Source organism: Streptomyces sp. NPDC059994 (assembly GCF_042737755.1).
GTDB lineage: Bacteria > Actinomycetota > Actinomycetes > Streptomycetales > Streptomycetaceae > Streptomyces.
The window spans coordinates 1-57671 of sequence record NZ_JBHWUR010000010.1 but is presented as its reverse complement, the minus strand read 5'-3'; the positions used below and the strand labels follow the sequence as shown (position 1 = coordinate 57671).

Below are 57671 nucleotides of genomic sequence, written 5' to 3'. Positions count from 1 at the left end.
CGCGACGTGAGGCGCGGCATCGGCTGGCTGTCCGCTCTGCTCGGAAACCTGGCCCACCACCTCGGCGATCACACCGGCGCCCGCGCCCACCTGGCCACCGCGGCCACCTACGGCGAGGCCAGTGGTGATGCCCGCCTGGCGAGCTGGGCGCACGGAGCCCAGGCGATGGTGGCCCGCGCCACCGGCCAGCACCTCCAGGCTCTGGCCCACGCCGAACGCGGCCTGGCCCACGTGCCGTCCGGCCTGCCGCGCGCTCAGCTGCATGCCTGGGCCCAGCTGCCCGCCCTGGCCGCGCTCGGACGGGCTCAGGACGCGGACCGGGCCTTCGCCGAGGCGACCCGTGCCCTGGACGCCGACCCGGACGGCTTCGCCCCCGGCCGGTTCGGCTACGACGAAGGCGAGCACCGCCTTCATGAGGCCGAGGCTCATCGGGCTCTGAAGCGGTGGGACCAGGCGATGGCCGCCGCCGAGACCTCCCTGAGCGCATGCACGTACGCCACCCCGGGGTGGGCGGCCGCCTCGCTGGCCCTCGCCCAGGCCGAAGCCCCCGCACATCCCGATGACGCGGCCCAGCGGGCCCTCGACGTCCTGGAGCGGATCCCGGCCGCACGCCTGCGCTCCACCTCCCGGGAGCGCCTGTCCCAGCTGGACACGGCACTCACCGCCGACACCACACCCGTGCGCGACTTGCGCGAGCGCGTACGGGGCCTGGCACCCCCCATCGACGCGCACGGCACGGCGGCAACGGCCTGATCGGCACTCTGTCACCGCGCAGCGCCCGCGCGGTGAGTGGCGGAGCGCGGCGTTCCCCACCCTGCTCACGAGGTGGACCCTTGGCCGGACCCGGTCGGGGTTGTGAGGTTGAGGCCGTGGGCACTTTCCGTTTCCACGGGGCGCCGAGGGGTGGCCGCGGGTGGGCGCACCGGTGTTTGGCTCGCGGGTTGCCCCGCAGGCCCGGTACGGGCGAGCTGCGACACGCGGGTTCTCTGCGCCCGGCCCTCGATGACGTGCATCTCGCGCAGCCGCCGAAGCGCTGTTCCGACGGTGGCTCGCGAAACGCCGAATTCCGCGGCGATCGCGGTGCTTCGAAGGGAGGTTCCGGGTGGGTACGTGCGGTCGTCGATGCGGGCTCTGATGGCTGCTTCCACGCCGCCGGCGAGCGTCAACTCTTTGCCCAGCCAGGCTTCCGGCCTCTGTGGGGCCGCGGGCAGTGGCCGCGCGCCGACCCGCCGACGGGTTTCCAGGATCTGTTCCTCTTTGAGGAGCTCTACCGCGCCCGCCGCGACGTGGTCCGGCACTTGGTAGCGGACGTGCAGGTCACGACGGGTGCGGAATTGCCCCTCGGGCCAGGCGTATTCGCTGATGTCGTGGCGCATACGCGCGGCCAACTCGGGGATGCCTTGCCTCACTTGGGACGCCGTCGCCCCTGCGGGGCGGGGGGCGGCGGCACGCTGGGTGAGCTGGGCGGCCGCGTCGGCGGCAATCGTGGCCTGCCCTCCGCGGTATGAGGTGAGGACTCCCTTCTTCCTCAGACGGCGCACGGCCTGGGAGAGGGCCACCGTGGGCACGCCGAATTCCCCAGCGAGCTCCACGAGCGGGGGAGTGACGGTGAGTGGCGGGTAGGTGCCGTCCGTTATGCGTGTGCTCAGCAGCTGCACGGCCCGATCCACCGCTGCCAGATGCTCCGGCACCGGGAGCGAGGCCAGCGCACCGTCGCTCCTGCGCGGCGGGTGGGTTTGGGTGACATGCGCGGCGCCCTGGTGCCGGGTCACCAGAGCCTCCTCGCGCAGCAGGCGCAGAGCCGCTGCGACGGTGGTGGCGGACACCCCGAACTCGGTGGCGAGCATCAGGTGGGAGGGCAGCCGACTGCCGGCTGGATAGGTCCCCTGTTCGATGCGCTCCTTGATCAGGGTGTAGCAACTGTGCGTCAGGGTTGTGCCCGTGCGGCGCTGGGCGAGCCCGGGGCGGGTGCTGCCTATGCGCACCCCCACCCAGGGGCGGACGTCGAGGACTCCCTTTTCGCGCAGTGTTCTGACCGCCACGATCAGGACATCTCGCGGCACTTGGTAGTGGCCGGCCAGGGAGCGCAGGGTGTGGGCTGGCTCGTGTGGCCACCTGCCGGCCGCGATGTCCGCTTGGATGCGGTCGGCAAGCCGGACGCTGCGGCAGCGCCGATCCTGCGGGTGCGCTCTCTCATGCGGGGACAGGGTGCTTCCCGCAGCCAGCGCGGCAATGCGTGCAGGGGCGTCGTCACAGACCATGCCGCTGGGGCTGCAGAGTATGCCCGCGGCCTTGAGATACAGCACGGCGTGGTGCAGTGCCCCCAGGGGAACCTCCAGGGAGGCGGCGAGGACGTGCATGGCCGGGTCCGCGGTGAGCGGCTCATCAGTGCCGTGAGTGATCCGGTCGCACAACAGCCGTACGGCACGGTGGATGGCCGGTACCAGATCCTGGTGACGGTGCCTGTGGTTACCAGTCAGGGGCGGGTCGGACGTCTCCACCGTTTGCCCCAGCGGGACGTGATCCTGGCCCGTGGTGGTGTGAAAGGAGCCGGCCGTGCTGGCCACGGCAGACTGCGAGCCCTGGCTGCCCGTACTTCCGCACGGGATGGGTGTGGGGCGCATGTTGCGCTGCTTGATCATTGCTTCCCCACCAGCCGGGCCGTGCGGGTAGCGGCCTGGTGGAGCAGGACCGCGCTGAGGGGCCGGGCGTGTGCTTGTGCGCTCAGTTCGTCGAACGCGCGCTGGCGCTCGCGGCCGCGGGGCCCGTTGATGTAGGTGGCGGAGCCGCCAGTCGTCTGGACCCACAGCGTGGAGCTCTGGGGAGCGGGCAGGGTCAGTCCGAGCAGGTCACTGTCCTCGCCGTCCACTGCGCAGGTGGTGCCCGTGGGAAGGATGCGAATATCCGCGAACTTGCTGTGGGCCACCTTGAGCAGGTGTTTGAGCTGGTCGGCCAAGGGCGCGTAGTTGCCGGGCTCGAAGTCGAGCGCGCGCGTGAGCACGGAGGCGTCCAGGACGATGTCGACGTGCTCCCAGGCGTGGGGGGCGGTGACGACGGGCCAGTGCCAGCGCTGCTCGTTCCTCGGCCTCACGGGAACGCCGGAGCGCATCGCTTCCAGATGGTCCGCGTAGGCGCTGCTGCGCACGAGCGTGGGCACGGTGTAATCGCTGAATGCCTGGACGCGCACGGCGTGGAGTTCGGTGGCCGTGAGCCGGGCCTCCCATCTGTCGGCGACATCGAGGAGCTCGTGGGGCGTGGTGTCCGTTGCGGAGGCCGTGGCCCAGCGGGCCAGGACGTCGTGGACTGCCGGGGGCTGGCCGTACAGGCGCATCAGGCGCTGCAGGCCCATTCCCGGCGGCGGGGCCTGGCCGGTCTCCCAGCGGGTGAGCTCGGCGGTGCCCACGCGGGCGGCGGCCGCGGCGTGGACCTGGCTGACCTTGCAGCGGTCGCGCAGGTGCGCCAGGTTGGCGCCGAGGACAAGTTGGCGTACGGGCGGGTCGTCTGGAGTCGAGGTCATCGTGTCTCTCACCGGGGCAGGATTCGAAGGGAGGAGTGGGGGGTGGTGGCGAGGAGGGCGCAGGCGCCGGCGTGCCAGGGCGGCATGATCCGCAGAGGATGGGCCGGGTGCCACTGAGTGGTGGGCACCGGGCGGTGGTGGCCGAGGAGCGGCCAGTCCCCCAGGAGCGCGGCGATGGCATCGCCGGTGCGGGGCCGCCACGGCAGCTGTGCAGCCTGGTAGGTGGCCGCGAGTGCATGGGTGGTCAGGCCGTGCAGATCTGGGGTGGCATGGGTGAGGGAGATGGCACTGCCCGGTGGCAGCCAGCGGCGCAACGCTTCCAGCAGGTTGTGTACGGCTTGGTCGTCGGGGATCCAGGCCAGGACGTCGTGGAGCAGGACCGCGATTGGCCCGGACAGATCGAGGAGCCTCAGGGCGGGCTCGAGCGAGCCGACCTCGCGCAGGTCGGCCGCCACGAACACCGGTGAGCCAGGTCCCCCGAAGGGCGCGGCGCGCATATGGGCGCCGACGATGGGATCACAGTCGACGGCCACGACGGTTGCCTCCGGCTGCAGACGCCGCACCACGGTGTGCAGCGGTTGCGCCGACCGGGATCGCGGCCGTCGTGTCGGGGGATAGCCACAGCCTAGGTCGAGGAACTGCCGGATGCCGTGGCGGGCCAGCAACTCGCAGGTCATGAGGGTGTGGAGGCGGTTGGCGAGGACGGACAGGCGCCAGGATGGTGCCGTATTGGAGAGCTCGGCGGCGAGTGCCCGGTCGATGCTGTAGTGCTCGCCCCCGCCCAGGCAGTAGTCGGTCAAGCGGGCGGAGGACGGGGTGGTGAAGAGCGACTCCGGCACGGCCGGGGCGGCGCAGGGAAGGCGGTGGACCGTCATCGTGCTTCTCCCGCTGTGGTCGGTGCCGCAGCCGCCCTCGGGGACAGCAGCGCCGATCCGGGTGGTGGGGGCGCGATGTCGTTGAGCGCGGTGGCGAGGGTGCGCGGCCCCACCCAGTGCGTGCGCGGAACTCTGACCCAGTACGCCCCTGGGGGCTCGGTCCGGTCGAGTGGCGGCAGTTCGATGCCGCCCTTGGAGTAGTGGAAGGCATGGCGGTGTGCCCATGGGATGCCGGATGGGATGAGCCAGAACCAGAAGGCGTGCTGAGGGTCGGCAAACACCGGCCCTGCACCCGCGGGCTGTAACTCTTCGACGCGTTCCAGGATGGCGTGGGAGAACGGGCCTGCCTGGGTGAGGACCACTTGGAACGTCTCACCGATGACCATCTCGCCCCCATCAGGCGGGAGCAACCCGGACAGCGGCGGCTCGGCCCGCCTTCGTTCGGACATGGCCACGGCGCTTGCTGCGGATTCGGGGGGCGTGGGGAGGAGTGTCATGGCCTGCTCCGAAACGGGGCGGGCGCCGGGACCGCAGGGAGGGGGCCGGATTTCACGGCACACGGCCCGGGAAGAGCGGGATCGTCGCCAGGAGCAGCAGACACAGCAGCGGGAACGTGGCACACCCGGTGAAGTAGCGGCGCCAGAACGAGGGCGCCTCCCCGCCCTCCGGCTCCGCCTGTGCGGCTGGTGATTGGCGTACGGACCAGGCCAGCACGAGGGCGTACGCGGGGATAACGCCGTACAGGAACGCGTTGCGCAGGATCATGGCTGGGGTTCTGGTCGGGGGACGGCCGTGGTGGGGGAGCGGTCAGTGGGTGCTCAGGGGCGTGCCTGTCCCACCCCGGGTCGAGGCCCGGTGTGAGCGTGCGGTGGTCGCGGGTCCCGTCATCTGCTGGTTTCATGGTCGTTTCGGTGAGAGACGTGGGTGTGGTCATGCGCGGGTGAGCCACCGTTCGCGCTCGGTATCGGGAACCTGGGGCCGGGCCCAGGCGGCTTCCTGCCGGGCGAGGGCCGCGTACTGCTGTACGGCCTCGGGGGGCAGCAGCTTCGCGAGGGCCGTACTGGACTGGAAGGCGGTCGCGGCTTGGTCCAGGTCGGCGGGGACGGGCGGGGCCTGGGCGATGCTCAAGGTGGCGGCGTCCGTCCGGCACGGCGGGGGCGGCTCCAGCTGGTGATCCAGGCCGTGGCGGATGGCGGCGACCGCGGCTGCCGTCGCACAGTACGGATTGGCATCAGCGCCAGCGAGGCGTACTTCGAGGCGGAGACTGGCGCCGGACCCGGTGACCCGTACCGCGCAGGTGCGGTTGTCGTGTCCCCAGGTGTAGGTGGAGGGGGCGAAGGCGCTGCTGTAGCGGCGGTAGCTGTTGGTGTTCGGCGCGTACAGCGGTGCGAGGTGCGGCATCAGCTCCAGCAGTCCGGCCACGGCGTGGCGGAGGATGGCGGAGGGGCTGCCGTCCGGGTTGGTCATGCGGGAGCCGGTGTCGTCGGTGAGGGAGAGGTGCAGGTGCAGCCCGCTGCCCACCCCGGTCTGCGGCGCTGCCATCCAGGAGGGCACCAGCTGGAAGGGGGCGGCCACCTCGCGGGCTGCGACTTTCAAGATGGTGTGGCCGTCACACGCCCGCAGCGCCGTGTCGTGGGGGAAGGTCACCTCCACTTGACCGGGTGCACTTTCCAGCTTGACGGCCTGGGTGGGCAGGCCCGCTTGCTTAAGCCGGTGCTGCAGGGACTGGATGTAGTAGAGATCTGTGTGGGGGCTGGCGAGTCCGTAGTCGCGGTCACCGTCCCAGGCCGGGGCCATGGGGTTGCCGTCTTCACTGGCCTGGTAGAGGACGAACTCGGCTTCCAGGCCTACAGCCACCTGCAGGTGGTGCGTGCTTTCCAGACCGTCGAGTTGGTCCCGCAGGAGCTGGCGGGGCGCGAAGGCGATGGCCTGGCCGTCCGGGGTGAGCGCGTCGGCGAGGACGAGCGCGGTGCGTGGCCGCCAGGGCAACAGGCGGATGGTGTCGGTGTCGGGCTGGAGGAGCAGGTCGGGGTAGGTCTCGTCGAAGACGCCGGTCCTGAGCGGTTGCATGTCGACGTCGCATGCCAGCGAGTAGGAGCACATCCGCCACTCGCCGTCGAACGCACCGAGGAACTGGACGGCGTCGTGGGTCTTGCCCTGGAGGCGGCCCTGCAGGTCGGGCGTGAGCAGCAGCACCCACTCCACGTCGCCCGCCTCGACGCGGCGGGCCAGGTCGCTGGACGTCAAGCGGGCCCCCTGGGCCGGGACGTGACCGCGTTCGCGGTTGACGGCTTGGGGCTGGTCGGTGGTGGTCATACGACGTCCTCGCTCAGGCCGGCCATCGGGGAGGTGGCACCGTAGGTGGGGCCGGTGTAGGTGGGGACTTCGTAGTGTTCGCGGCCTTTGAACCGCCACCACACGGCGGCCAGCGTCAGGGCCACGGCCAGTGCGGCCGGTGCGTAGTTGAAGGTGTCCACTGACACCAGTGCGGATTCGGGCTTGGTCAGGGGCAGGCAGAACAGCACGGTGACGCACGCGACCCACCCGACCGCGACGACGCCCACGGGGATGCCCCACCGGCCCAGGTTCCACGGCCCGGGAGTGAACTTCTTCCGGTAGCGGATGCGCAGGTAGATGGGGATGGCGTAGGCGGGGGTGATCCCGATGACGTTGATCGCGGTGACCGCGCCGTAGGCGGTCGGGCTGTAGAGCGAGGGCAGCGCGAGGACCGCAGCGACGCCCACGGCCAGGCCGACCGCCGCGCCGGGCACCTTGGTGCGGCGGGTCAGCCGCTGCCACAGCCGTGGGCCCGGCAGAGCACCGTCGCGGGAGAACGCGAAGATCATGCGGGAGGCGGCGGCGGTCTCCGCGGCGCCGCAGAACAGTTGCGCGCCGATGACCACCAGCAGCAGCGCCTTGGCCCCGAAGGTGCCCAGGGCGTCGAGGAAGATCTGTGCCGGCGGGACTCCGGTCGCGGAGTTGACGGTGCCTTCGTAGTCCTGGATCGCGTAGGACAGGCCCACCAGGAGGACGAACCCGGCGCCCCACGACCAGATGATGGCGCGCATGATGCCGCGCGGCGCTGCCGTGGAGGCATTCTTGGTTTCCTCCGACAGGTGCGCGGAGGCGTCGTAGCCGGAGAAGGTGTACTGGGCGAGCAGCAGACCGATCGCCGCCACATACAGGTTGCTGCTCCAGCCCGTTCCGTTGTGGAAGCTGGTGAACACGGCGTGGGTGGACTGGTGGTGGGTGGGAACCGCGGCCAGGGCGAACACGATGAGCGCGACCCCGGCCAGGTGCCACCACACGCTGATCGTGTTGAGGAGGCTGATCAGACCGACGCCCAGCAGGTTCACCAGGGCATGCAGGGTCAGGATCGCCAGAAAGATCAGGATGAGCTTTCCCGGGGTGGGCTCGAACCCGAACTGGAGGTTGAGGAAGGCGCCGGTGAACTGGGCGGCCCCGTAGTCGATTCCGGCGATCGCGCCCACCAGGCCGAGAAGGTTCAGCCAGCCGGTGTACCAGCCCCAGCGGGGCCCGCCGAGCTGCTGCGCCATGTAGTAGAGGGCGCCGGTGGTGGGGTAGGCGGAGGTCATCTCGGCCAGGCCGGCGCCGACGAACATCACCATCGCGCCCACACCGAGCCAGCCCCACAGCATGACGGACGGGCCGCCGGTGATCAGGCCGAAACCGTACAGGGTCATGCAGCCGGACAGCACCGAGATCACGTTGAAGCTGATCCCGGCGTTGCCGAAGCTCCCCATCCGCCGTGCCAGGACCGGCTTGTAGCCCATCCGCTGCAGGTGTTCGCTGTCGGACAGCGGTGGGTGGGCGTCTCTGGTCGGGTGTAACTGGTGGGACACAGGGCCTCCAGGAAGGGAAGAAGCGGCGATAGGGAGCGGGGCGAACAGGTGCGGGGTCGGTTTATGGGCCGTCTCGGGGACCGACGTCGGCCCCGGTTGGTGCCGGCGGCGCGGGCGCGGGCAGCCCGGGACCGGTGCCGCGTCCGGGTTCGGATGGGTGGCGGTCCGCGTAGGCGAGGCTTTTTGCGCGGGCCTGGCAGAACAGGGTTTCTCCGGTTTGTCCGCGGCCGTCGGCCTGGGCAAGGGCCGTCCATGGCTGCCGTGCGGCGAATTCCTCCATCGCGATGAAGACTTGCGCGGCTCGGACGTGCTGATTTCCGGCCCAGAGCCCCCAGGCGAGGTAGCTCAGATCGGACACGCTCCGCTCCTCGGCGGGCGCCACCGCAAACCAGCTCTCGTACGCCGTGGCCGTGTCATCTTTCAGCGGCTCCTTCGTCCAGGCCCCGCGGTTGAGGGGGTCCGAGGGAATCGGGGAGGGCTGGCGGCGCAGCCGTTCGATCTCCGCATACAGCGGCAGTAACAGCAGCGGAGAGCCGTACGGAGCCAATGACACAGCCGAGCGGGCGAAGTCCACGCCGTAGGCCGGGCTCCTCAGACGCTTCGAGCGCTGGATGAATGCGAGCACGCTGTGAAACGCCTCGCGATTGACGTCGTCCCTGTCCCGCACCGCTTTCAGCAGGCCCCACGGCCCCTCGGGCAGCATGTCCCCCTTCACACCGATACGGTGTTCGGGACGTTGCTGGAAGGGATCAGCCAGCGCGAGGCGCAGCAGGCACAGCCACGGAACCGGGTCCATCGGTTTCCGCACAGCCGCCCACCCCGCCAGAGTCCGCACCTCCGCCTCCATGGCCGTGTGAACCCTGTCGGCTGGCGTGTTCGCCTGGCGGGTGTCAGGAACGGAGCGGGAGCGGTGCGAGTGCACCACCCGTTCGGCCAGCACCCGGGCCCGCATGACATGCGCGTCGTAGCAAGGCGCATCCTGCAGCCACGCCTCCACCGCCCCCGACTCGCGTGCCGCCACCGCCAGCACCTGTGTGCGCGTCGTCCGCAACGCCCACTTGCCCCCGGTCGCGGCCAGAAGTGCGCGCATGTCCCGCCAGCGGCCGAGCTGCACCTCCGGCACCACGCGCCGCAACTCCCCGTCCAGGCCCGCGAGGTGGTAGTTGAGGCGGAACTCCCGAGAGGCAGCGGCCATCACCAGCCCCCCTCCTTGGCCACCGGCCGCGACGGTGACGTCGAGTGACTATGGCACTCGTGCGTGACCACCAGACGCTGAACGTTGCGGAGGCGGTGCCAGACATCGAGGGGAGAGCATCCCTGCGGGATGAACCAACGCGAGCCCGGAGCCCTACGGATCGACAAGACGGCGCACGGCCGGTTGATAGCGCCGAGGCCCTTCCCACGCGCGAAATCGCCTCTGGCGGTCGGTAGTCGGGAAGACCAGGGCTTCAGCCAGGCCCCGCGAGATCTCCGAGACGTCATCGGCCCTCCCCGGCGGGCAGGGCGAGCTCGCACCACACCCTGGTACGCCCGCCGCTGGCGCCGATGCCGAAGGCGTCGCTCGCCGACTCCACCATCAGCAGCCCGCGACCGCTCTCCCCGTCGAGCCCAGCCAAATCATGGCGCAGTTCCCACGGCGGTGCGCAGTTGATCACTTCAATCCGGACCACCTCGGCGCAACGGGTAAGCGCCATGGAGATGGGTGATCCGGCACAGCCGTGCTGAAGCGCGTTGGTGACCAGCTCACTGACCACGAGGGCGCCAGTGTCGGACAGGGCGTCCAGGCCCCATCCCGACAGCAGCTCCCGACAGATTCCCCGGCAGCATCTGGGCCACTTGCGGTCTTGCGGAGTCAAGGCATCCTCGCCCTGACGCGTGAAGCAGACCTCGGCGCCCGGCAGCGGCCTTGCCCATACATCCGCTATCGACGGCTCGCGCGGCAGGGACGCGGTGGGGGAGCGGTCGGTAGCGGCGGCGGTCACAGTCACGAGCCGTACCTTTCGTGGATTCCGGGACACAACGGCGCCGACCTTCCAGCAAAGGAAGGAAGGCTTGAGCAGGTCATCTCATGGGGGAGCGCAGAATGAGGCAGGTCAAGAGGCCGAGGTCTCGGCGGGCGCGGAACTCCCATCCCGCACACAGGCGTGCGATGGCCTCCCGGGGTAGCTGGCCCCGCACCAGGGCTCCGGCATCACCAAATGCGACACCCAGGTACAGGCAGCCCCCAGGGCGCAGCCAGCGGCCGCGCACCTCATGAAGCCACGCCTCGGGGTCGGTGAGGAACGGCAGGAGGAGACGGGCCGCCACCAGGTCACATCCCCCGGCAGGCATCCCGGGCGGCGGCCCGGCCTCCAAATCGTGCTGCTGGTAGGTGAGTCCGAGACCATGTCCGTGAGCTCTGGCCAGATCCAGGGAGACGACGGAGGTGTCCAGGCCCGTGACGCGGTAGCCGAAGTCGCGAAGCCGACGGCTCAAGCCGCCCGTCCCACAGCCCGCATCCACCGCAGTCCCCGCCCGGTGATACGCCGCATGGGAGGCGAAGAACGCGAGCTCGCGCTCACTGACCGGAACTGACCGGAGCCCCTCGGCTGCCCAGGCGTCCCAGACCAGCGGCGAAGTTCGCCGGCCCACCAGACGATGACCAAGGTGCTGGTACTGCTCTGGCAGGCGAGCAAGGCGACCCTGCCCGGCCTCCGCCAGAGTGGACACGGCAGAAAGTGAGGGCAGGCTCATGACAGCGCCGCCTTCCCGAAGGTCACCGGCAACGGATCCTCGGAGCTCAGCATGCCTGCCTGATGGCCGCGCAACACGGCGTGCTCCGCGTTCCCCGCGTCGAGGCTGGCGCACAACAGCATCAGCAGTTCGCGCACCTCGGTCCGGGTCACCGCGCCGCAGCTCTTGTCGGCGTACTCCACCAGTCCCAATCCAGCGGCGAGGGCCCGGAGCAGGTCGAGCTGGAAGACCGGCAGTATGGGCGTCATGCTCTGCCGGACGGGCACCACCCGCAGGCTTACGGCCAGGTGCACGATGCGGGTCCACCGGATTCTCTCCCCGCCACTCAACGAGCAACCCAGCTCCGCCACACACCGCCAGGCAGCCGGTTCGCTCCGACACAACCCTGTGTCCGCCAAGGCACGGGCGTCACGGCCCTGCGCCACCAGCGTCAGGACACGCCGCTCGTGGGAGGCGAAGAGGGGGGCTGTGCCGGCCGTCCCACCCTCCTGGGAGTGCGTGCTGTCCTTCGCGTCAGAGGCGCCGGGTGCGCGCGGCATCACCTTCACCGCTCTGCGCTCCCCACAACTTCGTGGGCAGCGAGGGTGTTGATGAGAGCGTGCCGCCGGGCTTGCCCCCAAGCAGCCTCACCACGGAGAAGCGGCGTGGCCGTCGCAGCCGGCGCGGGCGCGGCAGCAGCGTCGGCCAGCGCCAAGCGGCGCAACCGGTCGGCTGCGGTGTGGCGCGGCGTGCTCACGACGCCGCGCCCTGCTGCGGGTACAGCACGCGCCCGAGCTCGGCGTGGAGCACGGCAGCCTCGTCGGCCGACAGGATGAGCGGGAGCTCTTCGGCGTCCCGGGCATCGTGCAGGATCTCCAGCGGTACCGCGATCCGCCCGGCGTGAGTGTGATGTACCGATCGACTACCGATACGCCGGAGGCGTAAGCCAGGGAGGGTCTTGGCGAGGGTAAGGTTGTGACGTGTCGTCATGACACGTCAACGTAGGGGCACTTGCCGGGATCAGCCTTGAAAAAATTTCAAGGCTGATCCCAGTTCAGGGTAGCGATCCGGTCAGGCCGCGATACCGATGTGCGCGGCAATGACCCGCAGGTCCTCCCGGAAGATGGGCCGCTCCCGCTTGAGGAGATCTGTGACTGCCTCCCTGACCAGGGGGGAGAACATGATCTCCTCGGGTGACTGCTTGCAGAGCTTTCCCAGGACGTGCACGGTGGCGTAGTCGTCGCGCGTGATCCTTGTGCAGTTCACGACCTCGATCAGATACCGAGTCCGCCGTTCAAGGGGCAGCGCCGGGTTGACATCAACATTGTCTGCGAGACGCAGTGCCTCGCTGGCGTTGCCTTCCTCAGCCATCAGATGCACTTCGTGCATCGCCACGTTGGTCACGCCGAATGACGTGTGCCAGTCGTTGCGGTCCGAGGCGATCCGCTGCGCTGCCCTTTGAGCCCCTCGGTAGAGGTCCCACGCCACAGGTCCTTTGGTCGCCCGGACGGCGGCCACTGCAGCCTGCAAGTGCAGCGCGCCGTAGGCAGACCAGTGCTCCACAGGGGCGTCTTCGCCGGGGGCGCAGCTGGCGATCGTCTGCCGCGTCAGCTCCAGACTGTCGTGCACCTCTCCCGTCGAAGTGAGCACGCAGGCGAGGTTCCAGGCCGCAGCCGCCATCAACGCAGGATCTGCGGCCTGGTCTGCGAGCGCCAGGCCGCGGTCGGCAGCGATGCGGGCGAGGGTCGGCTCGCCGACCCGGCGCAGCCAGACCTGGTGGAGGCTGTAGAGGCTGATGAGCTGGCGGAGCGCAACCCGCTCCTCCTCGCCGCTGGCGTCGCGAAGGGCAGCATGCCCGAGGCGCAACAGCCGGGGAAGCCTCTCGCCGACATCGCGGTACCGGTCCCTGGCCTGCGTCTCGTAGACGGTCCAGGCGTCAGCGACGGACTCCTGGAGGGCGGCGACGCTCACCGCGCCGATGGTGCTGGGCAGCAGGGAGGACGGCAGTGCCAGCGCGCTTCGGATGGCTGGTACGTGACTGTGCTCGTTGTTCAACCCGTTGCTGGCACCGGACAGAAACCCGCCCGTGAGGTCTTCGATGGCGCACCGCAGGACGCGGGTAAGCGCGATGAGAACGGAGAGGCGATCGATGGGGATCTGGTCGTGTTCGACCTTGAAGACCCAGTTCTCTGTCCGTCCGATGAGCTCACCGAGCTGCTTCTGCGACTTCCCTTGTCGTTCCCGGTAATACTTGACCCGCTGGCCGATTGTGAACAACTCGCTTGGATTCAGCATGAATTGACCGATCTCCGCGTGGCTAGGCACTCACAAGGAGCGTATGCCCTTCCTCGGCTACGAGGGCAATACTGGAAGCCTCTCCGTTTGGGGAGGGCACTCCACGGTCCCCTGCCACATGCGGCAGGGGCCCCGCTGTCCTCGCCTCGCCACCACTCTTTTGAGGAGCCTCCTTGTCCACCCTCCGCGGATTGATCCTCGACTTCGGCGGCGTCCTCACCACACGCATGAGGCTCAACGGACAGGCATTCGAGCGCTCCGAAGGTCTCACTCCTGGTGCGTACTTTCATGCGCTCGACGAGCATCCCGACGGTGTCCGCGTCTACACCGAGCTCGAAGTCGGCCAAGCCACTCAGGAGGACTGGAACCAGGTCATCGGCGGGATCCTCGAAATCGATCCGACGGACCTGATGCGGCGCGCGCTGGCGAACCTGCGGCCGGAGCCGGCCATTGTGGCGGCGGCCAGGCGAGCCAAGGACTCGGGGGTGAAGATTGCGATGCTTTCGAACAGCTTCGGCTTGGTCCCCTTCAACCCCTACAAGGAGCTGGGGATGTGGGACGGGCCCGATGGCCTCTTCGACGCCGTGATCCTCTCCGAGCACGTGGGGGTCAGGAAGCCCGCACCAGCCATCTACCAGCGAGCGCTTGACGCCCTGGAGCTGACCGGTCCGGAGTGTGTCTTCGTCGACGATCACGCTGAGAATCTCCCGCCCGCCCAAGCCCTCGGCATCCACACCATCCACCACACGACCGAACCCGAGGCCACAGCAGCCAAGCTCGACATCCTCCTGGCTGAGGGGGCGGTGTGGCCATCCTGCGAAAGGAACTGATCGGCGGTCGGGCCGGGGCGGGGACGGTCAAGCGGCGAAGGCGACATAGGTTGCGGTGGTGAGGCCGGAGAAGGTGATGAGCTGGCGGGGCTTGAGACAGGTGAAGGCCGCGTGCATTCCGATGCCGACGAGGACGGCGTACGGCATCGTCTGCTCGATGAGCAGCGCGGGCGGCAGCGCGATCTCCGTTGCGATGGCGACGACAGCGACCGCGCGCAGCGGCGGATGTCCTGCGCGGTGAGCTGGCCCGCGTGGCGGCGGACGAGGCCGGGAATCGCGTGCTGCCGTCGGTAGGGAAGCTGGTCCCTGACCTGGGTGTAGGTGTGGATCCACTGGGCGAGGTAGAGGCCGGTGCGGAACTGGGGGGGAGCGGAGCTTGTGCCAGGCGCTGTTCCAGTAAATGTCGATAGTGATCAGCACGAGGAGGCATTGCGCCCAGGTGTTCGCCGTGCTCAGGCCGTGATGGATGTGCAGGCCGTGGCCGATGTCACCGGCGAGCAGGAGGCAGCATCCGGTCAGCAGGGTGTAGCGGACGGCGTTGGGGCTCTTGAGGTAGAGCAGTTCCATGGCGGCGCCGGCCAGGACCAGCAGCAGTGACAGCCGGGGGGCGAGTCCGGCGGCCAGGGCCACGGCGGCGGTGGTGCGGATGAGCAGGGCAGGCCTGTACCCGGTCGCGAGGAGTCGGGCACGTGCGGGGCCGAAGCGTTGTTCGGCGAGGTGGAGGCTGAGCGAGCCGGGGGAGAAGCGGTGCCATCCGCCCTGGCCGAGAGAGAGGGCGAAGCGGGCGGTGAGGACGGCGCCGAAGAGGATGCGGAACCACTGGAGCCGGCCGGGGTCGGTGGGGTGCTGGAAACCGGTAGCGACCGCGTCATAGAACCACACGGCCCTCTCTCACCTCCACGGGCTGCTCGCCGCGGGCGGACAGGACGTGGCCGTGTCCGTCGATCTGGTCGTACCGGCCGCTGTGGGTGAGGTGGTCGAGGATCGTCTGGAGCTGGGGCGGTCCGAGGATGAAGCTGCCTGGGGAGAGGTAGTCGTAGACGTTCACGGGCTCGGTGCGGCCGTCCTTGGTGGTGCCGGTGAGCGTGATGATCGTGAAAGTGGCCCGGCAGAACATCTTCCAGCGCAGCCAGCGGCCGGGCAGGGGGGTGAAGCCGGTGATCATCCACGCCACCAGGCCGAGGGTGACGGCGATCTGGACAGCGGACAGCACGGATGTGGGCATGGGCAGGAACCTCCGAGTGGGGAGGGTGAAGGTGGGGAGGGGGCGGCCCGCGAAGGTGGGGCGCCGGGGAGTCAGCGCTCGGGTTTGGGGGGCCTCTGCATCAGCGCGGCCGCAGCCTGGCCGAGAGTGACCTTCTCATGCAGCAGGGCGGAGATGACGTCCGTGATCGGCATCTCGACATCGTGGGCGTGGGCCAGGGCGAGGATCGCCTCCGCGCTCTTGACGCCCTCGGTGGTCTGGCGGGTGGCGGCGGTGGCCTCGGCCATGGTCAGGCCGTGGCCGAGGTGGGTGCCGAAAGTGCGATTTCGCGACAGGGGGGAGGAGCATGTGGCCACGAGGTCGCCCAGGCCGGCGAGCCCGGCGAGGGTGGCCGGGTGGGCGCCCATGGCCACGGCGAGCCGGGTGGTCTCCGCGAGTCCCCGGGTGATGAGCATGGCCTGCGCGTTGTGGCCCATGCCCATGCCCGACGCGATGCCGACCGCGAGGGCGATGACGTTTTTCACGGCGCCGCCCAGCTCGCAACCGGTCACGTCGGTGCTGGTGTAGGGGCGGAAGTAGGTGGTGTGGCACGCGTGCTGGACGCGGTGAGCGGCGGCCTCGTCGGGGCAGGCGACGGTGGCGGCGGCGGGCTGGCCCTCCATGATCTCGCGGGCCAGGTTCGGGCCGGAGAGCACGGCGACGCGGTCGGCGGGGATACCGGTCACCTCGGTGATGACCTGGCTCGCCCGCAGGCCGGAGCCGATCTCGATGCCCTTCATCAGCGACACGATCACGGTGTCCGGGCCGATGTGCGGGGCCCAGGCGGCGAGGCTCTCCCGCAGGGACTGCGCGGGAATGGACAGCACGAGGAAGTCCGCGCCGTCCAGCGCGGCAGCCGGATCGGTGGTGGCCGTCAGGTTGTGGGGCAGCTCGACGTCGGAGAAGTATCCGGGGTTGCGGTGCGAGGTGTTGATCGCGTCGGCGATCTCGCTGCGCCGGGCGTGCATGATCACGCTGCTGCCGGCGTCCGCCATGATCTTGCCCATGGCGGTGCCCCAGGACCCGGCCGAGAACACCGCCGCACGGACGTGGTGCTGGCTCACTGCTGCGGGGTCCTCTCGCTGGACGCGGGCCTGTCGCTGGGCTGGGCCATCCTAGCGGCCGCCCCCGCTCCTGCCGGGGCGGCTGGGATGCGCCGCAGCGTCAGCAGGACGGCCCGCCGGCCGCGCAGGGTGGGACGCACCTGCCGCGCCTCGCCGAGCATGAGCTCGGCCGGGCCCTCGCCCAGCTCACGCCGCAGCTGATCGGCGTGGGCGATCCACAGCCGGTAGAGCCGCTCCCACATCGCGGGCTCGCCGGGCCGCTCATCCACGTGCTCCTGCGTCAGACCGGCGGCATCGACCTGCTCGTGCCACGCCGGTTCCGCGCCGCGCCTGAGCGCGCGGGTCACGACCAGACGGCCCCCCGGGGCCAGGACGCGGCCGAGCTCGCGCAGCGCCGCCCCGCGGTCGGCGGCGCGGCCCAGAACGTCCACGCACACGATGGCGTGGGCGCAGCCGTCGGGCAGGCCGGTGTTCTCCAGCTCGGCGACGCGGAAGACGGCACGGTCGGCTGTGTCACCGAGGAAGTGGGCGCGGCGGGCGGCGGCTTGGGCGACGGCGACCGGGGAGAGGTCGAAGCCGTCCAGGCGCACGTCGAGGGCGCGGGCCAGCCACAGGCCGATGCCGCCGGCGCCGCATCCGGCGTCCACGAGGAGCTGGCCGGGAACCATTCGCAGACGCGAGGTCAGCAGCCCCAGCAAAGGCCAGTCGCAGGAACTGGAGGCGGCGACCTCCACCGGATAGTCCTCACCCATCGCCTCGGCGTACAGGCGGGCGACCAGAGCGGTGCGGGCGCGAGCACAGTGGAAGGCGTCGTACTGGGCCGAGCGCCCAGGGGACGTCGCGGGTGCGGTGGTGGTGTTCATCGGGGCATTGCCCTCCTGATCCGGGAGCGGGTGCCGGGGCAGATGACCTGCACGGCGTGGACGGGGCTGTCCGGGGCGGACAGGTCCAGGGCCACCGGCTCGTACCCGGTGACGTGCGCAATCTGCTCGGCCACGGCCCTGGCCTGGGCGGCGAAGCCTCCGCCGGCCGCAGCGAAGCGGGCTGTCGCCTGCGGCCATGACGCGTGCCCGACGGTCTGCGGCGGGCGCCGGGGTGAGCTGTTGAAGCTCCCCGGGTTGCTGGGGAGGTCGTCCCGGGTCCCGGCGATGGCGGTGAGCCGGGACTGCGCGGCTTCGGTCAGCGCCCGGGTCAGCGCGATCCCCGGGAGGCTGTGGCAGCCGCCCCCGGCGAACGTGACCGGGTAATCCTCCGACCACAGGTGGGCCACGCACACCGGCAGCCCGTACGGGCCGTCCACCAGCGCGATCTCCAGGCCCATGCCCGCGGCCGCCAGCCGGGCGATCACCTCCCGGCCGTGCGGGTCATCGACCGTGCAGGGGTCGATCAGCGTGCGCCGCCCGCCCGCCTGCCCGTCCCGGAACAGCACGTCGCGCTCCACCACCTCGAACAGACCGTGCAGCAGCGCCTCGTCCCGGCTGTTGCCGCACGCCAGGCCGGTGCTCGTCGCGCGCAGCAGATCCGGGCTCCACTGGGGCCGCTGCACCCGGCGGCGAACCAGATCGCACGGCAGCAGCGCCCTCTCCCCGCCCAGCAGGCCGGTCCCGGGCGTCCACTCCCACACCATGCGGGACAAGGTGCGCTCCGGGTAGGGGACGGTCATCGCCAGCGCCGCCACGGGGCAGTTGGGGGCGACCTCGGCAGCCGGGCCGTACGCGGCGACGGGCAGCGGCTGCTCGACGTGCCACAGCTCGATCGCCTCCATCACCGCCGACAGCCTGGCCAGCAGGGGTGTAGCGCCCTTGCCCTGCGATGTGCTCAGGGTCAGCGAAGCGGGCCGGATCGCCGTGAAGACCGGAAGCCCGATGCAGTCCAGGCCGGTCAGGTCCGCGACCCGCGTGATCCCGAAGTGCGCCAGCCGCCCGGCCAGCGCCTGCCACGTCTGCTGCGGCGTCCGGGCGCGCACCGTCCCCGGCAGCGCCACCAGCTCCTCAACACCCACCATGAGCCGCCTTCGCATTCGTCCTCTCGGTCTCTTCCAGGAACCCGGGCACGAGCGGCTTGGCCGCCTCGACCGCACGCGCCCCGCAGACCAGACCGCGCGCGGACGCCTCCGCGTCCAACTCCCGCTCAGTACACCGCCACACCCGCAGCAGGAGACCGCGGGTCACCTCGCTGCGTACCGCCGCCGTGGAGAAGCCGGGCCTGCTGCGGCAGGCCCACGCGAGAGCATCTGCATACCGGGCGACCGCCTGCCGGTCCTGCGCGCTCTCGCCTGCCAGCAGCAGCGCTACGGTCGGCTCGTCTCTCAGGTCGACCGGCGGGTGGAACACGCGATGGGCGGGCAGTTCCCCGCCGCTCACCCGAGCCAGCCGCTCCGCCAGCGCCATCCCCGGCCCGCCGTCGGCGGGATGCCACGAGAGGTGGTCGAGGTAGGCCGCCCACCTCTCACCGAACGCCGGGTCGAACACCTGCTGGTAGACTAGACGGTCCTCGGTGGACAGCACCAAACCGTCCACCCGCTCGCGCGCAAAGGCGTTGGACCAGCGGCGGAAATAGGCCGTCTCCCACATGGGCGGCTCGACAACAACCCCGTCCCTCCTCGCGGCGCCACCGAGCGCGGCACGTACAGCGGCGAGCGCGTCGACGCGCTTGAGGTCGCCGAAGTGCCCGTCCTGCCGGCGCTGCTCGGCCAGCCACCCGGCGAACGCCGGCTCGCCCTGGCGGCGGCAGACCTCCCGCACTGCAGCCCACGTGCGCTGCGGGTAGAAGACCGCGCGCAGTGCCGCCAGGAGCTCGGCAGCCCGCTCAACGTCGAGGATCCCCGCCGACTGGGCGAGTTCCAGGACGTGCCGGAGGTTGACCACCGGCCAGGTCAGCGCATCCCACGCACCGTCCGGGGCCTGCCCGACCGCCACCTCGTCGTCGCCGTCGATGTACCCGCGCAGGTACGCGGTGTAGATGCTGCCGACGCCGAGCATCCCATACGGCGCCAGTTCGGCAGCCCGCAGAGCGCCGATACTCGCCGCCCCGACCACCCCCACACCCCGGCCCATCACGGCGAGGATCTCTTTGTGCCGCAGCGCAGGCGCCTGGTGATACACCCCGTCGATGAGCACCACCGTGTCACCGCCGCCGATCGCGGGGTCGAACAGGTCACCGTGCTGTGCTGGCGGCCGCAGCCGCAGGCCCGGCGCGGCGAGCTGCGGCTCGGACCTCGCCAGCGTCGGCCCGACGAACACGTGAATCACTGCACCCTCCAGACAGGGCAAGCGGGGAGGAGCGCCCCTCCCCCCGGACCCCGACGGGACCGACGAGAGGGACGCCACGGTCAGAACGCTGACGCGAGAGGCAACTACTCCTCGTCCTCCACGTCGACGGCGACCACCACGGCCCCGGTGATCTCCTCGACCCCCTCCAACGACGCCGAGGCGCTGGCGGCGATACCGGACTTGGACTGCTCCATGGGTCTACTCCTCTTGCCGATTCCGACAGTGCGGGCCAGCTGCCCGCACCGGTGGTGCCGCGGGCCAGGAGCCCGCCTGCCCGACCCCGGCCGGGGCGGGAAGTCTCGGTGTTCAGCCCTGGGCGAGAGTGCGGTGGTCGGCGACGATCCACTCCGTGCCACCTCCCTCTGGGCGCAGGAAGACTGCGCCGGGAGTGACGCTCCCGGTGGCGTCTTCCCCCGCGCCGATGAACTGCACGGTGCCCCGGCGGCGGTGACCACCGGCGTTGACGACCACCGCGCCCTCACCCAGCCAGTCAGGCAGGACCTGGGGAGAGACGACTCGGTGTGCGCTGCTCATGACGCAACCTCCGTGTTCGGGCTCCCGCAAGGGTGAACCTGCCAAGACCGCCACGGAGGGGCATCCTGGGGGGCATCATGTGGCCATGCCGATCGGACAGTTGATCCGTGATCTGCGCATCCTCAAGCAATGGACACAGACCCAGCTCGCCGAGCAGTTAGCCGTGTGCGCAGGTGACCCCACCGGAGCGCCAGGCCGGGACGCGGTCAAGCGGTGGGAGACGGGCAAGGTCATCCCCGGCAAGCACTGGATCGCGCACTTGTCCCACGTAGTGGGCGTCCCTGTCGCACAGTTGGAGGCGGAGGCTACCCTCGACCGCGTGAACCGACGAGCCTTCCTCGGGCTGTCCACCCTGGCCGTCACGCACGGCGCCATGGCCTCGGAGATGGCCGCCAGCATCGCTGGCCGCGACCCGGGCCCCCTGGCCCGCGTCCAGACCACACACGGCGCGGACATCGTCACCGCGTCGCTGCTGACGGACAAGGCATCCACCGCGACCCTGCGCCGGTGGATGCTCGACGGCGACGCACCGATCCTGCGCGTCAACGCCGCGGGCATCCTCGCCAAACTGCCAGGCCAGGGACAGGCCGACCATGTCGCCCGCGTCCTGGCCCACGACGACGAGGTCTGCCACCTCTACCTGACGGCCGTGGCCTCCCGCGTCTGCGCCGTGGACTGGACGACAGCCGGTCGCATCGCCTCCCAGCCCGCCTCGTACGCCCACCGCGCGGACTTCCTCGCCACCCGCTTCGCCAGGGAGGCCCTCAACCCCCGCGACTCTGGCGCCCGCTGGTGCTCTTCAGTCATGCTGCGGGAACTGAGCCCCATGATCGGACGGAGTCCCGCGTGATCGTCTTTGAAGTCCCCCAGGGCGAGCTCGTCAACGAGCTGAACCGCCAGGCCGCCGAGGCCGGCATCACCGAGGCGGCGATCGTCTCCCTGATCGGGGCCGCCGACTCCTTCACCGTCTCGACCATGCCCGAAGGCGACCCACTCAAGGACACCATCACCAAGTACGACCTGCCCGGCGAGATGACCGGCACCGGCGAGATCCGCAACGGCTTCGTCCACCTCCACGTCGTCATGGGTGTCGAAGGCGACCGCGCCATCGCCGGACACCTCCACGAGGCGGTCATCGGCACCCACTTCGCCCGCGCGTACGTCATCCCCACCACCTGACCGGCCCACCGGGCGAATGCGCCACAGTCGGCCACCGGCGTGCCGTCACAAGATGTCGGCCCGCCGTCTACTGGGAGTAGTAGGCCTTGATGCTGACCGCCGGTCCCCGGGAGTTGTCTGCCACGGCGGTGGCCGCTGCTCCCGTCACTTCGATGGTGGTGGTGCTGTGGGAGGGGATGCGGGTGAGGCTCCCGATGGGGGTGACGGAGACGGCTTGCTGGCTCTGGCCCTCGGGCGGCTGGTCGTAGACTATGTAGGAGACCCGGACATAGACCGGCCACGCGTTGGGGTTGGTCAGGCGGACCTTGGAGAACCGTTCGAACCGGGATATCTCACGGCCCGCGTCGTCCAGCGCCTGCGTGGTGACCGGCTCACGGCCCGCTACCACCCGGCGATCCGCCGCCACGACCTTGTCCACCCTCACCCGGACGTCGGCCACCTCGTGCTCCCCGGGCCCGGAGAACCGCAGAATGTCCAGGCCGTAGCCGTAGGGGGACACCAGCGCTCCGCGGTCACTGCCATAGACAGTGGTGACCTTGACCTTCGGCATCGGCTGGTGTGCCCGGTCCAGCGCGGTGAACGACAGGAGCGTGACGACGGACTGGCGATAGGTGTTGTGGATCGCCAGGGTCTGGTTGATCGTTTCGTCCCCGCTGGAGATCCCGGTGTAGGAGAACGACAGATCGCTCGACGTCGGCCCGTACTCCCGGCCGACCTCAGCCTGCAGCCCGCACCCCGCGGTCAGCACGCTCATGACAGCCACCGCCCCAGCGGCAACTGCCGTTCTGTGTCTGAATTCCGATATTCCATGCATGTTCCGCCCCCTGGTGATGACTTGCTGGGTGCAACCTGAGCACAGTTCCCCCGCGGCTGGCAAAGGCCTTGGGTGCGGATCCGTACCCATCGCAAATGACGGCACCGGTGCAGATGAGCCGCCCAGGCCGACGCCGGCCGAGGAACCGCGGACTCTCGGCAGCGAAAGAAGGTGGTCCCTGCCGACGGCTACCGAGTGTCGGCAAAGGGGCGGCAGCTACCTACCGGGCACGAACGGGCCGTACACGAGATGGCCACCGGCGCCCGCGAGGGGGCCCTGTTCACCGACGACGTTCGCTGCCCGGTCTTCGTCGAGGACCTCGCCGCCGCCCTGCTGGAACTCGCCGCGGGCGAGGCGGCCGGCATCCGGCACCTGGCCGGGGCCGACGCGGTCAGCCGCCACGTTCCCTGTCAAGTTCATCTGTTCGCATTCTGTGGAGTGCTCTGAGGATCCGAGACGCTGTGACTGATTCCCAATCGTCGTTGTCAAGCAGTCGTAGGGTTGTGCGGGAGAGCGAACTCGCGGTCAGGGACGTGCGTCTTGGTGGTCCTCAGTGCTGACGCCGAGGGCGGCTCGGGCCACCGCCAGGCGCTCCCTGGACTCGGATATCCACCCTTCACCTGGTGTTCGACTGCCTTCAGTGGCACGACATCGACGTGGAGGACCCGGACGGGACGGTGCGCCGCCGGCCCGATGTAAAAGGTCCGCCGGCGGCACAAACTCCCGCTCCATCCCAGCGACGCCCAGGTCATCACCTGCCAGCAGGACCACCTGCGGCGCCATTCCCCGCACCTGTTCCATGAAGACGGACGGCCCCGCTCGACCTGCATGGTGCTGTTTCCCACCCCGCGCCGCTCCCGCGCCAACGCGCTCGGCGAGCGGCCCTACGACAGCAGCACGATCGGTTACTGGCTTCAGACCTGGCTCGACCAGTTCGCAGTGACCGACGAACAAGGCAAGCCCTTCGACCCGGCACGGGTGCTCCCCTACGCCTTCCGGCACACCTATGCCCAGCTCCGCGCCGACGCCGGCGTCCCGCTCGACATCCTGCAAGTCCTCATGGCCCACCAGGACCCCTCCACCACCCAGGTCTACTACCGGCCCTCGCACCCCCGGCGGGTGGAAGCGGTGCGCGCCATCGCCGCCAAGTACCAGTTCGACCTCACCGGCGGCCGGATCCGCGCCCGCATCCCCGACGACGACATGGCCGACCGGATCCGCGCGGGCGTAGGCTCGGTGCCCGTCCCCGCGGGGCGCTGCCACGAGATGAACAACGTCCGCGCCGACGGGCACGGCTGCCCGGTGTACAACCGCTGCTTCTCCTGCACCTTCTACACCACCGACTTCACCCACCTGCCCGAGCTGCGCCAATTGCGCGCCGGGAAGGCGGAGCAGCTCGCTGCGCTGGAGAGCGCCTACGGCGGCGTGCTTACCGCGGGACCGTTGAGCGCGGCGAGCCTGGAGCTGCTGCGCCAGGAGGTTCAGCAGATCGACGAACGCGTCGGCAAATGCGAAGCCGACATCAGCTCATGCTGTTGGAACAGAACGCCGCCCTGCAACGGACCCTTCACGAGATCCAGAACGAGCTACGCACGCTACGCGCCAACGACCTGGGTGCCCGCCTCCGCGACGGCATGAACGCCCCCTCGCCGCGGGACTCGGAGATGGAGGAACTGCGCGCGCAACGAGACGCAGCACTCGCAACCGGCCGTCAAGCAGAGACTGCCATGCAGGCACTCCGTAACGTCAACCAGCGGCTGATGGTCGAGAACGGCCGGTTGATCGCCGCGGATACTGCAGAGCCCCTGATCAATCAGTAGATGCCTGTCAGGCACGGTTCGCTGCGGGCTACTTACCTCCCACGCGCCTGTCGCATCTCTCGCACCCAAGGTAGTGCTGACAGCGTGGACGAGGTTCCGGTTCACGGGCATCGAGCACCTGGAGTTTGACCTGTAGCAGCACCCCGACGGAGGTTCCAGAACGTCGCCCCCGCCCACCACCTGCGCGGCACCGTCGTCTACCTGCTGGAACAGCGTCACGCCGACTGCGCCCTGTCGGCCAAGGGCAACCAGGCGGCCCCGCTCGCCTGGGTCCACGCAGCTCTGCCACCCGCGGTCCCCGAAGCGGAGGAGCACGTCCAAACCGAGCGTTCCCGGTCGGATCATCCGCTCGTCGGTCTGGACCGCCCCGCTACCTGATCAACTGACTTTGACGCTGCGCTGGGGGCACATGGCCGAATTCCGCGATTCGGCTATTCATTCGAGACGGCGGATGGCGAAGTGGAGCGGGCTGCGGGCAGCGGGCAGCGGGCTCGGTCGTCTACAAATGCGCATACCGAATCGGTTCTCCGAACGGCCCTTCGATCAGGTGTCCGCTTTCGGCGGCCCGTAAAATACCTGAATCCCCGCACATAAAAGTGCGTTTGACGGGCGAGAGGTGACCATTTCCAGGGTCCTGGTCGGTATTTTCCAGACGTTAAGGCCGGATGACTGTGCCACACGCACGTTCCGTATTGATGTTTCCGTGCCCCACGCCTACTTTATTTTCCGTAACGGCACAGGGGCCCCGTATTTCCGCGGGCGCCTCAACTAACCGTGTCCACAGGCGGGGGTCACCCATGGCGCTGACGGTCGACGAACTGGTTGCACTGTTCCCGGCGGGGGGTGCGGGGACGTTCGAGTTCGATACCGGGCGGCTCGGGCTGAGCGGCGAGGCCGAGTCCCTGGAGCACCTGCCGAGCGGCGTTCTGACCCTCACTGAGGCGACTGCCGACAGCGCTGCTCTGACGGTGACCGGCAAAGTCACTTTGGCCGGTGAGGAGATGCCGGCCACCGCCCGGTTCTTCGCCACCGGCACGGCGGTCAACGCGCTGCTCTTCGAGGCGAGCCCGGCGACCTGGCTGCTCCAGACAGCCGTCGCCCGCGTCGACCTGTCCGGACTGTCCGGCGGCCGGTCACTGCGGGTCCTGCTGGCCGCCGGCCAGGCCGCGGCCGCGGCCGGACGGTGCCCCGGCACCGGGCCCTGGGTGGGCTTCCAGCTCGGCGGGGCGGTCGCCGACCCGCTGGAGTTCCGCGCCGAACTGCGCAAGGAGTCCATCGGCACGGCCCAGCCCCTCGACGGACCGCCGCTGCTGATCACCCCGCTGCTCGAAGCCCTCGGCGAGTACGGCGTCGAACTGCCCGGACCGCTGGTCGACTGGCTGGAGCGGGTCCAGCTGCACCAGCACCCGATGGGCAAGATGGACAACCTGATGGTCACCGCCGAAGCGCCGGTGGACCACGGCACCGGCGCGAACCCAGTGGAACTGCTGGTGCTGCGGACCACGGCGCTCGGCCGCACCGATCAGGAGGGCAAACCCAAGGCCACCACCGTCGCCATGGTCCGGGTCCGCACGGACTGGGACGGTTCCGGGCTGCCGGTGGTCGGGCCCATGATCGGCAACGGGCTGCTGTCCCTGCCCGCGCTCCAGATCATGTACGTCTCCGAGAACCTCAACGCCGAAGACGTCATCAAGATCAACCGGGTCATCACGGAGTACAACCTCGGCCCGCTCCAGCAGTTGCCGGTGGTGAACGAAGCGGCAGGAGTCCCGCTGGGCAAGAATGTGAGTGCGGCGGTCCACCTCGCGGTCATGGGCAATCCGACCCCGGCACTGGTGATCACCGTCCCGCCGAAATTCGGACCGGATCCGCAGAGCCCGGACAAGCCGGGGCTCGAATACGAGTTCGTCATCGGCAAGCAGTTCGGGCCGGTTTACCTCTCCGCGATCGTGTTCCGTTACGACCTTAAAAAAGGTTTGCTGATCGAGCTCCAGGGCCAGGTCACGGTCGGTTCTCTCACCTGGCAGGTCGCCGGGCTCGGCTTCTACGTCGGCATGAGCGGCGGCTTCCCGCTGCTGCCCTTCCTGCACGGCATGAACATCGAAGCCACCGCCGCCGACGGGCTCATCGGCCTCAAGGGCGGCCTGCTCAACAAGACACCCGACGACCCCACCCTCGACTTCGAACTCGCCGGACTGATCCTGGTCCAGGCGATGGCGGTCGAACTCGGCGCCCAGGCCGTGTGGGCGCGCAGCGTCGAAGGCTGGCACTCGGTCTTCATCTACGGCGAGGTCTCCCTCCTCGGCGGCGCCTCAGTCTTCGGCCCGCCGCCCTTCACCGTCACCGGCTTCTCCGCCGGATTCGGGATCAACAGCTCCTTCAAGAAGGTCCCCACCGGCGCCGAGCTCGCCGAATTCCCGCTGGTGGCACGGCTGGACGCGGCTCAAGCGCTGCCCGGGGACCCCGCCCCGACGCCGTACACCCCCGAGGACGCGCTCAAGGCCCTCACCGGACCCACCGGCTGGATCCGCCCCACCGAGGGCCAGTACTGGATCGCCGCCGGAGTGAAGTTCACCAGCTTCGGCTTCATCGAGACCAAAGCCCTCGCCGTCATCGAACTCGGCGACTCCGTCAAGGCCATGCTGCTCGGCCGTACCTCCGTCAGCCTGCCGCGCACCCTCAACCCGAACGCCCGGGCCATCGCCAAGGTGAACATCGGCCTGAGCCTCGGCTTCAGCTCCGCCGAGCACTGCCTGTCCATGGACGTGGCCCTGCTGCCCGGCAGCTATGTGCTCGATCCGTCGATCGAACTCACCGGTGGCATCGCCGTCTACGTCTGGACCGGCGGAGACCGCGCCGGGGACTTCGCCATCAGCCTCGGCGGCTACCACCCCGACTACAACGTCCCCACGCACTACCCCCGGCCCAAGCGACTCGGGTTCGTGTGGTCCCCGGCCAACGACATCACCGTGCGGGCCGAGGCCTACGCCGCGATCACCCCCGCCGCGTTCATGTTCGGCGGGCGCCTGGCCGCCGTCTACGACAAGGGCATCTTCTCCGCCTGGTTCACCGCACACCTCGACGTGCTGGTCCAGTGGAAACCCTTCTACCTCGATGTCCGGCTCGGCATCAGCATCGGCGTCGCGGCCACCATCAAGGTCTGGTTCGTCCGGGTCCGCATCTCCGTCGAGGTCGGCATCGACCTCCACCTGTGGCTGCCGCCCTTCGGGGGCCGGGCCACCGTCAAACTCTGGTTCATCTCCTTCAGCTTCGGCTTCGGCTCCTCCCGCGACAACACCCCCACCGTGGAATGGCCCGAGTTCCGCACCCAGATCCCCGCACCCGTCAGGGTCATCCCCAACGAGGGCCTGCTCGCCGACGCCGATCAGGGCGAGATCGCCCGGCGTGCGGCCGCCAAGGAACCGACCCTCGTCTCCTCGGCCGGATTCACCTTCACCACCGAAGCCGGCATCCCCGCCTCGCACCTCTACATCAACGAACGACTGATCGAGCAGTCCGACGAGGGGACCATCGACATCCGCCCCATGCGGAGGACCGGTGTCACCTCCGCCCACCGGGTCACCATCACCAAGGACGGCACGGCCTTCCACCCCACCGACCATCACTGGGTGGTCAAGCCGGTCACCGGCACGGTCGCCCCCGGCCTGTGGGGCAAGCCCCTGGCCAAACCCGGAGACGCGCTCGACGGCGACCAACTGCTCGAAAACCGCCTCACCGGACTGAGGATCACCCTCCCCGAGCCGGACTACGGCACCGACACCGGGCCCGTCACCTCAAAGGCGCTCTCGTACGAAGGACTCCCGTGCGGTCGCATGCCCCTGCGCGTGTCCGACCCCGCCGGGCCCGAGCCGCGGGCCGACGACCAGAGCGTGCGGACCATCGTCTGCACCGTCGCCGCCCCCACCGTCAAGGTCCGCCGCACCGCCGTGCTCAGCACCCTCGCCCGGCTCGGCGCGGGACCCGGCACCGGCACCGACAGTCCGCTCACCGGCTATGCCGCACTCGCCGGCCGCAGCCTGACCACCCCGCCCCTGACCACCACCGCGACGAGGTGACCGGCCGTGACCGCTGAACCGGATCTGCGCATCCACTTCCTCGACCACCTGATCCCGCGTGCCACCCCCGGCGACTACCGGGTCGTGGTCAAGAACACCCTCAGCGACGCCGGCGGCGAACTGGACGCCCAGGACAAGCTGCTCCCGTCCGAGGAGACCTTCGAGATCAAGGCCGTCCGCTTCGTGCTCAGCGAAGCGTCCGTCCACGCCTACTACCCGCCGCGCGAGAGCACCGGCGCCTACACCAGGACCCTGCCGCACATCACCCTCAGCCGGTCGATCCTGCCCTGGGAACGCAACCTCGCCGGAACCCGCGCCGAGCAGCCCCCGGCCCGCCCGCCCTGGCTCGCCCTGCTCGTCTTCGGCGAGAACGAACTGCCCGACGACCCCGCCGCGTCCGGGGACACCGTGCTGCGCACCGTCGAGGAGCTCCGCAACCCTGCCGAGGCGGGGGTCAAGGGCCCGAACCTGCCGTCCGGCGGCGTCGACGAGGCTGAGGCCCGGAGCAAGTGCCGGACCATCGACGTCCCGGCGGACCTCTTCAACGCGGTAGCCCCGCGCGAGGACGAGATGTACTACCTCGCGCACGTCCGCAAGGTCGTCGACGCGAACAGGACCCGGGCCGACGGCGAAGTCCTCGAAGAAGGGGAGTACGCGGTCGTCAACGCCAACCGCTTCCCCCACAACCCCGGCAACTACGCCGTCCACCTCGTCTCCCTCGAAGGCTTCGAGGGCCGCCTGTCCGGCACCCTGCCCGGCGGCACCACGGCCGTCCGCCTGTGCTCGCTGCACAGCTGGAGCTTCACCAGCAGCGAAGGGCCCGCCGCCGATCCCGGAGCACTGCTGGAGAACCTCGTCGCCCCCAGCACCGCGGACCCCGAAGAGCTCGAAGAGCTCGCCCTGCGGCTGCCGGTGACCGCACCGGTCACCGACGACCCCGAGGACGGCTACGTCCGCGACCGCCTCGAACGCGGCTACACCGCCGTCCCGCAGTTGACCCTCTCCGGCGAACGCACCTTCGCCTGGTACCGCGGCCCGGCCACCCCGGTCACCGCTTTCGACGTGCCCACCGAGCACAGCCCCGGCCCGCACACCACCTCCGACCACGCGCTCATCTACGAGCCCGAGCACGGCATCTTCGACGTCAGCTATGCCGTCGCCTGGACTCTCGGTCGCACCATCGGCCTGGCCGACCCCGAATACACCACCGCCGTCAGCCGGGCCCGCCGCGAACTCGCCAACCGGGCGACGACACTGATGGCGCTGGCCGGAGACCCGGCGCGCGCCTCGGTCGACCCGGATGCCCCACCCGCCCTCGGCGCACTGCGCGAACTCGCCTCCGCAGGCTTCCGCGAGCGGCTCAGCACCGGGCTCAAAAGCCCCCAGCTCCCGGACGACGCCGGACGCAGGACACCGCAGCCGAGAGTGACACGTACACAGTCAAGGTCCGTGCTCGCGGAAGAACGCACCGTCTCCCTGCTGCGGACCACCGCGGAACGCAACGCCGAGGCCATCGCCGCCTGGCAGGCCCGCCTCGGCCTGCTCCAGGGCGTGCCGTTCCACCACCTCGTGCCCGACCCGCGCATGCTGCCGCTGGAATCCCTGCGGATGTTCCGCCTCGACCAGGGCTGGCTGGACGCGCTCGTCGCCGGAGCCGCCGACGTCGGCGTGCACACCACCGTCGACAGCCGCCTCGCCACCGAACTCAACCGGGCCACCGCCCGGTCGGGCAGCACGAAGCGGGCCGCCGGCGGACTGCTCATCCACTCCGAACTCATCCCCGCCTGGCCGGACATCAAGGTCAACGCCTACCTCAAGGACGGCACCGTCCTCACCGAACTGCGCCGCGCCAAACCGGACAAGAGGATCCTGCTCGTCCTCTGGGACGGCGTTCCCGACAAGGTCGTCATCCGCGAACCGGGACAGGGAATCCACTACGGCATCGACTCCGGGAACCGCCTCGGCCTGCGCAGCCTGGCCGCCGACCCGCCGATCGGCACCCCGCTGGAGACCTACTACCCGGCCACCGGCAGCCTCTTCGACCTCCACCTGCGCTCCGACCCGGACGCCGGACCCGCGGTGCTTCAGATGTTCGGCACCGGCGGCCTGGTGCCCGCCCTGGCCCGGGAACTCGGGCTCACCGACCTGGACCCCGGACAACTGGCCCTGGAACTCGTCAACGCCCCGCTGGAACAGGAAATCCTCAGCCCCACCGGCACCGCTGCCCGGACGGAGACCGCCTGATGAGCGCCACGGACCTGATCGTCCCCGTCAAGGTGCACGCCCTTGTCGTCAACCGGCTGACCCGCACCGCCGAGACATTCAACCGGTGGACACCGAACTTCGACGCCATGATCGAGGAGGGCGCGGGCGCGGAGCCGCCCCCCGGCGTCGGCACCGAGACCATGGGCCCGGACAGCGAAGGCGTCTACGTCCACTGGCAGCTGCCCGAGGCGCTGGCCAACGGGCACTACGACCAGACGACGGGTGAGACGACCTTCCCCTTCGTCCCCAACCGCTGGCTGGTCGTGCGCTACAGCACCACAGCGGCGGCGGCGGACCGCAAGGCCGTCGGGTGGATCGTGCAGAGCGACTACCTGGAGAGCCGCCCGGTCCAGGACGCCGACGGCAACGACGTCTACGGCACCAACAAGCACCCGAACCCCGACACGCCGGAGGGCGCTCCGCTGGAGCTGACCTTCCTCGGCCGCCGCCACGACCTCACCCAGGCACCGTGGACCGAACCACCTGCCCAGAAGCCGCACCTGACCGCGGCCGGGCCCGGACTGCCCGGCTTCGCGGCCTACCAGCCGTACAACAAAGACGTGTTCTCCATCCACGACACCCTTGAGGACCTCAAAGGCGGCCTGGACAACTACCCGCCCGACGCGACGCTCAGCTACTTCGTCATCGGCTGGTACAGCGACGACGACCTCGACTACCTCCACCGCGCCGCGTCCGTGCCCGGCCTGCTCCCGCCGGACGCGGACGGGACGGCCGACCTCCTCGAAGCCCTCGGCTGGAACACCCCCGAAGGCACTGCCGCCGACGCCCTGGACCGCACCCTCTACAGCGGCTTCGCGCTGGGAGTCGACTGGCAGCGCGAAGGCGCCACCCATGAGTCCGACAAACCGAGCAACGTCGAGCTCAGCACCATCCTCACGCTGGGCAGCAGCAGCGCCGAAGCCCTCGGCCGGCTGGCCGCCCGCCAGACCCGGTCCGCGCGCACCGGGGACCTCGTACGCTCGCTCTTCCACGGCACCCTCGAAACACTCGACACCGCCGACGGCGAAGAGGACCTCGACACCCTCACCCACCACTCCTGGTTCTCCGGCTCCGACGGCGGCCATGTGTGGAAGGTGACCGCGCGCCCCGTCGAAGGCGACGACGAGCTGCCGCCCCCGCCGCCGGAACCCGGGTGGCTGACCGAACTCAACGCTGTCCAACAGCAGTACGACGACCTCACGCCCAGGCTCCGCCGCTCCCAGCAGCGCCTGTGGAACATCTGGTGGCTGCGCAACAAGCCGGTCCCCGCCTTCACCCCTGAGCACCCCGCGGGGTTCGACGCCGCAGCCGATGTCCAGCTCGACGAGAGCGATGCGACGAGTCTGGCCGGGCGGACCAAGGCTTTGCTCGACGAGCAGTTCGTCCTGTTGAGGCAACTGCCCACCGGCACCACCCCGGAGGAACTCGCGGCCGACATCGAAAAGTACGCGACCGAGCGCGGACTCGGCCCGCGCTACCAGCTGGAACGCACCGCCCGCGAGTCCTACTACCGCCCCGCCGACCCGGTCGTGCTCATCAAGGACACCGGTGCCAAGGAACCCCTCACCCGGGACACCCCGCTGCCCTGCCGCCTCCCCGAAGCCCTGATCACCCGAATCACCGTCGACGGCAGGACCTACGACCGACCCACCACCGCGCCCAGCCCCCCACTGGCCGGACTCCCCGACGCCTGCACCCCGCTGCTCGCCGAGTTCGCCCTCCTCGACCAGGTGGCCCGAGTCCCCGGCGCTCTCGACGCGGCTCTCAAGGACCCCGCCGCCGTCACCGGGCCCGTCCCCGAGCACACCGCGCCATGGCGGCAGCCCTGGCTGCCCATGCACCTCGAATACGAATTGAAGTACTGCCCCACGCCCTTCCAGGCCGATGACACCACCTACTGGACCTTCAACGGCAGCCGCTACGAATGGTCCGGCCTGGGAGCCCAGCCCGGCGGCGGCGAAGCCGACCTGCGCTGGCTCACCTTCAAGAACCGGGCATTCCTCACCCCGAGCGCGCCGTTCGTCCTGCAGAAGCAGGTCGACCGCTACCTCGACACCTACTCCGGCGCCCCCACCGAAGGCCTGCTCGCCCTGCGCGAGGAAGTCGGCGACCCCGGACTGCTCTCCCAGCGCCTCGACGGCTTCCACGACTGGCTCGTCCAGCAGGACGGCACCGCCAGGACCACCGTGCACGTCCCCGAGGCCACCGCCAGGCTCGTCGGCGACATCCAGAGCGTCCCGGAAGGCGGGCCGCTCGAACCGCCCGCCGACGACCCCGGAACACCGTTCCAGCCGGTCCGGGCCGGCCAGTTCACCTTTCACGACCTGCGCATCGTCGATCGCTTCGGCCGCACGTATGACATCGTCAACAGCGGCAACTACGAACAGGTCTCCCTCACCCTCGCCGAGAGCGTTGCCCCTGACAGCGTCCTCGACGAGGACCTCGTCGGCACCGCCCGTTTCGTCCAGCTCGGCCCGCGTCTCCTCCAGGGCGCCCGCGTCCGGCTGGAGACCGTACGCGCCGTGGACGGACAGCGGCTCTCACCGATGGCCCGCGCGGCCACGCCGGAAAACCCGCTGGCCGGCTGGCTGCTGCTCAACCATCTCGACCAGACCCTCGTCGTCCACGGACCCGACGGCGTCTGTCTCGGCGAACTCCGCGTCGTCAAGGACATCGACGGCGCGGACGACAGCGTGTGGCTACCGCTCCCCGGCTCGCCCCATCCCGACGTCGACGCCCAGGAGTTCGAGGACGCCATGCCGCACCTGGCCCGGTTCGTCCGCACCCTGAAGGACAAACCCGCCGCCGCGCTCACCGGTCTGCTCGACACCATCGACCAAACCCTCGACACCATCCTCGACGACGCGGCCCAGGAGGACGGCTCTCCACTGCGGCTCATCGGCCGTCCGCTCGCGCTGGTGCGCGCCGATCTGGGCGTCGAGCTCGAAGGACCGCTGCTGAGCAACCCGAGCTGGGACCAGGTCCTTGGGGAGTCGCAGGAGGAGTACGACGGCTACCGCTGGCCGGTCCGGCTCGGCAACGAAAAGCGCCTCCGCGACGGGCTCATCGGCTACTTCGCCGGGGCGACCGGGCCCGACCAGGAGACGTCGTACGACCTCTTCCACGCGGTCATGCCGCAGGGCGGCGGAGGCTACCTGACCCCGATCGACAACGGCCACGGCCTGGCCGTGCCCGCGCGCACCCCGGACCAGCCGGTGAAGCACCACCTGACGCTACTGATGGATCCGTACGCGGCGGTACATGCCACCACGGACATCCTCCCGGTAACGAAGGTGCAACTGCCCGACGACCTGGTGTCCGAGGCGATGCGGCGGATCCGGGCGTCCTTCCGGCTCGGCCCGCTGCTGGCGGCCGAGCGGGTCGACAAAGCCGAGGAGGCCCGGCGGGCGCGGGCGCAGGAGGAGCCGACGGAGGCCGGAGTGGTGCTGCCGCAGCCCGCGTCCTGGCACGGGGCGTGGAGCTGGGCCGAGCCGCGCGGGTCGGACACCGAGTGGGTGGAACTGCCGATCGTTCCGGCTGATTCCGCGGCGCACTTCGGGGACCCGCAGGCGCAGGCCCGGTACGGATACCTGCTGCTCGACGCGACCGAGACGTCCTGACACCGCTTACCGAAGGGCTGTTGCATGAGCGTCATCATGGTGAACACCACCAACCTGCTGCCGTACGAACCGTCGACCGACCCCAAGCCGTTGCGGGTGAGCTCCGCCGAGGAAACCGAATACGGCTCCGTCAACATCAATGCCGGCGGCGGGATCACCACGCCGGCCTGGTGCAACAAGATCACCGTCCGGGTGCCGGTCGGCGCCGGGGCCGAGCACCTCACCACCGAAGGCGCCGCCATCAAGACAGGTGCCAGCACCGGCTGGACGCCGTCCGCCCCCACCGTCTCCGGCGGCTTCGCGGTCGTCACCTTCACCCCGGCCCGCGCGGTGCAGTTCACTGGGCAGATCATCACGCTCACCCTGTCCAACATCGCGGTCAACCGCACGGCGGGTCAGGTCTCCATTGAGATCGTCGAGAGTTCGTCAGGGACGAACGGGAGTTTCACCGACAAGGACGCTGCGGTCGTGGTGGACAAGTTCCCGGCCGGGTTCGTGTTCCGGAATTTCGCGCCCGAGAAGATCATGGTGGAGAACGGTGAGGCCGCCGTGCTCCGCTGGGAGGGCTCGGACGCGAAATACACGATGCACTGGGGCGACACCCCCGCCGGAGTCTCCCTCGACAAGGAACGCGTCTGGCCCACCCCACGCGGCCTGACCACCGTCACCGGCTTCATGCTCCGCGCCGAAGTCACAGCCGGTGGCGTCACCCTCACCCACACCCTGACCACGGCGGTCACCGTACGCATCCCTGACCTCGTCGTCAGGAACCTCACCGTCCAGGGCCCGGCCACCTTCGCCGACAGCGTCAGCCTCAGCAACACCGCCAAGGACCTGACGGTCGCCGGATCGGTGCGCGGCGCGGGTAGCAACCCGCTGCGGATCAGCCAGAACGCGGGCCTGAAGGTCGACGCGGCCCTGAACGTCACCGGGGCGAGTACGTTCGCCGACAGCGTCAGCCTCACCAACGCCGCCAAGGACCTGACGGTCGCCGGATCGGTGCGCGGCGCGGGTAGCAACCCGCTGCGGGTCAGCCAGAACGCGGGCCTGAAGGTCGACGCGGTCCTGAACGTCACCGGGGCGAGCACCTTCAACAACAGCATCACGACCATCGGCGCCGTCACCGTCGGGGGCACGCTCACCGCCAACGGCAACCTCAGCGCCGTCGGGACAGGGACCGTCCGAATCGCCGACCTCCGCGGCCCGTACGGCGAACCGCTCAAAATCGACAGCCACGTCAACGTCTTGCCCGGCAACAACGTCACCATCACTGACAATCTCACCGTCGGCGGCAAGCGGGCTATCCGCGCCGGTGACCGCATCAAGCTGGAGGTCAACAGCCACAACAAGGAGCTTTATCTCTACTGTGAGACCGGTTCCCATAACAACGTCTACGGGGGCAGTAGGAACTACTCCAACGCCACCTGGCGAGTTCATTACTACGACTCCCGCAGCAGCGTGAACGATGCTTCGGACGGCCAAGGAACCATCGCTGAACCCGACGGAGGCGACATCCGCTCGGCGGATGACTGACTGAGCGTTTCGCCCTGTGAGGTGTGTTTGATCCCGGGTCAGGTTCCGGGCCAGTTGGGGGTGGCTTCGCCGGTGAGGCGGCGGGCCATGAGGTCGATCATCGCGAAGTGGACCATGGCTTCGAACCGGTGCGGGTGGGTTTTGTAGTCTCGGGCGAGTCGGCGGTGGTGCATGAGCCACCCGATGCTCCTCTCGATCGTCCAGCGTCTGGGAATGACCGTGAACCCCTTGACGCGCCCCGGGGTTAGACGGGGTGGACGTGGATGCCCAGGCGGGCGCCGTGGTCGATGGCGGTGGTGCGGTAGCTGCCGTCCACCCAGACCTTGGTGACGCGCGGGTGGGCGGCGGCGATGCGGGTGAGCAAGGTGACACCGGCCGCGGTGTCGGAGACGCTGGCGGCGGTGACCAGGACTCCACCGCCGGCCGCACCCTCCTGGAGCAGGCCGCCGCCGACCACCCCAGCCTTCGCAAATCTGGGTCGACGGCGGCTACCGCAAGCACTTCGTCGAGCACGCAGCCGCCCTAGGTATCGACCTCGGAATCCTCCAACGTGCCAGACGCAGAGGAGCCGCCCCGGTGTGACGGTGGCCGGGGCGGCTCTGTAGGCGGAGTGGTCAGCGGTTCGGTGGTCGGAATGGGACGACGTTGTCCGCGACGGGAGAAAGCTCGCTCTCGGATTCCTTCTCCCGGGTGAGAACTGCGCTGGCGAGGGTCAGCAGGGTCACCTGCTGACGAAGCTCCTGGAGCTCTGCTTCCTTATTGGCCAGAGTCTTCTTCAGTTTGGAGACGGTTTCGCGGAGTCGCTTTTCGCTTTCCGGCATCTGCTTGGTCTCGGTGCGGACGCGCTCGTAGAACTCGTTCTTGAGATCGGCATGCCGTTTCATGAGAGCCATGCGGTGGACGTCAGCCTCGACGGCGAGCGCGACGATGGTGAGACTCCCGCTGGAGACTGTGGGCTGCCCGTTCAAGAGCCGGTCCATGGCCTCGCGGATGCGGGTGCGTTCGTTCTGTTGGTTCACGCGGCAGCCTCGGCAGGTCGGGCGGTAGCGTCGTGTGTGTCGGCGATGGTGCGGAGCTTGTCAGCGTTGTGCCGCAAGCGTTTGCCGAGCGGGCCGGGCGAGTATGCCGCGAGTTGGTCGATCTCGTCGGCCCGTTCCCGCAGCTGCCGGGCATGGGAGTCGGTTCGAACTGTGTTGCCGCAACCGGATTGGCAGGCGTACTGCCGTGGGGCTGTTGCTCCTGGCTCGGGGTCGCAGAGCGCGGTCTCCCGCTTGAATGCGCAGATCAGCATGGCGTCGGGGTTGTCAAAGAGGACGACGCCGTCCCGGGCGAGGAATGCGGCTGCCTTCTTCGCGAACGTCTTGGGGACGATGCGGCCCTCGAACCGTGGGGTCGTCGCTGCGGCGGTGAGAGCCCGGCGGGCGGCCGGCCCGGAGACCTTCTCGCCGGCAGCGATGCGGTCGCGGAGGCGGGCGGCGGTGTCAGCGGCGGCCAAGGCGGTCTCGACATCGAGGACGGAGTGCATTCCGCTCCGGCTGCGAGAGCCGTATCCGCTGGAAACTCTGGCGTCCAGGACGGTGCGCATGTGCCCGTACTGAATGGCCAGTGCGACCAGGCCGCCGGGGCGCCGGGCAATGTGCCAGGCCAGACTACGTCTGAACCGAGACATTCCGATCGCGCCATGAGGGTCCTCGGGGATGGCCTGGCCGGGCAGGCCCTGAGCCTGTGCCTCGTGGTTGACCCAGGCCACGAAGTCCTCGATGCGCTTGTTCAGCCCGCTGCCTTTCAATGCCCCGTGCCGGCCCCGTTGGAAGGCGAAGTCGTGGTGAGAAGCGCTCAAGAGGAGCTCGCCGTCGGGGACCATGCGCTCCAGGACGCGGATGGCGTGAACGACTGGGGTGATGGCGACCCAGGGGACCTCACGAGCTTCGCCGGCGGATATGTGGTTGCCGTCGTCGTCGACGACGTTCTTGTAGTGCTGGCTGCGGATCAAATGCCGACTGGCACTGCCTTGGGCGCCGGGTTCTGGATCGGGGCAGCAGCCTGTCCGTAGCCCTTGAACTTCTTGCGGACGCATGCCTGTGAGGTAAAGGCATACGACCACCGCAGCGGTGCCCAGGTGACGCATCAGGGTGGCAGCCTCATCGAAGTCCATGCGCTCGCGCCAGGGGGTCCCGTTGATCTGCCCGCTGACCGGCACCTCCAGCGGGCACGGGCCCGGGTGCTCGTTCGCCAGGCCGGAGAGCTGGTTGCGCGCGACGAAGTGGTCGATCTGTTTCACGCTCGCGCCGGTGACGGCGGAGATATAGGAGCGAGCCAGCCCCCGGCGGCCGTGCATCCGGACCGAAGGCAGCCCTCGGCCCGACCGGACATTCGGCAGCAAGAACTCCGCAAGGACGGCCTGCCCATCGGGGATGGCCGGGTTGGCCTCGGCTGCCGCGATCAGGCGGCTCCTCTCGGCCCACGCTGCCAGGATGTCGTCGGCGAAGTCATCGACGAACCGGATAGCCCAGACCAACAGCGGCCCCAGGACTGCCGGATCCAAAGGTTCCGTACTGTTCTCTCCGCGTGCCGGGCTGTTGGCGGCGGGAAGGAAGTCGTCGATGCCCTCGACGTCCCATGGCGGCCGGGTGACGCCCGCGGGCCTGGCACTGAGCTGGTCGAACGCCCACAAATCTGTCAGCTTGCCGCAGACCCTCGCGGCGTGGTCGCGGGAGACCCCCTCGCCCCAGCGCTGGGCGATATAGGCCCGCCACATGTCGTCGGTGCAGTCGGTAAGACTGCTGAGGCGGCGCGCGTGCAGCCATCGCGCCAGCCGCATCCACTCATTGCAGGTGTCCCTGATGTCCGCAGCGGACGTCCTGGCCCGGGAATGGCTTCCTCGCGTCAGAAGGTAGGTAGGACGAAGCCGGCCATTGATCATCGTCCAGGTCGTCTGTTTGACCTGGGCGAGCAACGGGTCGGGACAGCCCTGCCAGTAGATGGTGGCCAGCTCGGTGCTGGGGCTGTCGATGAGCGGAGCCAGCGGCCAGACGGGATCACGGTACTGCGCGTTCGGGTGCGTATTGCCGGGGCTGATCCATAGGGATAGCACCACGGGGCTGTTCGGATTCGGCGGAGCCAGAATGTACGGGTCGTTCTCGACGGCAAGGCTGGTCACGGGGAGAGGTCTTCCTTCAACAAGAGCTGGACGACGGTGCGGTCGGTGTCGCTGACGCGGGTCAGGGCCGCCTTCCAGGCAGCCGGGCCGACCTTGTCCCGCAGGTTCTCCAGCCGCAGCAGATGATCGTTCCAGCGGCTGTGGTACGTGTCGTCGTCCAGGGCGGAGCGCAGGCTCAAGATCTGCTGGTGCAGCAGGGCGAGCCGGGGGTGGTGGCCCGGGTGGACGTGGGCATTGGGATTCCCTGTCAAGTCAGCTTGTCGAGAATTGGGCCCGACACCGTGAGGTGCCGGGCCCGCCTTTTGGATCCTGGATTCAGACTGCGACGGTTGGCAGGTCGGCCAGCGAGGCGAGGTAACACTCGGTATAGAGGCCGGTGGAGCAACCGGTGCCGGAATCGGTGATCGCTTGGCGGTAGGTGTGGGCGACGACATCGCTGGTGCCGAAGGCGCCCTGGATGTTCGTTCGGATCGAGGGGGCCGACCTTGAGGTAGCCCTCGGCGCCAGGTCCAGCTGGCCCTTGAACAACTCGGTGTGCGGGTCGACCGAGAGACCCCCGATCCGAGGTAAACCGGTACGGTGCCGGTTGTCTTGTTTGTAAGCCATCGATCGACTGCGGGGTTGTCGCCGCAGGTCGAATGAGCACAGACTCGACACCGTCACGCGGACTGGGTTCGTCCTCCGCAGGCTTCCTGCGGGCCCGCGCCGCCCTATGGGATGAACCATGAGGTACAGGTGCGGCCAGTCAAGCACGGCGAGATCCGCTTCCGAGAGGACCAAGAACGTGTTACTACGACAAGTGACCATCGGGGCTGTCATGCTCATGGCAGTGACTGGTGGTGCGAGTACGGCCTTCGCCGACTCACAGGTGCGGGCCACACCGGGCACCGGGATCACGGCTGGTGAGCTGAAGTCCGTGGCGAGCCTGCCGCAGTTCGGGCTCCTTTCAGGTGCGGGCCGGCTGAAAAGCCGCTTCGGCTACGGCAACCAATGCCTGGACGCCGACTTCGACGGCGGCGGCAACGGCACCAAGGTGCAAGCCTGGACGTGCAACGGCTCCGACCAGCAGAAGTGGTACCTCTACGACGACTGGACCTGGGAGAACGCTCACTTCCGGGGGATGTGCCTGGATGCCGACTTCGACGGCCACGGCGCCAACGGGACCAAGGTCCAGTTGTGGTCCTGCAACGGCAGCGACCAGCAGAAGTGGGGCGGCCGGGAAAACGACCTTGCCATCTACAACGTCCGGTTCCTGAACAACTACCGGACCGTCCTGGACCGGGACCCGACGACTGCCAACGGCGCCCAGGTGCAACTCTGGGCGAAGAACTTCCAGCCCCAGCAGTGGTGGGATCTGCTCGGCCCGTGAACCGCTGACACCCCGGCCGAGGGGCTGGTTCACGAGCGCAGGGAGGGGCGACGGACCCGCCCGCACCGTGACCTGTACCACAGCCCCTCGGGCCTGTCAGCGGTGTGGCGTGGGTCGTAGGGGGATGACGTTGGCCGAGTTGCCACTGAGGACGTCCCGTATCTCCTGGTTCTCCAGGGTGAGGCGGGTGTTCTCGGCGAGGAAGCCCTGGACATCGGCCTTGAGTCGGGCGATTTCGTCGTTCTTGTTGGCGATGGTCGTCTTGAGGCCGACGATCTTCTTGCGCAGGCGGGTCTCGACGTCGGGGGTGCCACCCCGGGCCCGGACGTGTTCGTAGAACTCGTTCTTCAGGTCGGTGTGACGCTGGGTCAGGGAATTTCGGGGGACGCCGGCTTCGATGGCGAGGGCGACGATAGTCAGTGCTCCGTTGGAGCGTTCAGGGGTGCTTGCCAGGATGCGGTCCATGGCGGCGCGGATGCGGTCGCGTTCGTCGGGGGCGGGGCTCACGCGGGGGTCTCCTGGAGGGTGAAGCGGGTGCGGTCGTGTTCGTCGGCCAGCGCGCGGAGCCTGCTTGCGGTGGCGTGTCGGCGTTCGGCCAGTGGGCCGGGGACGTGGGCGGCTCTGCGGTCCAGGTCGTCGGCGCGCTGGCGGAGCCAGGTGGCGTGCTGGTCGGTGCGCACGGTGTTGCCGCAACCGGGGACGCACTGATCGAGGCTAGGCGCGTCGCTGCGCTGGCCGTCCTTGGCGCAGAGCGCCCGGTCGCGTTTGTAGAGGCAGAGCAGGAGCGCGTGGGGGTTGTCGTAGAGGACGCTGCCGTCCTGGGCCAGGTGCCGGCGGGCGGCGGCGTGCTTGCGGGCGAAGTCCAGGCCGACCAGGCCGCCCTGGAACACCGGGCCGTTCGCCGCGGCCAGGATCGCCCGCCGGGCGGCCGGCCCGGAGATCGACTCGCCGTTGCGCATACGCTCGTGGAGGTCGGCGGCGGTGTCGGCGGTGGCCAGCGCCGTCTCGATGTCCACCATGCCGTGGATGCCGCTGCGGCTGCGGCTGCCGTAACGGCCGGACTCGTCGGTGTTCAGGACGGTCCGCATGTGGCCGTACTGGATCGCCAGGGCGACCAGACCGCCGGGCCGGCGCGCGATGTGCCAGGCCAACGTCCTCCTGAAACGCGCGGTCCCAATCCGCCCGTGCGGGTCGGGAACGACGGTCTCACCCCGCAACCCCAGGGTCTCGGCTTCGTTGTTGACCCAGGTCACGAAGTCCTCGATCCTCACAGCGATCGCGTAGTGCCCCAGGGACCCGGTGCGGTGACGGGCGTGGGCGGGATCATGGATGGCCGCGTCGAACAGCAGCTCGCCGTCGGGGACGAAACGCTCCAGGACGCGGATCGCGTTGACGACGGGCGTGATGGCGACCCAGGGGACGGCCCGCTCGGCGCCGTCGGGCAGGTAGTGGCCGGTGTCGGGGTCGGTGGCGCTCTTGTAGTGGTGACCGCGGATCAGCAGGTGCGGCTCCCCTGCGTCCTCGTCGTCCTCCTCGTCCGGGCCGGGGGTGACGTCCTCGGGGCGGACACGAAGGACGTGACGGCCCGACTGGCCGTCAGACCCGGGTTCCGGTTCGGGACAGCAGCCCGCGCGCAGGCCGAGAATTTCCTGGGGCCGGGCGCCCGTCAAGTATGAGCAGACGATGAAGACGGCCGTGACGAGGTGCTTGAGCAGGGTGTCTGCCTCGGTGTAGTCGATCGCTTGACGCCAGGGGCGTCCGTTGATCCGGCCGGTGACCGGCGTGTCCAGCGGGCACGGTCCAGCGTTGTCCGCCACGAGCGCCGCAAGGTTCAGCTTGGTGCTGGCGTGGGCGACCTGCCGCACAGAGGCGCCGGTCATGGCCGCGACATAGGCACGGGACAGGGCGGGCTTGCCGCTCTGGAAGGTCGCGGGCAGCGGGTCGCCGGCGGAGACCCGCTGGGTCAGGTAGGCGTGGAGAGCGAGCCGACCGACAGGGGTCGACCGCTGCGTGTGGCCGGCCCGGTGCAGGCGCCGGGCTTCGGCGTGGGCGGCGAGGATGTCGTCTTCCAGGTCCTCGACGAAGCGGATCGCCCAGATCAGCAGCGGCCCCATCGTCTCCTCGGCCAGCACCTCGCGCGCGTTCTCCCCGCCGGTCGGGGTCGCGGCGGGCAGATATTCGTCCACGCCGTCCTCGTCCCACGGGGGGCGTGCAATCCCGGCGGGCCGGGCGGTGAGCTGGTCGAACGCCCACAGCCGCGTCACCGCCAGCAGCTGCTTGCGCACGTCGGCACGGCCGCTGCCGGCGTCGCGCAGGTGCAGCCCGTACTCGTGCAGCACCGTCCGGTCGCAGCCGGCCAGGGTGTCGATGCCCCGCTTCGCCAGCCAGTGCGCCATCAGCGTCCATGCCCGCACGGTTCTCTGTGCCGAATCGGGGGCGATGCGGGTCCGCATCCTGGCCGCGCGCTCGCGTACGAAGCTGTTGCGCAGTTCCCCGTTCAGGAAGGTCCATGCAATCAGTCGTAGCGGCTCGCGGAAGCACTCCACGCAGGACTCCCAGTCGATCTTGAACAGATACGTGCTGGGGTTGTCGATGAGCGGGGCCAGCGACCACACCATGTCGCCGAAACGGCTGTTGCGGTGCGCCTGGCGGGCGATGACCAGGTGGGCGGGGATCACCGGGGTGTGGGGTTCGGGCAGCGGCAGGAGATAGGGATCGGCCTCGGGAGCGAGGATGGCGGTCACGGGTTGAGGTCTCCGCTCAGCAGGTCGGCGACGATCTCCCGGTCGGCGGCGGTGATCCGGTGCCGGGCCCTGTCCCAGGCCCCGGCGCCGACCTTGCCTCTCAGATCCTCCAGGCGGGCGTGGGCGTCACTCCAGTCCCGGTCCCAGACGGGCGCGGGCAGGACCGAGCGGGCGTTGGCCAGCGCCTGGTGCAAATGGACCAGACGCGGGTGGTGATCAGGATGAATTCGCGCGCTCTCGCAGCCTAGACATGCGAGATAGGACGCTCCGCAGCCCCCGTCCGGTAGCGGCGCTGGGCCTTGCTCGGTGCTGGAGCAGTCGGCGGTGGCGGTCTCCTGGTGTCCGGGACCGCGCTCCTGGCTGAGCCGGGCGGCAAGGCTGACCGTCTTTCGGGCGTGCTCCAGCGCGGCTGCCGCGCCGGCGGCGACGACGGGGGCGGCCTGCCGTTGGACGCGCCGGTCGGGCAGCACGTATCGGCGTTCGTGGGTGTCGAGGGTGTGCTGGGACGGTTCCCCGCGGTCCACCACGACCGTGCGCCGTCCGCGCTGGAACGGCGAACCCGTACCCGTCCGCTTCTTCCACCCGGCCGCATCCTCGTCGTTCAGGCCAAGGCGGATGGGGCCGACGGCAGTGCGTCGCGCCGGGTTCTCGATCACCCGCTGCGGGCAGTGGGCCCGCCAGGCCAGCAGACGGTCGCTGCCGGGGGTGAGATTGTGGGCCAGGGCCCGGGCGAAGCGGGTGGCTTGTAGGGCCTGGGTGATCAGACGGCCCGGGGAGTCGGCACCACTGTCGGTGGCGCTCTCGGTCTCGGAGCGGCCGCCCTTGTACTTACGGACCGGGATCCGGAAGGTGGGCCGGCCGTCGGGGCCGGAGTCGGCAGCGGCCTTCGGCGTCGGCATCACGTTGATCACCGAGAGGTTCCAGCCGAACTCGGCCATCAGCAGCACCCCCAGGGCGGTCGCCTCCATCCGGTCCAGGAACAGCCGCTTCCACGTCATCTCGGCGGAGCGTCCGCCCACCGCATGCCGGTAGCGAATCTTCACTTCCCCGCGCTGGTAGCGGGGGATGTCGCCGGTGAGGGCGATCAGGTCCAGGCCCTCACCCAGGGCCCAGCCCGGGGTGCCGGGCGCGAAGGCGCCGCGGTGCCAGGCCTCCAGATGGTGGGCGTTCTCCTCGATCCGCAACAGCGCGGCACGGAACACGCGCCGGGCCTCCAACCGGATCCGGTCGAACTCCGCGGGCGCGTAGGACTCCACCTTGCTGGGCAGGTCCGGGACGCGGCGGGCGAGCTCCTCGAACACCGGACCCGTCTGCAGACGGGGATCATCTCGCAACAGACTGGCGACGCTCCGGAACACCTCGCGCCCGCCGGAGGTGTGCTTCTGCTGTTCCCACCAGGCTTTCACTGCGGCGGCGCTGAGTTCGTCCAGGTCCCCCGGCGGCCGGGCGCGCTGCGAGGCGAACGTCGCGAACGCCCGCAGGTACCGGAAGCACCCCTCGGATGTCTTGTGCGAGCCCCAGCCGTGGGTGCGGGCGGCGAACAGGACGGCCACCGACCGCTGCAGCGGCTCGGGCGCCGGCAGCGTGGCAAAGTCGTAGTCCCGTGTATGGCCGTCGCGGTCACGGTGGCGCACCACCAGGCCGGTCAGTGGGTCCAGGACCGGCGGGGCGATGTAGTCGGCCGGTGGCAGGGCCGCTCTCCTGCCCCTGCCGCGGCCTTCGCGCCGGCCGTTCCTCTCCCCGGTGTCCGTCGTGGTCACGACGCGACCCCCCTCTGGCGGGGTGTCAGCCGGGCGTCGATGTCCTGGATGCCGTCCGCCTCCCGAGCCACCCTCGTGAACAGCCCGTCCAGATCCGGCAACGGAGCCGACAAGGGCTCGTCGGCCTCCGCCAGCAGGGCCTCCAGCTGCAGGTGACGCACCGGTGCGAGATACGTCTCGACCGTGATCTGCCGCGTCGCATGGCCCAGCAGTCCCTGCACCAGGTGCCACGGATCGCCGTAGAGAAGGGCGAAGTCCCGGCGTTCCTTCGGGCTCAGCCCGAAGCGTCGGTCCAGCAGCGAGTTCAGCACTACCAGCATGAACAGCGCCATGCTGTGACGCGCTCCGTGCACGGTGGCGTAGGGCGAGTAGACCCTGTGCGGGTCGCGCCGTTGATCGGCGATCGGTTCCAACGCCGCCCGGCAGCGCTGGTTCGCAGTGCGAAACACCGCTTCCCAGGAGTGCGGCTGGAACGGCAGCCCGGCCTCGTTCAGCCACAACCACAACGGCTCCGGACCATCGGGGCCCTCGGTGAACAGCGTCGACCGCTCCCACCAGGTCAACGAATCCAGCGGCCGCTCGAAGAGGACGCCCTCCCGGTCCCTCCACCGGACCTTGCGCTTGAGCCCCGGGGCGACTTCGGTGACCAGCCGCATGTCCGTCAGCTGGTCGTAGCGTCCCCGCGCCTGGGCCTTGCGCACCGCCCAGGCCCGCGAGGACTCCACGTACGACTCGATGTCGCGCACCGCTTCCGTCGAGCAATAGAACGTCCGCGACGCCTTCGAGCGTGTCACCGCCCCCGACACCCGCCCGCGGCAGTAGCGGCTGTTGCCCAGCCGCGCGGTCGGGACCTCGAACGTCAGCAATGAACCCCCTTCCTGGCGCCGCAGCCCCGAGGACACCGCCAGCCGCACGAACGCGGTGTTCCGATCCTCCAGCCGCCCCGGCCAGCCTGGCTCCGCCTCCCCGCCACGGGTATGGCCGCGCAGGCCGATGTCCGTCCACAGCCGCCACGTGCGGGGCGTCAGCCAGTGCATGTCCGAGGCAGTCGGCTTCTTCAGCCCGTCCGGAACCTCCCGCGTCCCGCCACGGCCATCGGTGACCTGGCGCATCGTCACCGGACTCGCCGCCACGTACCCCTGGCCCTTGGCCCACTTGTACAGGGCAGTGAACGCCGCCAGCTCCCGGTTCCACTTCGAGTTGCCCACCCGCGCCGGGTTCGCCGGCGCGTCCAGCCGCCAGGCCCCGTAGTCCTTCAGATCCTTCTCGCTCGCATCCGTCCAGTACCGACCCCGTGCAGACAGAGACGTCAGCAGCAGAGCAATGTCCGTCGCGTAATTCCGCCGCGTCTCCCGCTCATAACCCCGGAAAACTGAGGACTGCCCGAAGCGGCACAGCAATGGATCGACCCGGAAATCTGGCCCCACGAAGACCGCATCACCCTCCTGCATCTCCCAATCCGCCGCCCCGACTCCTGGTGGAACCGACCGCGTCAGCCAGTCCCGACCCACCCAGAACACTCGCCACCCCGACACCCGACACCACTCCTGTAACGCTTCAACACGCTGACGCTATAGGGAATTCGGGCAGGCCATGCAGAGCAGGAAATCCGCTCCGCAGCCGCCGCCAGGAGTCGGCCAGGGCGTGGTGGTCTCGTCCTCGCAGTCCACTGTCGCGGTCGGCTGGTGATCCGGGTCCGCCTCATCCGTGATCTTCCCGCCGAACACGGCGGCCATCGCCTGTTCCAGAGCCTCGTTGGCACCAGCCTCGAACACATCCCGGGACGCGCGCTGGACCTGCTTGTCGGGCAGCACGTAGACGCTCTCGTGAGTGCCCTGAGTGTGCTGCAGGGGGCGTCCCTCGCGGGTCACCGTCGTCCGGCGGGTTCGCTGGAACGGTGATCCGTGCAGCCCGTGGCTGCGGGCCCACGACTTGGCCATGGCGTAGGAGATTCCGAACGACAGGGGCTCCACCGCCGATGGACGATCCAGCCCCAGATGTCCCTGTCCGGGTTGGTGAGCACGAGCGACCATCAACAGATCTATCTCGGGTGCCAGACGGTTCGCCAGCGCGCGTCCGTGCGCCGTGGCCTCCAGCGCCTGGGTGATCAGCCGCCCTGGGGAGTCAGCTCCTGCGTCGGTGATGTTCTCGGTCGAGAACCAGTGCCCCCTCCCAGCTCTGCGCTTTTCGAGCTGGACCTGGTAGGTGGCCGAGGACGTCTCGCCGACCGATGGCGCGGTGGTCGGCACGGGCATACGGCTGTAGAGAGACAGGTTCCACCCGAACCGGTCAGTCAGAAGCACGGCCAGCGCGGTGAGCTCCCCGCGGGTCAAGAAGAGCCTGCCCCAGGTCTTCTCCGACCTGTTGCCGCCCAACAGTTTGTGGTTGGTCACCGCTCTCTGCCCGGAGGGGCGAAGAGTGCGAGGAGCATCACCGGTGCGGGCGATATGGTCGAGGATGGCGCCGATTTTCCATTCGCGGCTGCCCTCTGTGATGTCGCCGGCCCGCCACCTGTTCAGCAGGCGTGTGTTCTCGTTGATCCGAAGCCAGGCCGAGCGGAATTCGCGCTGCGCGGCCAGCACTACCTGGTTCCGTTCGTCCTCGTCATAGGACTGCTTACTCGGCGTCGGCCCAGGAACCCGGCGAGCCACTTCTTCGGCCAACGGCCCAGTAGAGAGCCGGGTGAGGCGCCCCCGGTGGTGTGGACACTCTGACAATGGATCTTGTGGATCCGATGAAGGGTGTCCTGGTGGGACGAAGGTCTCCGTATCCGGCGGAGTTCAGGAATGACGCGGTCGCGCTGTACCGGGCCGCGGGCGGGAAGCGCACGTATGCCGCGGTCGCGGCGGACGTCGGGGTGACCGGCGAGACCCTGCGCAGTTGGGTGCGCCAGGCCGACGAGCAGGCCGGCCGAGCCGACAGCCGCAGCGGGGAGCCGGCGGCGGAGGGCCGGGATGAGGAGCTGGCAAGGCTGCGGGCGGAGAACAGTCGGCTGCGCAAGGCCGAGAAGGAGTGGGAACTCGAGCGGGAGATCCTGCGCCGGGCAGCCCAGTATTTCGCGAAGGAGATGAGGGCATGACCGGCCGCTGGGACTTCATCTCCGCCCACCGCGCCGACTTCGGCGTGCAGCGGATATGCCGGGTCCTTGGAGTCTCGCGCTCGGGCTACTACCGGTGGCTCACCGGAGCGAAGGCCCGCAGCGAGAGGCAGGCCGCGGACGGTGCCCTGGTCGCGGAGATCCGTGAGATCCACACCGAGCACAAGGGCACATACGGAGTTCGCCGCGTCCACGCCGAGCTACGGGGCTTCGGACACACCGTCAACCGCAAGCGCGTCGAACGCCTGATGCGCAAGCACGGGATCGAGGGCCGCCACCTGCGGCGCCGCAAGCGCACCACGGTTCCCGGCCGGCTCGCGCCACCGGCCCCAGACCTCGTCCGCCGTGACTTCTCCGCCCGGCAGTTGAACGAGAAGTGGTGCGGCGACATCACATACGTGCAGGTGGGAGGCACGTGGCTATATCTGGCCTGTGTCCTGGACATCTGCTCGCGCCGGGTGCTCGGCTACTCGATGGCCACCCACATGCGTGCCGAGCTGGTCATCGACGCCCTGAAGATGGCCGTGGCGAGCCGCGGCGGCAACGTCGACGGGGTGATCTTCCACGCGGACAGGGGCACGCAATACACCTCGGACGCTTTCGCGCAGGTCTGCAACAGTTTCGGGATCCGCAGGAGCATGGGCCGGGTCGGCTCGAGCTACGACAACGCCCTCGCCGAGAGTTTCTGGCAGGGCCTCAAGAGGGAGACGATGCACCAGAGGCTGTTCTCAACGGTGCGTCAGGCGAGGCTGGAGATCTTCCAGTGGCTCACCTACTACAACGCCCGCAGGCGCCACAGTGCCCTCAACTACCTCTCACCAGCCGAGTTCGAACAACAGCACCTACGAGCAGATACACTCACAATCGCAGCATGAGCCCCCGTGTCCACACTCCGGGGGACACCTCACGGGGGTCCCGCCGCAACAATCCACGGATGGTGCCCAGCACGCTCCGGCCACTGTTGGTGCCGATGTTCTGGTTCCGCCAGCTCTGCAGCGCTTCGACGGTGAGACCGTCCAGATCGTCTGGCGGGCTGTCCAGGCCCGAGACGAATTTGGCGAACTGGTCGACGTGCCGCCAGTTGGTCCCAGCTGTCAGATGACTGGTCCACCCACGAGATCGGACCGCGAAAACTGCGGCCAACGAGCGTTGCATCGGCTCAGCTACCGGCAGTTCGGCGAAGTCGTACTCCTTGAAGCCAGCCTTGCTGACCACGGTGACCACGAGTCCGTCCGGAGCAAGAGGTGACCTGGTGTGGTGATCGGCCGGCGGGAGCACAGCCTTGCGTCCCCGCCCAGTCACGAGGCCACCTTGAGGAGGGCATCAATGTCCTGGATGCCGGCGGTCTCCCGGGCCAGGCGAGCAAAGACACCGTCCAGGTCCTCCGCCTGCTCACTCTCGTCCTCGTCAGCCATCGCCAGGATCGACTCCAGCTGCAAGTGGGCGACCGGCGCGAGGTAGTGCCGTTTCGTCGTCTCCACATCCGTGTGCCCGAGGATCGTCTTCACCAGCCACCACGGGTCACCGAACAACAGGGCGAAGTCCCGCCTCTCCGCCTTCGTCAGCCCGTAACGGGACTCCATCAGCTGATTCAGCACGATCAGCAAATAGAGCGCCGCCGAGTGCCGAGCAGAATGCGGCGTCGCGTACGGAGACTTCCCCAGCACCTCCGCAAGCCGGAAGTCCCGGGTGATCTTCCGCTCCTCCTCAGTAAGCAACGTTTCCTCGCAGCGCAGGTTCGCAGTCCTGAACACCCCGTTCCACCGCTCGGGGGCCATCGGCAGACCCTGCTCCGTCAGCCACAGATATGCAGGCTCCGGCCCCTCTGCCCCCTCCAGAAACAGTGACTGCCGGTCCATCCAGCCCAGACGGCTCAGCTCCCGAGCACCGGCGACACCGTCGCGGTCCACCCACTCCACCGTCGGGTTCCGCCCATTCGTCACCCGAGTGATAAGCCGCATCACCGGCAGCCGCTCGTAGCGGCCCGCTGCCTGTGCTCGCTGGATTGCCCAAGCCCGTTCGGACTGGATGTAGACCTCGACCTGCCCGACCGCGTCCACCGTGGCGTAGAACACGCGGCTGCTCTTCGATCGCGTCACGGCACCGGCTATTCGGCCGTGGCAATATCGCCCGCGCCGAAGACGTTGCGTCGGCAGCTCGAACGTCAGCAACGACCCGCCCTCCTGCCGCCTCAGGGCCGAGGACAGCAGCAGCTGAACGAAGCTTGTATTCCGCATCTCCGTCCGGGAATCCCACCCCGGCGCCGGCAAACCAGCACGGGTGTGGCCGCGCAGACCGACGTCGGACCACAGGCCCCAGGTTCGCGGCGTCAGCCACGACACCCGCGAACTGACCGAGTCCGCCGCCCGGTCCTCCCGCCGCGAGACGTCCACCGGCAGCGGGCGTACATCGCCCCACCGGAACAACTTCGTGAACGCCGCCGCCTCCCGGTCCCATTTGGTCCCGCTGATGCTGTCCGTGTTCTCCGGTGCTTCACATCGCCAGTGCCGGAAGTCGTTCAGGTCCTGTTGCGTCGCTCCCCGCCACTCGACCTGCCGCGAGGACAGAAATTCGAGCAGCAGACGCATATCCGTCGAGTAGTTCCGCTTCGACTCACGTTCCATAGACCTGAACGCGTCCGAAAGGACGAAATTCAGAAGGTCCGCGTCAACCATTCCATCCGGCCGAACGAACACCGGATCACCCGGTTCGAGACCGATCCGGGTAACCGCCTCGGGCAGATCCCGTACCCCCAGCACCCCCTCAGCGGGGAGCTTCCCCCACCGGCCCGGATCCGGCACCCGCACCACTTGCCACGTACTCAACTGCTACCTCCACTGATGCTTGAACACGCTCAAGCATCAGGGAAGCCACGAGCTGGGCACCCTCATCGCCAGGCGCGACGGCCTGGAGGCCTCACGGCTGCGGACCGGACTGCGAGCGCAGAGCGCGCTGCCCGGGGCACTCGACGTCCGCCTGGACAGCCGGGCGACCCAGCGGCAACTGCGCACGAAGCTGCGCGGCGTCCGGGAGTTCTGCAGCGTCGCCGTCACCACCCGTGGCCACGGGTGGTGACCCGCGCTCGTTCGGGTGCACCGGGTGCGTCTGACGGCTAAAGTGCCTCCCTGATCCGTGTGAACCTGCTGCCCGGGGATAAGTGCCCCCGTCCGCGGACGCCGCCCCGCCGCGACCTCCGGCGCGTCACGCCCGGCCCGCACATCCGCCAACGCGCCCCGGGCAAAGGCCAGAACGTCCTGCCAGCCGGAAAGGAGTCCGTGTGCCCCCTGCACCCTGCCCGACCGCCGGCGGCCAGCGCCCGCGCCTGGGCCCAACACCGCGCGGGCGGGTCCGTGGATGCGGGCTCTTCACCCCGGACCTGACCGGTGCTTCCTTCAACTAGGACACGGCGCTTCCCTGGCAGCAGTCCTCGAACAGCTTGGCGGTCCGACCTTGCCCAGCACGGGCGCGACGTGACGGCTACACACCCGGAAGAAAGTGGCTGGTTCGACGAGAGCGTGTCGGCCGATCACGTCACCAGCCCACGGGTACGAGTGCCCACGATCGCGAACGCTGTCTTCCGTAGGGATCCCCAGGGCGACACACTGAGCGCCAGGACTGGACAGAAGGGGTAGGGATGCGCGGGCGGATGGCGCTGTGGGGGATATCGAGGATGAGGCCGTTCCCGGACGTCGTGACGCTGCCGGCAGCCGAGGTCGTCCTTGATCCGGAGCGGCAGACCGGCCGGTGGCTGATCCCGGACGGAAGCGAGGCGCCGGTGATGGACCGGCATATGCGGTCGGAGACCTCGAAGGAGACGAGCACGAAGACGAGCCTGGACGGCACCCCGGACCAGGGCACCGATCAGGAAGGGGACTCCGATTGACCGCGGCGGGGCCCGTCGTGGTGGTCTCCCGCGTGGATGACGCGACGGCAGACATGCTGAACAGCCGCCGGGTGCCGGTGGTCCGGCTCGATTTGGCCGACTTCCCCGAGACCCTGAAGGTCTGCGCGCGCTTGGACGATCGCGGCCTGGCCGGGCAGATACGAACGGCAACCCGGATCGCCGAGTTGGACCAGGTCCGGGCGGTGTACTGGCGGCGCCCCCAGCCCTATGCCGCACCCGAAGGCGTTCCTGATCAGCAAGCGCGCTGGTGTGTCGAGGAAGCCCGCTACGGACTGGGCGGCATCCTGGCCTCACTGCCCGGCGCGCACTACGTCAACCACCCCTGGCGTAACCGCGATGCCGAGTACAAACCGGCCCAGCTGGCGATGGCCGCGGGATGCGGTTTCGATGTGCCGCCGACCCTGCTCACCAATGACCTCGCCGCGGCTCGCGCCTTCGTCCACGAGCACGAGCGGGTCGTGTACAAGCCGCTGCGCAGCACGGACTACCACAACGAGCACGGCCAGGCGCTGACCGTGTGGGTCGACGAGGTCAACCCCGAGGCACTGCACGACGGTATCGCCGCCACCATGCACCTGTTCCAGCGGCGGATCTCCTCGGTCGCGGATCTGCGGATCACGGCTGTGGGGGAGCAGGTCTTCACCGTACGGATCGACGGCTCGCCCGGGGTGGACTGGCGCCGGCACTACGACGCCCTGTCCTACACGCTCATCGACACCCCGCCCGAGCTGGCCGAACGCGTGCGCGCCTACCTGGATGCCTTCGGACTCGTCTTCGGCGCGTTCGACTTCGGCCTGGACGTGGACGGCCGCGCCTGGGCCGGGAACATCGCCCGCACCGCCGACGGCCAGTTCTACCTCCTCGACCTCGACTCCGCCGCCGTCGGCCCACCGGAGTGGGACCTGACCTCCACGGCCGTGAAGGTCTCCACCACCGCGACCATCCCCCCGGGCGAGTACGCGCAGTTCGTCACCGCCTACGGGGACACCGACGTCCGCGACTACGACGGGTTCGAAGTCATGCGGGGCATCCGCGAACTCCGCATGACCACCTACGCCATCCAAACCGCCATCGACCACCCGCACACCGCCCCCGAGGCTGGCCACCGCGTAGCCTGCCTGCGAGGACTCAACGGCCCCCGCCCCTGGACCTGGACCGCTGTCCCCCACCCGCCGGGCAGCCCCGGACCCACCGTCTGACCTGCTCCATCTCGCGCCTGCACCCCAACCGCAATGGGCGTTCGTGAAGCGCACATTGCCCGCCCGTGCCGGAGAGGGCCGGTGCGTGCTCCGACCGGTCTGTGGGTGAGGATGATGGCAGGGAGCGCAGTGTGCAGCGGGAAATGAGGGTGTGGACGTGAGCCAGCAGCAGCCTGGTGGGTGGTACGGACCTCCGCAGGGGCCGGGGCCTGGGTTCGGGCCTGCCTACGATCCGGAGCCGCCGCCGCGGCGCCGTTCGAGAGTGCGGTTGGTGCTGCTCTCCGTGAGTGTGACGTGCGCGCTGGTAGCTGCTGCGGCGGGAGGCTACGTGTACGGCCATTACACCAGCACCACCGCCAACAACGCGGCTGGACCCGCCAGCGCGCACAGTACTCCGCCGGGCGATGCGCGTCAGTATCAGCTCACCGCGCCCCGCAGCGTGCTGGGCGGGGCCTTCGTCTACGACCCGACCTTGACGAGTACCCTCCCGGCGTCAGCCGCAGATGACTTCGCCGCTTTCGGTATCACCAACCCGACGCCGGTCCGCATCTCGTACAAGTCGAGCAGTTCCGCCTCACGGCAGACCGTCCAGCTGACCGGCGCCTGGGGCACGATTGGCGACCCCGAGCAGGTCATCGACCGGCATTTTGCGAAGACAGCTCAAAACGCGGCCGAGGGGCCGAACGGGTACACCAAGCTGGTCGGCACCCTCCAGACGATGCACCCCACCGGGCTGGGCGACGCCATGATGAAGTGCCAGAACGTTCGAACAGAGGTGAATCACCACAACATCACGACTCCCATCTGTGTATGGGCCGACCACTACACCTACGGCGAGGTCGTCGTCTTCGACCCCGGTGCGCTGCAAAACGGCGGCATGGGAGTCAGCCTCGGCGAGAACGCGGATACCGCGGCCAGGATCCGCAACGACGCCCGTGTACCCCGCTGATGCCATTATGCGGCCCTGAAGCCGCCCTGGCCGTTCGGGGCGTACCAGGTCAGCCATCCGTCCCGGTCCACGGCCGCCATCGGGAAGGTGGCCGTGTGCTCCCAGGAGCTGGCCGCGTACGCGCCTGGCGCTGGGGACCGGAAATGGACGAGGTCGCCGACAGCCTTCCCTTCCTTCGGTAGCAGTCGGCCGTCAGACCGTCAGTCGCGCGGCCTTCTCACATGGCCGGGCTCGGAGGCCCCTCCTGGAGGTGGGTGGTCTCCTGGGCTGTGCCGTTGAGTTCGCCTTCGGTGGCACCCCGACGGGCCCTTCGACCGCACGTGCGAGACTCCTCCCCTGATCACAGGGAGGGGCACGGCAGGTGGAGAAGTCCGAGGCGAAGAGGATGCTGGAGCGGGCCCGGGAAGCGTGGGAGGCGGAGGAGTGGCTGCGTTCCGCCGAGCTGTATGAGCAGGTCCTCGCGCACTATCCGGACGAGGAACCGAGCGCGGTGTGGTGGTACGACGCGGCCCTGGCCTACAAGTTTCTGCGTAACTGGGCGAAGGCCTACGCGCTGGGCTGTCAGGCGGCCGCCCGGTCGCCGCGCGGCACGCAGGACCCGGCGTTTTGGAACCTGGGCGTCGCGGCCACGATCCAGCGTGACTGGGCGACCGCCCGGGACGCCTGGGACGGTTTCGGGATTTCCATGCCGCAGGGCGAGGGAGAGATCAACGGGTCCTTCGGGATGGCGTGCGTACGGCTGGATACGGGCGGAGAGCGCGAGGTGGTGTGGATACAGCGGCTATGCCCGACGCGGGGACGGGTGGTGAGCGTGCCGGTGACCGATGGCCGTCGCTTCGGCGAGATCGTCGTGCACGACGGGGAGCCGACGGGCGAGCGGACGTTCAACGGTCAGCAGGTTGCGGTCTTCGACGAACTGCTGCTGTTCGAGGCCTCCGATCTGCCGACGCTGCAGGTCAGCGTGAATGCGGCACAAGCGTCCGACGTGGAGGCTCTGGTGGATTCGTTCTTCGCGCGGGACTTCGGCGCCGAGCCGGCGAGCAGCTTCCATGTGCTGTGCGCGTGCTGCAGCGAGGGCCGTGTCGACTGGGATGAGGCCAGCTCGCCATCCCACGGTGGGTCACAGAAGGTGTGGCTGGCCGCCCCGCAGGCCGAGGCGCGAGTGCTGCTGGATGCGTGGGCGACGGCCTCGGGGCGTAGCTGAAGCGGGCTGGAGCTGGTGGTTTGAGCCGGAGAGAAAACGCGGCGCGTCGTCTCCGTCCACTGAGTGGGCTCCCCGAAAACAGTGATGCGCCAGCCAAGTTCAGCCTATGGGGCATCGTGGACGGGGCGGTGGCGGAGCTGGTGCCCTGATACTGCCACCGCGTCCGCGAGGCATCGCCGCGACCCCCATGGGCGCCGAACCAGTGCGGATAGCAGGCCAGTCCTAGGCACGTGCCCCGACGGCCCACAGCAGCCGGGCCGCTGCGACGCGCTGGTGGCGCGGACGGTCCTCGGCCAGGAGCTCGCGCAGCTGCTGCGGCGGTATGTGGTCGGCCCACGGCAACAGGGCTGCGGTCGCCTGACGGACCACCGCCGCTGACGGGTCGTCCAGGAGTGGCCGTATGTCGTCGACGCGCACGGTCTCCAGCGCCCGCAGCCCCGCCACCGCACAGGCGCGTACCTGGGGGACCGGGTGCGCGAGGAGTGCCCTGACCCGGTCCGTGTCCTCGCGCACCCCGCATTCGCCGAGGCCCACCGCGGCGGCGGGCCGGGCTGCGGGGTCGGCGCACAGCGCGCGGTACAGCGGCGCAGGGTCGGTGCCGCCCTGCCGCAGCACCCACCGGGCGCACGCTCGCACCACGGCGGACCGGTCGGTGAGGTAGGGCTCGGCGTCACAGTGCCGCCCGCTCTGGTGCAGCGCGGTCACTCCCGCCGCCCTGACTTGGGGCTGCCGGGAGGCGAGCAGCGGCGCCACGACCTCGGTGAACTGGGCGAAGGCGCCTGCGCCGAGGGTGGCCACGGCCGCCTTGGCGCACAGGTCCTGCACCACGATGTCACGGTGGCGGGCTGCGGTCTGGGCGAGCCGCGCGGCAGGGAGCAGCCGTCGCTCGACGGCGACGCGGTGCGCGAGGCGGGCCGTGGCCCGGTCACCACTGTCGAGCAGTACCTGGACTTGCGCGGCCGGGCCCGTGTGCAGCGCCCCGGTCAGCAGCTCCTGGGCGAAGTCGCCCCGGGGGCGGCGGCCGACCCGCAGGATCAGCGCGGCGTGCGCGGCAAACTGGTCCGGGGGCACTGTGGCCAGGAGCGCGCGGGCCCGTTCGCGTACCGGCCCCGCCCAGTCCGCGCAGCGGATGACGACCAGCGCAAGCACCGCGGGCCGCTCCTCGGCGTGGCTCAGCGCGGCCTCGCGGATCCAGCCGTCGCGGTGGCAGAGGGCGAGGGCGAGTTCGGCGTCGCCGGGCTTGCGGGACCAGGTGACGGTGGGCAGCCACGCACCCGGGCCCCAGCTCAGCCGCCGCCCAGACGGCGAGGCGTTCGAGTGGAACAGTTCCGGCTGCCGCCAGGCCAGGTCGCGCACCCCGAAGTCAAGGCCGATCCAGGACTCCGGGTCCCTCACATCGAACGCCCGGTCCACGGCAACTCCGGCGGCCAGTCGCCTGACCGCCTCGTACGACTCGTCTTCCCTGCTCAGCATGGGTAGAGCGTAGAGCCTGCCCCCGGATCACGCCGCTGGGAGGCGCGCTGGACATCTTCCTCAACGGCCTCGGCCTGGACCGCGAGACGCTGGCGTTCCGCGGCACCAGAGAGACCGGCCGTGCATGTTCCCGGCCTGAAGCGGTTCGCGCGCCCACACCTCCGCCCAGGCGCGGGCCCCTTTCGTGACCGACACGGTGCTGCACACTCCGTCCTCGACCAGCCGCCCTAACACGGCGTCCTCGCCACAGCCGTTAGGATCACCGCCGGGGGTGGATGACATGGTGGTGCGACGATGGCTGGCCAGTGGCGTGCTGGCCGCGGGAGTGTTCGCGGTGTCCGGCTGCGGAGGCGGGGCACGAAGCAACCCGGAGGCGGTGCCAACAGCCGTGCCCACCAGTAGTGCGCGGCCGCCGGTGACCGCCGCCCAGCTGAAGGCGCTGACCTTCGAAGCGGACGAACTGCCCCAAGCCTCCCGCGTGGTGGTGCAGGAGGCTCCGACCGGCGACCCGGCGGAAACGGTGGTGAAAGGCTCGCCCGCTTCCTGTCAGACGGTCCTCGACGTGATCAACGCCAAGAACGCGCATACCGCCGTGAACGAGATCTTCAACTGGAAGGACAACATCTACCCCGGCGGCGCCACCCTGGCGTCCTACCCGGACGTGAGTACCGCGCAGCGTTCCTTCCAGCAGCTGCGGTCTGCGCTGAAGACCTGCACCTCGTTCACCGCCACAAGCCCGGGCGGGACCTTCACCGCGAAGACCACGGAAGTGGGAGAGGCCGGTTTCGGGGACGAGTCGGTGGAATTCCGTGTCACCACGCCCGTGCCCGGCGCCGGCGTCAAGACGGTCCAGCACACGTTCGTCAGGCTGGGACCCACCACCGCAGACTTCACGATGGTGGACATGGACCGCAGCCCGGAGTTCCCCGTGCGTGTCATCCAGCTCCAGATCAACCAGCTGGCCACGGTCGCGACCCCCTGACCGCCTTCAACCAGCCATTGCAGGTGGGCAGCCACAGCGACGCGCGACGGCTGAGGGAGCCGGGTTTCGACACCCGGACCTGACCATCCGGCCAGGCTGAAGGTCACACCACAAGCCACACCCGTGCTGCGTGCACCAGGCAGCCACGGCTTGCCCCTGTGGCTCGATATTCCCTTCAACTACCTATGTTCGGCTGTATGATTCACGCACATTCCCGGGGGGATTTCGGCATTTCTACGTGCGGCCACACATGGCCAGGCGTCCACGACGACGCGCCATACGGAGGCCCCGCAAGGAATGTTTCCGCGCGCTCCGCTC

49 protein-coding genes and 5 pseudogenes (1 of these 54 running past the window's edge) are annotated in these 57671 nt (G+C 69.5%); 20 read left to right on the top strand and 34 right to left on the bottom strand.

Annotation, left to right across the window (positions count from 1 at the left end):
- On the top strand, window positions 1-753 hold the 3' portion of the coding sequence (locus tag ACFWA7_RS08660) for a Twin-arginine translocation pathway signal (RefSeq protein ID WP_385821776.1). The gene continues 672 nt to the left of window position 1, outside the view; 753 of the gene's 1425 nt are visible here — the last part of the coding sequence; its start codon lies beyond the left edge, outside the window; it ends in the stop codon at window positions 751-753.
- A 65-nt stretch (window positions 754-818) separates the two neighbouring features.
- Here the strand turns inward: ACFWA7_RS08660 and ACFWA7_RS08655 are convergent, their stop codons facing one another.
- From ACFWA7_RS08655 to ACFWA7_RS08595, 13 genes are all read right to left on the bottom strand, one after another.
- The gene (locus ACFWA7_RS08655; RefSeq protein WP_385821774.1) at window positions 819-2642 is read right to left on the bottom strand and encodes a GntR family transcriptional regulator; all 1824 of its coding nucleotides are present in this window, start codon (window positions 2640-2642) and stop codon (window positions 819-821) included.
- The gene (locus tag ACFWA7_RS08650) at window positions 2639-3517 is read right to left on the bottom strand and encodes a Scr1 family TA system antitoxin-like transcriptional regulator (protein WP_385821772.1); all 879 of its coding nucleotides are present in this window, start codon (window positions 3515-3517) and stop codon (window positions 2639-2641) included. The genes ACFWA7_RS08655 and ACFWA7_RS08650 overlap by 4 nt, the downstream gene beginning before the upstream one ends.
- Before the next feature lie 8 nt (window positions 3518-3525).
- Complete coding sequence (locus tag ACFWA7_RS08645) at window positions 3526-4392, bottom strand: SAM-dependent methyltransferase (protein WP_385821770.1); 867 nt, start codon at window positions 4390-4392, stop codon at window positions 3526-3528.
- Window positions 4389-4841, bottom strand: coding sequence for a hypothetical protein (locus ACFWA7_RS08640; protein ID WP_385821768.1), 453 nt, complete (start codon window positions 4839-4841; stop codon window positions 4389-4391). Before ACFWA7_RS08640 ends, ACFWA7_RS08645 begins: the two co-directional genes overlap by 4 nt.
- 100 nt (window positions 4842-4941) lie before the next feature.
- Window positions 4942-5157, bottom strand: a complete 216-nt coding sequence (locus ACFWA7_RS08635; protein ID WP_385821766.1) for a hypothetical protein — start codon at window positions 5155-5157, stop codon at window positions 4942-4944.
- 165 nt (window positions 5158-5322) lie between these two features.
- A complete protein-coding gene (locus tag ACFWA7_RS08630) occupies window positions 5323-6708 on the bottom strand; it encodes a glutamine synthetase family protein (RefSeq protein WP_385821764.1) in 1386 nt (461 codons plus the stop codon).
- Complete coding sequence (locus ACFWA7_RS08625; RefSeq protein ID WP_385821850.1) at window positions 6705-8186, bottom strand: amino acid permease; 1482 nt, start codon at window positions 8184-8186, stop codon at window positions 6705-6707. The genes ACFWA7_RS08630 and ACFWA7_RS08625 overlap by 4 nt, the downstream gene beginning before the upstream one ends.
- A gap of 130 nt (window positions 8187-8316) precedes the next feature.
- On the bottom strand, window positions 8317-9450 hold the full coding sequence (locus ACFWA7_RS08620) for a hypothetical protein (RefSeq protein ID WP_385821762.1): 1134 nt from the start codon (window positions 9448-9450) through the stop codon (window positions 8317-8319).
- Between the two features lie 283 nt (window positions 9451-9733).
- Entirely contained in the window at window positions 9734-10243 is a 510-nt protein-coding gene (locus ACFWA7_RS08615) for an ATP-binding protein (protein ID WP_385821760.1), read from the bottom strand.
- Window positions 10244-10316: 73 nt separating this feature from the next.
- Complete coding sequence (locus ACFWA7_RS08610; RefSeq protein ID WP_385821758.1) at window positions 10317-10988, bottom strand: class I SAM-dependent methyltransferase; 672 nt, start codon at window positions 10986-10988, stop codon at window positions 10317-10319.
- A complete protein-coding gene (locus ACFWA7_RS08605; RefSeq protein WP_385821756.1) occupies window positions 10985-11281 on the bottom strand; it encodes a hypothetical protein in 297 nt (98 codons plus the stop codon). Before ACFWA7_RS08605 ends, ACFWA7_RS08610 begins: the two co-directional genes overlap by 4 nt.
- A 439-nt stretch (window positions 11282-11720) precedes the next feature.
- Complete coding sequence (locus ACFWA7_RS08600; protein ID WP_385821754.1) at window positions 11721-11957, bottom strand: hypothetical protein; 237 nt, start codon at window positions 11955-11957, stop codon at window positions 11721-11723.
- Window positions 11958-12038: 81 nt separating this feature from the next.
- Window positions 12039-13292 (bottom strand): helix-turn-helix domain-containing protein, encoded by a 1254-nt coding sequence (locus ACFWA7_RS08595; protein ID WP_385821752.1) that lies wholly within the window; start codon window positions 13290-13292, stop codon window positions 12039-12041.
- A gap of 161 nt (window positions 13293-13453) precedes the next feature.
- On the opposite strand from ACFWA7_RS08595, the gene ACFWA7_RS08590 reads away from it, so the two are divergent.
- Window positions 13454-14092 carry an HAD family hydrolase gene (locus ACFWA7_RS08590; protein ID WP_385821750.1) on the top strand — a complete coding sequence of 213 codons (639 nt, stop codon included), beginning with the start codon at window positions 13454-13456 and terminating at the stop codon, window positions 14090-14092.
- Between the two features lie 27 nt (window positions 14093-14119).
- Here ACFWA7_RS08590 and ACFWA7_RS08585 read toward each other — a convergent pair whose 3' ends face one another.
- From ACFWA7_RS08585 to ACFWA7_RS08555, 7 genes are all read right to left on the bottom strand, one after another.
- On the bottom strand, window positions 14120-14974 hold the full coding sequence (locus tag ACFWA7_RS08585) for a hypothetical protein (RefSeq protein ID WP_385821748.1): 855 nt from the start codon (window positions 14972-14974) through the stop codon (window positions 14120-14122).
- Window positions 14961-15317 carry a hypothetical protein gene (locus tag ACFWA7_RS08580; protein ID WP_385821746.1) on the bottom strand — a complete coding sequence of 119 codons (357 nt, stop codon included), beginning with the start codon at window positions 15315-15317 and terminating at the stop codon, window positions 14961-14963. Before ACFWA7_RS08580 ends, ACFWA7_RS08585 begins: the two co-directional genes overlap by 14 nt.
- A 71-nt stretch (window positions 15318-15388) precedes the next feature.
- Window positions 15389-16399 (bottom strand): NAD(P)H-dependent glycerol-3-phosphate dehydrogenase, encoded by a 1011-nt coding sequence (locus ACFWA7_RS08575; protein ID WP_385821744.1) that lies wholly within the window; start codon window positions 16397-16399, stop codon window positions 15389-15391.
- Window positions 16396-17262 (bottom strand): class I SAM-dependent methyltransferase, encoded by an 867-nt coding sequence (locus ACFWA7_RS08570; RefSeq protein ID WP_385535841.1) that lies wholly within the window; start codon window positions 17260-17262, stop codon window positions 16396-16398. Before ACFWA7_RS08570 ends, ACFWA7_RS08575 begins: the two co-directional genes overlap by 4 nt.
- Entirely contained in the window at window positions 17259-18404 is a 1146-nt protein-coding gene (locus ACFWA7_RS08565; RefSeq protein ID WP_385821742.1) for a YcaO-like family protein, read from the bottom strand. The genes ACFWA7_RS08570 and ACFWA7_RS08565 overlap by 4 nt, the downstream gene beginning before the upstream one ends.
- Window positions 18391-19650, bottom strand: coding sequence for a TfuA-like protein (locus ACFWA7_RS08560; RefSeq protein WP_385821740.1), 1260 nt, complete (start codon window positions 19648-19650; stop codon window positions 18391-18393). Before ACFWA7_RS08560 ends, ACFWA7_RS08565 begins: the two co-directional genes overlap by 14 nt.
- A 327-nt stretch (window positions 19651-19977) precedes the next feature.
- The gene (locus ACFWA7_RS08555; protein WP_385535847.1) at window positions 19978-20205 is read right to left on the bottom strand and encodes a hypothetical protein; all 228 of its coding nucleotides are present in this window, start codon (window positions 20203-20205) and stop codon (window positions 19978-19980) included.
- Window positions 20206-20290: 85 nt separating this feature from the next.
- Here ACFWA7_RS08555 and ACFWA7_RS08550 point away from each other — a divergent pair, with 85 nt between their 5' ends.
- Together ACFWA7_RS08550 and ACFWA7_RS08545 are read left to right on the top strand one after the other, a co-directional pair.
- The gene (locus ACFWA7_RS08550; RefSeq protein WP_385535849.1) at window positions 20291-21055 is read left to right on the top strand and encodes a helix-turn-helix domain-containing protein; all 765 of its coding nucleotides are present in this window, start codon (window positions 20291-20293) and stop codon (window positions 21053-21055) included.
- Entirely contained in the window at window positions 21052-21384 is a 333-nt protein-coding gene (locus ACFWA7_RS08545) for a PCC domain-containing protein (protein ID WP_385535851.1), read from the top strand. The genes ACFWA7_RS08550 and ACFWA7_RS08545 overlap by 4 nt, the downstream gene beginning before the upstream one ends.
- A 67-nt stretch (window positions 21385-21451) precedes the next feature.
- Here the strand turns inward: ACFWA7_RS08545 and ACFWA7_RS08540 are convergent, their stop codons facing one another.
- On the bottom strand, window positions 21452-22138 hold the full coding sequence (locus ACFWA7_RS08540; protein ID WP_385821738.1) for a hypothetical protein: 687 nt from the start codon (window positions 22136-22138) through the stop codon (window positions 21452-21454).
- Window positions 22139-22426: 288 nt separating this feature from the next.
- Here ACFWA7_RS08540 and ACFWA7_RS08535 point away from each other — a divergent pair.
- The 7 genes and pseudogenes from ACFWA7_RS08535 to ACFWA7_RS08505 form a co-directional block, all read left to right on the top strand.
- Window positions 22427-22600: pseudogene (locus tag ACFWA7_RS08535) on the top strand (dTDP-4-dehydrorhamnose reductase); the annotation flags it as partial.
- Window positions 22601-23026: 426 nt separating this feature from the next.
- On the top strand, window positions 23027-23836 hold the full coding sequence (locus ACFWA7_RS08530; protein WP_385821736.1) for a hypothetical protein: 810 nt from the start codon (window positions 23027-23029) through the stop codon (window positions 23834-23836).
- Between the two features lie 26 nt (window positions 23837-23862).
- Entirely contained in the window at window positions 23863-24018 is a 156-nt protein-coding gene (locus tag ACFWA7_RS08525; RefSeq protein ID WP_385821734.1) for a hypothetical protein, read from the top strand.
- Between the two features lie 797 nt (window positions 24019-24815).
- Window positions 24816-28094, top strand: coding sequence for a DUF6603 domain-containing protein (locus ACFWA7_RS08520; protein WP_385821732.1), 3279 nt, complete (start codon window positions 24816-24818; stop codon window positions 28092-28094).
- A gap of 6 nt (window positions 28095-28100) precedes the next feature.
- Window positions 28101-30338, top strand: coding sequence for a hypothetical protein (locus ACFWA7_RS08515; RefSeq protein WP_385821729.1), 2238 nt, complete (start codon window positions 28101-28103; stop codon window positions 30336-30338).
- On the top strand, window positions 30338-33979 hold the full coding sequence (locus ACFWA7_RS08510) for a hypothetical protein (RefSeq protein ID WP_385821727.1): 3642 nt from the start codon (window positions 30338-30340) through the stop codon (window positions 33977-33979). The genes ACFWA7_RS08515 and ACFWA7_RS08510 overlap by 1 nt, the downstream gene beginning before the upstream one ends.
- 24 nt (window positions 33980-34003) lie before the next feature.
- Window positions 34004-35512: a hypothetical protein gene (locus ACFWA7_RS08505; protein ID WP_385821725.1), complete on the top strand. Its 1509-nt coding sequence runs from the start codon at window positions 34004-34006 to the stop codon at window positions 35510-35512.
- Between the two features lie 38 nt (window positions 35513-35550).
- Here the strand turns inward: ACFWA7_RS08505 and ACFWA7_RS08500 are convergent.
- Window positions 35551-35924 (bottom strand): annotated as a pseudogene (locus ACFWA7_RS08500) (transposase); the annotation flags it as partial.
- On the opposite strand from ACFWA7_RS08500, the pseudogene ACFWA7_RS08495 reads away from it, so the two are divergent.
- Window positions 35919-36064 (top strand): annotated as a pseudogene (locus ACFWA7_RS08495) (IS5/IS1182 family transposase); the annotation flags it as partial. The pseudogenes ACFWA7_RS08500 and ACFWA7_RS08495 sit on opposite strands and share 6 nt — an antisense overlap.
- A gap of 62 nt (window positions 36065-36126) precedes the next feature.
- Here ACFWA7_RS08495 and ACFWA7_RS08490 read toward each other — a convergent pair.
- The 4 genes and pseudogenes from ACFWA7_RS08490 to ACFWA7_RS08475 form a co-directional block, all read right to left on the bottom strand.
- Window positions 36127-36492, bottom strand: coding sequence for a hypothetical protein (locus ACFWA7_RS08490; protein ID WP_385821848.1), 366 nt, complete (start codon window positions 36490-36492; stop codon window positions 36127-36129).
- Between the two features lie 35 nt (window positions 36493-36527).
- Window positions 36528-38672 (bottom strand): integrase, encoded by a 2145-nt coding sequence (locus tag ACFWA7_RS08485; protein WP_385821723.1) that lies wholly within the window; start codon window positions 38670-38672, stop codon window positions 36528-36530.
- Window positions 38669-38923 (bottom strand): hypothetical protein, encoded by a 255-nt coding sequence (locus ACFWA7_RS08480; RefSeq protein ID WP_385821721.1) that lies wholly within the window; start codon window positions 38921-38923, stop codon window positions 38669-38671. The genes ACFWA7_RS08485 and ACFWA7_RS08480 overlap by 4 nt, the downstream gene beginning before the upstream one ends.
- 64 nt (window positions 38924-38987) lie before the next feature.
- Window positions 38988-39215 (bottom strand): annotated as a pseudogene (locus ACFWA7_RS08475) (thioredoxin-disulfide reductase); the annotation flags it as partial.
- Window positions 39216-39489: 274 nt separating this feature from the next.
- Here ACFWA7_RS08475 and ACFWA7_RS08470 point away from each other — a divergent pair.
- Window positions 39490-40041 (top strand): RICIN domain-containing protein, encoded by a 552-nt coding sequence (locus ACFWA7_RS08470; protein WP_385821719.1) that lies wholly within the window; start codon window positions 39490-39492, stop codon window positions 40039-40041.
- 96 nt (window positions 40042-40137) lie between these two features.
- On the opposite strand, the gene ACFWA7_RS08465 is transcribed toward ACFWA7_RS08470, so the two are convergent.
- From ACFWA7_RS08465 to ACFWA7_RS08445, 5 genes are all read right to left on the bottom strand, one after another.
- Window positions 40138-40548, bottom strand: a complete 411-nt coding sequence (locus ACFWA7_RS08465) for a hypothetical protein (protein ID WP_385821717.1) — start codon at window positions 40546-40548, stop codon at window positions 40138-40140.
- On the bottom strand, window positions 40545-42785 hold the full coding sequence (locus ACFWA7_RS08460) for an integrase (RefSeq protein WP_385821715.1): 2241 nt from the start codon (window positions 42783-42785) through the stop codon (window positions 40545-40547). The genes ACFWA7_RS08465 and ACFWA7_RS08460 overlap by 4 nt, the downstream gene beginning before the upstream one ends.
- A complete protein-coding gene (locus ACFWA7_RS08455) occupies window positions 42782-44545 on the bottom strand; it encodes a hypothetical protein (protein WP_385821713.1) in 1764 nt (587 codons plus the stop codon). The genes ACFWA7_RS08460 and ACFWA7_RS08455 overlap by 4 nt, the downstream gene beginning before the upstream one ends.
- Window positions 44542-45996, bottom strand: a complete 1455-nt coding sequence (locus tag ACFWA7_RS08450; protein ID WP_385821711.1) for a site-specific integrase — start codon at window positions 45994-45996, stop codon at window positions 44542-44544. Before ACFWA7_RS08450 ends, ACFWA7_RS08455 begins: the two co-directional genes overlap by 4 nt.
- A 120-nt stretch (window positions 45997-46116) precedes the next feature.
- Window positions 46117-47208: a hypothetical protein gene (locus ACFWA7_RS08445; RefSeq protein ID WP_385821709.1), complete on the bottom strand. Its 1092-nt coding sequence runs from the start codon at window positions 47206-47208 to the stop codon at window positions 46117-46119.
- 86 nt (window positions 47209-47294) lie between these two features.
- Between ACFWA7_RS08445 and ACFWA7_RS08440 the strand changes: the two genes are divergently transcribed.
- Window positions 47295-48517, top strand: a protein-coding gene (locus tag ACFWA7_RS08440) for an IS3 family transposase (RefSeq protein WP_385821846.1) whose coding sequence is annotated in 2 segments (ribosomal slippage) — window positions 47295-47553 and window positions 47553-48517 — 1224 coding nt in all. Because the reading frame shifts where the segments join, the coding sequence is not laid out codon by codon here.
- Here the strand turns inward: ACFWA7_RS08440 and ACFWA7_RS08435 are convergent.
- Window positions 48501-48866, bottom strand: a complete 366-nt coding sequence (locus ACFWA7_RS08435) for a hypothetical protein (protein WP_385821707.1) — start codon at window positions 48864-48866, stop codon at window positions 48501-48503. The genes ACFWA7_RS08440 and ACFWA7_RS08435 overlap by 17 nt on opposite strands.
- Window positions 48867-48940: 74 nt before the next feature.
- A complete protein-coding gene (locus ACFWA7_RS08430) occupies window positions 48941-50467 on the bottom strand; it encodes an integrase (protein WP_327730799.1) in 1527 nt (508 codons plus the stop codon).
- A gap of 46 nt (window positions 50468-50513) precedes the next feature.
- Here ACFWA7_RS08430 and ACFWA7_RS08425 point away from each other — a divergent pair.
- From ACFWA7_RS08425 to ACFWA7_RS08405, 5 genes and pseudogenes are all read left to right on the top strand, one after another.
- A pseudogene (locus ACFWA7_RS08425) lies at window positions 50514-50717 on the top strand (dTDP-4-dehydrorhamnose reductase); the annotation flags it as partial.
- A gap of 595 nt (window positions 50718-51312) precedes the next feature.
- Complete coding sequence (locus ACFWA7_RS08420) at window positions 51313-51525, top strand: putative ATP-grasp-modified RiPP (RefSeq protein WP_385535854.1); 213 nt, start codon at window positions 51313-51315, stop codon at window positions 51523-51525.
- Window positions 51526-51557: 32 nt separating this feature from the next.
- A complete protein-coding gene (locus ACFWA7_RS08415) occupies window positions 51558-52745 on the top strand; it encodes an MvdC/MvdD family ATP grasp protein (protein ID WP_385821704.1) in 1188 nt (395 codons plus the stop codon).
- Between the two features lie 271 nt (window positions 52746-53016).
- Window positions 53017-53694 carry a hypothetical protein gene (locus ACFWA7_RS08410; RefSeq protein ID WP_385535858.1) on the top strand — a complete coding sequence of 226 codons (678 nt, stop codon included), beginning with the start codon at window positions 53017-53019 and terminating at the stop codon, window positions 53692-53694.
- 361 nt (window positions 53695-54055) lie between these two features.
- Entirely contained in the window at window positions 54056-54898 is an 843-nt protein-coding gene (locus tag ACFWA7_RS08405) for a tetratricopeptide repeat protein (protein ID WP_385535860.1), read from the top strand.
- A 222-nt stretch (window positions 54899-55120) separates the two neighbouring features.
- Here ACFWA7_RS08405 and ACFWA7_RS08400 read toward each other — a convergent pair whose 3' ends face one another.
- Window positions 55121-56371, bottom strand: a complete 1251-nt coding sequence (locus ACFWA7_RS08400) for a hypothetical protein (protein WP_385821702.1) — start codon at window positions 56369-56371, stop codon at window positions 55121-55123.
- Between the two features lie 184 nt (window positions 56372-56555).
- Between ACFWA7_RS08400 and ACFWA7_RS08395 the strand changes: the two genes are divergently transcribed.
- Entirely contained in the window at window positions 56556-57353 is a 798-nt protein-coding gene (locus ACFWA7_RS08395) for a hypothetical protein (protein ID WP_385821700.1), read from the top strand.
- Window positions 57354-57671 lie beyond the last annotated feature (318 nt).

Bases quoted from the DNA above. Each gene is read 5' to 3' on its own strand.
- ACFWA7_RS08620 (WP_385821762.1), bottom strand. From the start codon at position 9,450: ATGGCCGCTGCCTCTCGGGAGTTCCGCCTCAACTACCACCTCGCGGGC.
- ACFWA7_RS08510 (WP_385821727.1), top strand. From the start codon at position 30,338: ATGAGCGCCACGGACCTGATCGTCCCCGTCAAGGTGCACGCCCTTGTC.
- ACFWA7_RS08580 (WP_385821746.1), bottom strand. From the start codon at position 15,317: ATGCCCACATCCGTGCTGTCCGCTGTCCAGATCGCCGTCACCCTCGGC.
- ACFWA7_RS08640 (WP_385821768.1), bottom strand. From the start codon at position 4,841: ATGTCCGAACGAAGGCGGGCCGAGCCGCCGCTGTCCGGGTTGCTCCCG.
- ACFWA7_RS08490 (WP_385821848.1), bottom strand. From the start codon at position 36,492: ATGGACCGGCTCTTGAACGGGCAGCCCACAGTCTCCAGCGGGAGTCTC.
- ACFWA7_RS08600 (WP_385821754.1), bottom strand. From the start codon at position 11,957: ATGACGACACGTCACAACCTTACCCTCGCCAAGACCCTCCCTGGCTTA.
- ACFWA7_RS08540 (WP_385821738.1), bottom strand. From the start codon at position 22,138: ATGAGCGTGCTGACCGCGGGGTGCGGGCTGCAGGCTGAGGTCGGCCGG.
- ACFWA7_RS08650 (WP_385821772.1), bottom strand. From the start codon at position 3,517: ATGACCTCGACTCCAGACGACCCGCCCGTACGCCAACTTGTCCTCGGC.
- ACFWA7_RS08635 (WP_385821766.1), bottom strand. From the start codon at position 5,157: ATGATCCTGCGCAACGCGTTCCTGTACGGCGTTATCCCCGCGTACGCC.
- ACFWA7_RS08550 (WP_385535849.1), top strand. From the start codon at position 20,291: ATGCCGATCGGACAGTTGATCCGTGATCTGCGCATCCTCAAGCAATGG.
- ACFWA7_RS08530 (WP_385821736.1), top strand. From the start codon at position 23,027: ATGGTGCTGTTTCCCACCCCGCGCCGCTCCCGCGCCAACGCGCTCGGC.
- ACFWA7_RS08610 (WP_385821758.1), bottom strand. From the start codon at position 10,988: ATGAGCCTGCCCTCACTTTCTGCCGTGTCCACTCTGGCGGAGGCCGGG.
- ACFWA7_RS08570 (WP_385535841.1), bottom strand. From the start codon at position 17,262: ATGAACACCACCACCGCACCCGCGACGTCCCCTGGGCGCTCGGCCCAG.
- ACFWA7_RS08565 (WP_385821742.1), bottom strand. From the start codon at position 18,404: ATGGTGGGTGTTGAGGAGCTGGTGGCGCTGCCGGGGACGGTGCGCGCC.
- ACFWA7_RS08400 (WP_385821702.1), bottom strand. From the start codon at position 56,371: ATGCTGAGCAGGGAAGACGAGTCGTACGAGGCGGTCAGGCGACTGGCC.
- ACFWA7_RS08505 (WP_385821725.1), top strand. From the start codon at position 34,004: ATGAGCGTCATCATGGTGAACACCACCAACCTGCTGCCGTACGAACCG.
- ACFWA7_RS08450 (WP_385821711.1), bottom strand. From the start codon at position 45,996: ATGCAGGAGGGTGATGCGGTCTTCGTGGGGCCAGATTTCCGGGTCGAT.
- ACFWA7_RS08655 (WP_385821774.1), bottom strand. From the start codon at position 2,642: ATGATCAAGCAGCGCAACATGCGCCCCACACCCATCCCGTGCGGAAGT.
- ACFWA7_RS08645 (WP_385821770.1), bottom strand. From the start codon at position 4,392: ATGACGGTCCACCGCCTTCCCTGCGCCGCCCCGGCCGTGCCGGAGTCG.
- ACFWA7_RS08555 (WP_385535847.1), bottom strand. From the start codon at position 20,205: ATGAGCAGCGCACACCGAGTCGTCTCTCCCCAGGTCCTGCCTGACTGG.
- ACFWA7_RS08525 (WP_385821734.1), top strand. From the start codon at position 23,863: ATGGAGGAACTGCGCGCGCAACGAGACGCAGCACTCGCAACCGGCCGT.
- ACFWA7_RS08625 (WP_385821850.1), bottom strand. From the start codon at position 8,186: ATGGGCTACAAGCCGGTCCTGGCACGGCGGATGGGGAGCTTCGGCAAC.
- ACFWA7_RS08470 (WP_385821719.1), top strand. From the start codon at position 39,490: ATGCTCATGGCAGTGACTGGTGGTGCGAGTACGGCCTTCGCCGACTCA.
- ACFWA7_RS08630 (WP_385821764.1), bottom strand. From the start codon at position 6,708: ATGACCACCACCGACCAGCCCCAAGCCGTCAACCGCGAACGCGGTCAC.
- ACFWA7_RS08520 (WP_385821732.1), top strand. From the start codon at position 24,816: ATGGCGCTGACGGTCGACGAACTGGTTGCACTGTTCCCGGCGGGGGGT.
- ACFWA7_RS08420 (WP_385535854.1), top strand. From the start codon at position 51,313: ATGAGGCCGTTCCCGGACGTCGTGACGCTGCCGGCAGCCGAGGTCGTC.